At 70.9% G+C, this 56,580-nt stretch carries 50 protein-coding genes and 2 pseudogenes (2 of these 52 only partly in view); 23 read left to right on the forward strand and 29 right to left on the reverse strand.

Features of this window, described 5'->3' with window-relative positions; all coding sequences use genetic code 11:
* The 3 genes in view from ABZT04_RS04590 to ABZT04_RS04600 are tightly spaced (at most 13 nt apart) and all read right to left on the reverse strand, a layout consistent with a single transcriptional unit that may run on beyond the window.
* A protein-coding gene (locus ABZT04_RS04590; RefSeq protein WP_356052855.1) for an ABC transporter permease crosses the window boundary here: on the reverse strand, positions 1-421 show its start. Its footprint begins 533 nt before the window's first position; 421 of the gene's 954 nt are visible here — the first part of the coding sequence; the start codon lies at positions 419-421; the stop codon falls past the left edge of the window.
* Positions 414-1,955 (reverse strand): sugar ABC transporter ATP-binding protein, encoded by a 1,542-nt coding sequence (locus ABZT04_RS04595; RefSeq protein ID WP_356052857.1) that lies wholly within the window; start codon positions 1,953-1,955, stop codon positions 414-416. The genes ABZT04_RS04590 and ABZT04_RS04595 overlap by 8 nt, the downstream gene beginning before the upstream one ends.
* Before the next feature lie 13 nt (positions 1,956-1,968).
* Complete coding sequence (locus ABZT04_RS04600; protein ID WP_356052860.1) at positions 1,969-3,036, reverse strand: ABC transporter substrate-binding protein; 1,068 nt, start codon at positions 3,034-3,036, stop codon at positions 1,969-1,971.
* A 492-nt stretch (positions 3,037-3,528) separates the two neighbouring features.
* On the opposite strand from ABZT04_RS04600, the gene ABZT04_RS04605 reads away from it, so the two are divergent.
* Positions 3,529-4,008 carry a hypothetical protein gene (locus ABZT04_RS04605; protein ID WP_356052862.1) on the forward strand — a complete coding sequence of 160 codons (480 nt, stop codon included), beginning with the start codon at positions 3,529-3,531 and terminating at the stop codon, positions 4,006-4,008.
* A gap of 334 nt (positions 4,009-4,342) precedes the next feature.
* Here ABZT04_RS04605 and ABZT04_RS04610 read toward each other — a convergent pair whose 3' ends face one another.
* Genes ABZT04_RS04610 through ABZT04_RS04620 form a run of 3 tightly spaced genes read right to left on the reverse strand, consistent with a single transcriptional unit; the run spans position 4,343 to position 7,758 of the window.
* Entirely contained in the window at positions 4,343-4,669 is a 327-nt protein-coding gene (locus ABZT04_RS04610; RefSeq protein ID WP_356052864.1) for a hypothetical protein, read from the reverse strand.
* 24 nt (positions 4,670-4,693) lie between these two features.
* A complete protein-coding gene (locus tag ABZT04_RS04615; protein WP_356052866.1) occupies positions 4,694-5,398 on the reverse strand; it encodes a response regulator transcription factor in 705 nt (234 codons plus the stop codon).
* Entirely contained in the window at positions 5,395-7,758 is a 2,364-nt protein-coding gene (locus tag ABZT04_RS04620; protein WP_356052868.1) for a histidine kinase, read from the reverse strand. The genes ABZT04_RS04615 and ABZT04_RS04620 overlap by 4 nt, the downstream gene beginning before the upstream one ends.
* A 206-nt stretch (positions 7,759-7,964) precedes the next feature.
* Between ABZT04_RS04620 and ABZT04_RS04625 the strand changes: the two genes are divergently transcribed.
* Positions 7,965-8,432 (forward strand): DUF5707 domain-containing protein, encoded by a 468-nt coding sequence (locus ABZT04_RS04625; RefSeq protein WP_356052870.1) that lies wholly within the window; start codon positions 7,965-7,967, stop codon positions 8,430-8,432.
* Positions 8,433-8,566: 134 nt separating this feature from the next.
* Here the strand turns inward: ABZT04_RS04625 and ABZT04_RS04630 are convergent, their stop codons facing one another.
* Complete coding sequence (locus tag ABZT04_RS04630) at positions 8,567-11,743, reverse strand: FG-GAP-like repeat-containing protein (protein ID WP_356052872.1); 3,177 nt, start codon at positions 11,741-11,743, stop codon at positions 8,567-8,569.
* Between the two features lie 89 nt (positions 11,744-11,832).
* Between ABZT04_RS04630 and ABZT04_RS04635 the strand changes: the two genes are divergently transcribed.
* The 3 genes from ABZT04_RS04635 to ABZT04_RS04645 all read left to right on the forward strand — a co-directional run bounded on the left by ABZT04_RS04635 (position 11,833) and on the right by ABZT04_RS04645 (position 16,861).
* Entirely contained in the window at positions 11,833-12,279 is a 447-nt protein-coding gene (locus ABZT04_RS04635; protein WP_356052874.1) for a DUF3052 domain-containing protein, read from the forward strand.
* Between the two features lie 106 nt (positions 12,280-12,385).
* Positions 12,386-13,279: a glycosyltransferase gene (locus ABZT04_RS04640; protein WP_356052876.1), complete on the forward strand. Its 894-nt coding sequence runs from the start codon at positions 12,386-12,388 to the stop codon at positions 13,277-13,279.
* 414 nt (positions 13,280-13,693) lie between these two features.
* Complete coding sequence (locus ABZT04_RS04645) at positions 13,694-16,861, forward strand: BTAD domain-containing putative transcriptional regulator (RefSeq protein ID WP_356052878.1); 3,168 nt, start codon at positions 13,694-13,696, stop codon at positions 16,859-16,861.
* A gap of 3 nt (positions 16,862-16,864) precedes the next feature.
* Here ABZT04_RS04645 and ABZT04_RS04650 read toward each other — a convergent pair whose 3' ends face one another.
* Positions 16,865-18,571: a bifunctional 3'-5' exonuclease/DNA polymerase gene (locus ABZT04_RS04650; RefSeq protein ID WP_356052880.1), complete on the reverse strand. Its 1,707-nt coding sequence runs from the start codon at positions 18,569-18,571 to the stop codon at positions 16,865-16,867.
* Positions 18,572-18,820: 249 nt separating this feature from the next.
* On the opposite strand from ABZT04_RS04650, the gene ABZT04_RS04655 reads away from it, so the two are divergent.
* On the forward strand, positions 18,821-19,360 hold the full coding sequence (locus tag ABZT04_RS04655) for a Uma2 family endonuclease (RefSeq protein WP_356052882.1): 540 nt from the start codon (positions 18,821-18,823) through the stop codon (positions 19,358-19,360).
* Between the two features lie 9 nt (positions 19,361-19,369).
* Here the strand turns inward: ABZT04_RS04655 and ABZT04_RS04660 are convergent, their stop codons facing one another.
* The 3 genes from ABZT04_RS04660 to ABZT04_RS04670 are packed head-to-tail and all read right to left on the reverse strand — an operon-like array spanning position 19,370 to position 23,023.
* Entirely contained in the window at positions 19,370-20,086 is a 717-nt protein-coding gene (locus tag ABZT04_RS04660) for a Clp protease N-terminal domain-containing protein (protein WP_356052884.1), read from the reverse strand.
* Positions 20,087-20,117: 31 nt separating this feature from the next.
* Positions 20,118-22,292 carry an FtsX-like permease family protein gene (locus tag ABZT04_RS04665; RefSeq protein ID WP_356052886.1) on the reverse strand — a complete coding sequence of 725 codons (2,175 nt, stop codon included), beginning with the start codon at positions 22,290-22,292 and terminating at the stop codon, positions 20,118-20,120.
* On the reverse strand, positions 22,286-23,023 hold the full coding sequence (locus tag ABZT04_RS04670) for an ABC transporter ATP-binding protein (protein WP_356052888.1): 738 nt from the start codon (positions 23,021-23,023) through the stop codon (positions 22,286-22,288). Before ABZT04_RS04670 ends, ABZT04_RS04665 begins: the two co-directional genes overlap by 7 nt.
* Positions 23,024-23,127: 104 nt before the next feature.
* Between ABZT04_RS04670 and ABZT04_RS04675 the strand changes: the two genes are divergently transcribed.
* A complete protein-coding gene (locus ABZT04_RS04675; RefSeq protein WP_356052890.1) occupies positions 23,128-24,240 on the forward strand; it encodes a DUF2786 domain-containing protein in 1,113 nt (370 codons plus the stop codon).
* Positions 24,241-24,246: 6 nt separating this feature from the next.
* On the opposite strand, the gene ABZT04_RS04680 is transcribed toward ABZT04_RS04675, so the two are convergent.
* The 3 genes and pseudogenes from ABZT04_RS04680 to rpsN form a co-directional block, all read right to left on the reverse strand.
* Positions 24,247-24,765, reverse strand: a complete 519-nt coding sequence (locus tag ABZT04_RS04680; RefSeq protein ID WP_356052892.1) for a DUF4232 domain-containing protein — start codon at positions 24,763-24,765, stop codon at positions 24,247-24,249.
* A 63-nt stretch (positions 24,766-24,828) separates the two neighbouring features.
* Complete coding sequence (locus tag ABZT04_RS04685) at positions 24,829-25,338, reverse strand: hypothetical protein (protein WP_356052894.1); 510 nt, start codon at positions 25,336-25,338, stop codon at positions 24,829-24,831.
* 76 nt (positions 25,339-25,414) lie between these two features.
* A pseudogene (gene rpsN / locus ABZT04_RS04690) lies at positions 25,415-25,663 on the reverse strand (30S ribosomal protein S14); the annotation flags it as partial.
* On the opposite strand from rpsN, the pseudogene ABZT04_RS04695 reads away from it, so the two are divergent.
* Together ABZT04_RS04695 and ABZT04_RS04700 are read left to right on the forward strand one after the other, a co-directional pair.
* Positions 25,663-25,914: pseudogene (locus ABZT04_RS04695) on the forward strand (cobalamin biosynthesis protein CobW); the annotation flags it as partial. The pseudogenes rpsN and ABZT04_RS04695 sit on opposite strands and share 1 nt — an antisense overlap.
* 378 nt (positions 25,915-26,292) lie before the next feature.
* Positions 26,293-26,511: a DUF397 domain-containing protein gene (locus tag ABZT04_RS04700; RefSeq protein ID WP_356053072.1), complete on the forward strand. Its 219-nt coding sequence runs from the start codon at positions 26,293-26,295 to the stop codon at positions 26,509-26,511.
* Between the two features lie 78 nt (positions 26,512-26,589).
* Here the strand turns inward: ABZT04_RS04700 and ABZT04_RS04705 are convergent, their stop codons facing one another.
* On the reverse strand, positions 26,590-27,102 hold the full coding sequence (locus tag ABZT04_RS04705; protein ID WP_356052896.1) for an ATP-binding protein: 513 nt from the start codon (positions 27,100-27,102) through the stop codon (positions 26,590-26,592).
* 365 nt (positions 27,103-27,467) lie between these two features.
* Between ABZT04_RS04705 and ABZT04_RS04710 the strand changes: the two genes are divergently transcribed.
* From ABZT04_RS04710 to ABZT04_RS04720, 3 genes are all read left to right on the forward strand, one after another.
* Entirely contained in the window at positions 27,468-28,292 is an 825-nt protein-coding gene (locus ABZT04_RS04710) for a helix-turn-helix transcriptional regulator (protein ID WP_355908054.1), read from the forward strand.
* A 104-nt stretch (positions 28,293-28,396) separates the two neighbouring features.
* Entirely contained in the window at positions 28,397-29,857 is a 1,461-nt protein-coding gene (locus ABZT04_RS04715) for an aldehyde dehydrogenase family protein (protein ID WP_356052898.1), read from the forward strand.
* 122 nt (positions 29,858-29,979) lie between these two features.
* Positions 29,980-30,513: a DinB family protein gene (locus ABZT04_RS04720; RefSeq protein WP_356052900.1), complete on the forward strand. Its 534-nt coding sequence runs from the start codon at positions 29,980-29,982 to the stop codon at positions 30,511-30,513.
* Here ABZT04_RS04720 and ABZT04_RS04725 read toward each other — a convergent pair.
* Positions 30,507-31,913, reverse strand: a complete 1,407-nt coding sequence (locus ABZT04_RS04725) for a glutamate decarboxylase (protein WP_356052902.1) — start codon at positions 31,911-31,913, stop codon at positions 30,507-30,509. The genes ABZT04_RS04720 and ABZT04_RS04725 overlap by 7 nt on opposite strands.
* 41 nt (positions 31,914-31,954) lie before the next feature.
* Positions 31,955-33,238, reverse strand: coding sequence for an ion channel protein (locus tag ABZT04_RS04730; protein WP_356052904.1), 1,284 nt, complete (start codon positions 33,236-33,238; stop codon positions 31,955-31,957).
* A gap of 109 nt (positions 33,239-33,347) precedes the next feature.
* Here ABZT04_RS04730 and ABZT04_RS04735 point away from each other — a divergent pair, with 109 nt between their 5' ends.
* Positions 33,348-34,109: a MerR family transcriptional regulator gene (locus ABZT04_RS04735; protein ID WP_356052906.1), complete on the forward strand. Its 762-nt coding sequence runs from the start codon at positions 33,348-33,350 to the stop codon at positions 34,107-34,109.
* Between the two features lie 15 nt (positions 34,110-34,124).
* Here ABZT04_RS04735 and ABZT04_RS04740 read toward each other — a convergent pair whose 3' ends face one another.
* The gene (locus tag ABZT04_RS04740) at positions 34,125-34,490 is read right to left on the reverse strand and encodes a YbjQ family protein (RefSeq protein ID WP_356052908.1); all 366 of its coding nucleotides are present in this window, start codon (positions 34,488-34,490) and stop codon (positions 34,125-34,127) included.
* Positions 34,491-34,629: 139 nt separating this feature from the next.
* Here ABZT04_RS04740 and ABZT04_RS04745 point away from each other — a divergent pair, with 139 nt between their 5' ends.
* A complete protein-coding gene (locus ABZT04_RS04745; protein WP_356052910.1) occupies positions 34,630-35,601 on the forward strand; it encodes a VTT domain-containing protein in 972 nt (323 codons plus the stop codon).
* A 15-nt stretch (positions 35,602-35,616) separates the two neighbouring features.
* Here ABZT04_RS04745 and ABZT04_RS04750 read toward each other — a convergent pair whose 3' ends face one another.
* Together ABZT04_RS04750 and ABZT04_RS04755 are read right to left on the reverse strand one after the other, a co-directional pair.
* Entirely contained in the window at positions 35,617-37,257 is a 1,641-nt protein-coding gene (locus ABZT04_RS04750; protein ID WP_356052913.1) for a threonine/serine exporter family protein, read from the reverse strand.
* A gap of 103 nt (positions 37,258-37,360) precedes the next feature.
* Positions 37,361-37,852 carry an inorganic diphosphatase gene (locus ABZT04_RS04755; protein WP_356052915.1) on the reverse strand — a complete coding sequence of 164 codons (492 nt, stop codon included), beginning with the start codon at positions 37,850-37,852 and terminating at the stop codon, positions 37,361-37,363.
* A 79-nt stretch (positions 37,853-37,931) separates the two neighbouring features.
* On the opposite strand from ABZT04_RS04755, the gene dacB reads away from it, so the two are divergent.
* The 6 genes from dacB (at position 37,932) to folE (ending at position 45,595) form a co-directional block, all read left to right on the forward strand.
* The gene (dacB, locus tag ABZT04_RS04760) at positions 37,932-39,560 is read left to right on the forward strand and encodes a D-alanyl-D-alanine carboxypeptidase/D-alanyl-D-alanine-endopeptidase (protein ID WP_356052917.1); all 1,629 of its coding nucleotides are present in this window, start codon (positions 37,932-37,934) and stop codon (positions 39,558-39,560) included.
* A 74-nt stretch (positions 39,561-39,634) separates the two neighbouring features.
* Positions 39,635-40,768 carry a zinc-dependent metalloprotease gene (locus tag ABZT04_RS04765; RefSeq protein WP_356052919.1) on the forward strand — a complete coding sequence of 378 codons (1,134 nt, stop codon included), beginning with the start codon at positions 39,635-39,637 and terminating at the stop codon, positions 40,766-40,768.
* Between the two features lie 192 nt (positions 40,769-40,960).
* Positions 40,961-42,010: a tRNA lysidine(34) synthetase TilS gene (gene tilS / locus ABZT04_RS04770; protein WP_356052921.1), complete on the forward strand. Its 1,050-nt coding sequence runs from the start codon at positions 40,961-40,963 to the stop codon at positions 42,008-42,010.
* 65 nt (positions 42,011-42,075) lie between these two features.
* Positions 42,076-42,636: a hypoxanthine phosphoribosyltransferase gene (gene hpt, locus ABZT04_RS04775; protein ID WP_019064278.1), complete on the forward strand. Its 561-nt coding sequence runs from the start codon at positions 42,076-42,078 to the stop codon at positions 42,634-42,636.
* A gap of 186 nt (positions 42,637-42,822) precedes the next feature.
* Positions 42,823-44,856, forward strand: a complete 2,034-nt coding sequence (gene ftsH, locus ABZT04_RS04780) for an ATP-dependent zinc metalloprotease FtsH (RefSeq protein WP_356052923.1) — start codon at positions 42,823-42,825, stop codon at positions 44,854-44,856.
* Between the two features lie 133 nt (positions 44,857-44,989).
* Positions 44,990-45,595 carry a GTP cyclohydrolase I FolE gene (gene folE / locus ABZT04_RS04785; RefSeq protein ID WP_356052925.1) on the forward strand — a complete coding sequence of 202 codons (606 nt, stop codon included), beginning with the start codon at positions 44,990-44,992 and terminating at the stop codon, positions 45,593-45,595.
* Positions 45,596-45,600: 5 nt separating this feature from the next.
* Here the strand turns inward: folE and ABZT04_RS04790 are convergent, their stop codons facing one another.
* From ABZT04_RS04790 to ABZT04_RS04815, 6 genes are all read right to left on the reverse strand, one after another.
* Complete coding sequence (locus tag ABZT04_RS04790; RefSeq protein ID WP_356052927.1) at positions 45,601-46,089, reverse strand: DUF3180 domain-containing protein; 489 nt, start codon at positions 46,087-46,089, stop codon at positions 45,601-45,603.
* A gap of 59 nt (positions 46,090-46,148) precedes the next feature.
* Positions 46,149-46,760 carry a 2-amino-4-hydroxy-6-hydroxymethyldihydropteridine diphosphokinase gene (gene folK / locus ABZT04_RS04795; RefSeq protein ID WP_356052930.1) on the reverse strand — a complete coding sequence of 204 codons (612 nt, stop codon included), beginning with the start codon at positions 46,758-46,760 and terminating at the stop codon, positions 46,149-46,151.
* Positions 46,757-47,116 carry a dihydroneopterin aldolase gene (gene folB, locus ABZT04_RS04800; protein ID WP_356052933.1) on the reverse strand — a complete coding sequence of 120 codons (360 nt, stop codon included), beginning with the start codon at positions 47,114-47,116 and terminating at the stop codon, positions 46,757-46,759. The genes folK and folB overlap by 4 nt, the downstream gene beginning before the upstream one ends.
* 249 nt (positions 47,117-47,365) lie before the next feature.
* On the reverse strand, positions 47,366-47,869 hold the full coding sequence (locus ABZT04_RS04805) for a nuclear transport factor 2 family protein (protein ID WP_356052935.1): 504 nt from the start codon (positions 47,867-47,869) through the stop codon (positions 47,366-47,368).
* A complete protein-coding gene (folP, locus tag ABZT04_RS04810) occupies positions 47,866-48,774 on the reverse strand; it encodes a dihydropteroate synthase (RefSeq protein ID WP_356052937.1) in 909 nt (302 codons plus the stop codon). Before folP ends, ABZT04_RS04805 begins: the two co-directional genes overlap by 4 nt.
* A gap of 164 nt (positions 48,775-48,938) precedes the next feature.
* Positions 48,939-50,750: a phosphatidylglycerol lysyltransferase domain-containing protein gene (locus ABZT04_RS04815; RefSeq protein WP_356052939.1), complete on the reverse strand. Its 1,812-nt coding sequence runs from the start codon at positions 50,748-50,750 to the stop codon at positions 48,939-48,941.
* A 221-nt stretch (positions 50,751-50,971) separates the two neighbouring features.
* Between ABZT04_RS04815 and ABZT04_RS04820 the strand changes: the two genes are divergently transcribed.
* Entirely contained in the window at positions 50,972-52,102 is a 1,131-nt protein-coding gene (locus tag ABZT04_RS04820) for an alpha/beta hydrolase-fold protein (protein ID WP_356052941.1), read from the forward strand.
* 101 nt (positions 52,103-52,203) lie between these two features.
* The gene (locus ABZT04_RS04825) at positions 52,204-53,451 is read left to right on the forward strand and encodes a hypothetical protein (RefSeq protein WP_356052943.1); all 1,248 of its coding nucleotides are present in this window, start codon (positions 52,204-52,206) and stop codon (positions 53,449-53,451) included.
* 7 nt (positions 53,452-53,458) lie between these two features.
* Here ABZT04_RS04825 and ABZT04_RS04830 read toward each other — a convergent pair whose 3' ends face one another.
* The gene (locus ABZT04_RS04830; RefSeq protein ID WP_356052945.1) at positions 53,459-54,793 is read right to left on the reverse strand and encodes a PH domain-containing protein; all 1,335 of its coding nucleotides are present in this window, start codon (positions 54,791-54,793) and stop codon (positions 53,459-53,461) included.
* Positions 54,790-55,290 carry a PH domain-containing protein gene (locus tag ABZT04_RS04835; protein WP_356052948.1) on the reverse strand — a complete coding sequence of 167 codons (501 nt, stop codon included), beginning with the start codon at positions 55,288-55,290 and terminating at the stop codon, positions 54,790-54,792. Before ABZT04_RS04835 ends, ABZT04_RS04830 begins: the two co-directional genes overlap by 4 nt.
* Positions 55,291-55,321: 31 nt before the next feature.
* Between ABZT04_RS04835 and ABZT04_RS04840 the strand changes: the two genes are divergently transcribed.
* On the forward strand, positions 55,322-56,473 hold the full coding sequence (locus tag ABZT04_RS04840; protein WP_356052950.1) for an NADH-quinone oxidoreductase subunit D: 1,152 nt from the start codon (positions 55,322-55,324) through the stop codon (positions 56,471-56,473).
* 18 nt (positions 56,474-56,491) lie between these two features.
* Here the strand turns inward: ABZT04_RS04840 and ABZT04_RS04845 are convergent, their stop codons facing one another.
* Positions 56,492-56,580, reverse strand: the end of a protein-coding gene (locus ABZT04_RS04845) for an SAM-dependent methyltransferase (protein WP_356052952.1). It continues 907 nt past the right edge of the window; 89 of the gene's 996 nt are visible here — the last part of the coding sequence; the start codon falls outside the window, past its right edge; the stop codon is at positions 56,492-56,494.

Consider the following 56,580-nt stretch of genomic DNA (forward strand, 5'->3'; position numbering starts at 1 on the left):
CCACCAGCGTGATCCCGCCCCAAAGGAACGAGGCGGCGAGCGTCACGACGATCGGTGGCAGCCCGGCGTATGCCACCAGGGCGCCGTTGACCGCGCCCGCCGCGACGGCCACACACACGGCCAGTAGCGCGGCGACCAGCACCGCCCCCGCGCTGTGGGCGTCGTACGTGGCGAAGACCGCCATCGCGAGACCGAGCACCGCGCCCAGTGACAGATCGATGCCGCCGAGCAGCATGACGGTGGTCTGTCCGGCCGCGGCCAGAAGCAGCGGTAGGAACTGGGCGGAGAGGATGGTGACGGAGGCGGGGGTGAGCAGGCTGGAGTCGTAGTGCTGGTAGGCGATCAGCAGCACCAGCAGGAGAGCGGTCAGGGCGAGGAGGTCGGTGTTGCCGCGGGCGACGCCCGCGAGGCGCTCACGCATGGACCACGCTCCCGGATCCCGGCGTGTCCGTGGCCGCCGTTCCCATGATCGACGCTCTGACCAGGCGCTCCTCGGTCAGGTCCGGCCCGGTGAGACGGTCGACGACCGTGCCCTCGTACAGGACGGCGACCTCGTCGCACAGCCCGACCAGTTCCATGGTGTCGCCGGAGGTGACGAGCACCGTGAGGCCTTCGTCGGCGAGGCGGCGCAGCAGGTGGTAGATCTCGCGCTTGGTTCCGATGTCGATTCCCCGGGTCGGCTCGGCGAGCAGCAGGACGCGCGGTCCGGTCGGCAGCCACTTGGCCAGCGCGACCTTCTGCTGGTTGCCGCCGGAGAGCCGCCGGGTCTCCTGCGCGGGGGAAGACACCTTGATGCGCAGCCGCTCGATCAGTTCGTCGACGAGGGTGTCCTCGGCGCCGCGTGAGACGGTGGTGAGGCGGCGGGCGGGCGCCAGGTCGCGCATGCTGGGCAGTGCGAGGTTGTCCCGCACACTGCGCACGGTGTGCACCCCCTCGTTCTTGCGGTCCTCGGGCACATAGGCGATGCCGTACCGCATGGCGTCCCGTGGCGAGTCCAGCCGTACCGGCCGCCCCTCGAACTCGACCGTCCCGGAATGCCGTGACAGTCCGAACAGGGCCCGCAGCACCTCCCGTTGCCCCTGCCCCTGGAGTCCGCCGAGGCCCGTGATCCGGCCGGGGACCAGGTCGAGGTCGATGCCGGCACAGACACGGGGGACGGTGAGCCCGCGCACCCGGAGAAGGGGCTGTGCCGGTGCGGGTGCGGCAGGGACCTTCGGCGGGAACAGATCCGAGAGTTCGCGCCCCACCATCAGCCGGACGATGTCGTCGTGATCGGTGTCCGCCCGGTCCCGGGTCGCCATCACCGCCCCGTCCTTCAGCACCGTCAACCGGTCGCTGACGGCGAAGAGTTCGGCCATGCGGTGGCTGACGAGGATCACCGAGCCCCCTTGGTCGCGCAGTTCCCCGATCACCCGGAAGACGGCGGCGACCTGGTCGTCGTCCAGTGCGGAGGTCGCCTCGTCGAGGATGAGGAGACGGGGCTCGCCCGCCAGAGCCTTGGCCAGTTCGACCAGTTGCTGCCGGCCCAAGGGCAACCGCCCCACCGGGGTGCGTGGGTCGACGTCGAGACCGACCCGCGCCAGCAGCGGCTCGGCGCGGGCAACGAGGTCCCGCCGCCGCACCAGACCGCGGCGGCTGGGCCAGGACCCCAGGAACACGTTCTCCGCGATGTTCTGATGCGGGTTGAGACTGAGTTCCTGGTGCACGGAGCCGATCCCGGCGGCCCGGGCGCGGTGGGGAGACCACGCCCGGGCGACCGGAGCGCCCTCGTGGACGACGCGGCCTGTGTCGGGGGTCAGGAGCCCGGTGATGAGCGAGAGGACCGTGGACTTCCCGGCTCCGTTCTCTCCCACGAGGGCCAGCACCTCCCCGGCCCCGACCTCGAAACTCACGTCCGAGAGCACCCGGTTGCCCGCGAACGACTTGGACACCTTCTCCACGCTCAGCAGCGCCATGGTCGTCCTCCGCCTACTGGCCGATGAGCTTGTCGATGTCCGACTGCGCGATGGTGTTGATCGGGTAGGAGTCGTCGGGCTGGTCGGGCTTGGCGTACTGGGAGAGGTTGCTGTCCGTGATCTCGGGCAGCGGCACGTCGATGTTCTGCGGGACGGCCACGCCCTCCCGCTTGGCGACGGCCGCTTCCAGGGCGATCACCGAGAGGTAGTTGGGCTGGGCGGTGGCGATCGAGGAGAAACCTTCCTTCTGCTTGCTCAGCCAGAGCTTCAGGAAGCCGTTGTAGTTCTCGCCGGTGATCGGGACCAGCTTCTTGTCCTGCTTGATCAGAGTCTGGAGGGCCGCGGCCGACAGCGCGCCGCCCTGGGAGAAGACGCCGTCGATGTCCGGGTGGGCGGAGTAGGCGGAGGCGAAGGACTGCGCGGCCGGGGCGAGGTTGTACTCGCTGTGCACATCGCTGACGATCTTGATGCCGGGATACTTCTTGAACACGGCCTCGGCACCCGCCCAGCGGTCCTCGCTGACGGCGACACCCGCCGGGCCGTTCATGGCGATGATGCTGCCCTTGCCGTTCAACTTCTTGGCCAGCCAGGTCGCCATCATCGAGCCCCAGGCCTTCTGGTCGGTACCGACCCGGATGACCTTGGTGCTGGTCGGCAGCGAGTCGAAGGCCACGACCGTGATACCGGCGGCGACGGCCTGCTCCAGCGCCGGGTTCAGCGCGGTGGAGGAGCCCGCGTCCACCAGGATCACGTCGTACTTCTGCTGGATCATGGCCCGGATCTGCGCGATCTGCTGCGAGGTGTCGCCGTTCGCGTTGAACGTCTTCAGCGAGGACACCTCGCCGCTCGACTTCAGCTTGTCCACGTCGCCCTGGAGCAGCTTCAGGGTCTGCTGCATCCACGACGGGGTCAGGTAGATCGTCGACCAGCCGACCTTGAGGTCTTTGGCCTGTGTGGCCGAGGCGCTGGCGTCGGCGGCGGTGCTGCCGCCACCGGACTGGACGTCGCAGGCGGTGATCCCGCCCAGCGCGCAGAGGGAGGCGGCGACCGCCACGGCACCACGTACGGAACGTGCGTTCATCGGAGTTCCTCGAATCCCTGGGAGGTGTCGGGTTGCCGTCGGCAGGTCCCGCGTGACACCGGTTGACAGGTGATGGGTTGGGAAAGGGAGGCACCGGGTCCGCGCACGGAACATCGCTGTTCCGGTCGTGGGAGGGCGGTTCGCCCGGTGAGGACCGGTCTGTTGAGAGGGGAAGGTAAAAGGTGCGCGCCGCCGCGCACCACGTCTGCAACACAAAATTTCGCATTGCACAACAGCCGTGGTCGGACCGTTGCGAAGACGGCGGCGAGCAGTATCTTGAACGCGCCGCGTACCTCTTGAGCGGTCGGCGAGGTCGCGCCCCCGCACCGCTGGGGCCCCGCTGACGCCCCTAGACGACCCTGGCGACGCGTACGGCGCTGGAACGGTGCAGCTTCCCCTCGGGGGTGGACCCCGGACCCGCTGTCGTCGACCCCGTGGCCGGACCGGACCAGGTTTCAGCCAGTGCCGTTGCCCGAAAGTATGAAACTCCTGATGGAACGGCGGCAGGAGCGGAGCCCGTTACGCCACCGCACGAGGTATCTGTTCGACCGGACACTCGCGCGCAGCACAGGCGCCCTGCTGGGCTGGCTGGCCCTGCGCTGTCTGGCGGTCGTCGTGCCCGTGAGCACCCTGCTGGTGTGGGCGGACCCCAACGCACCGCATTCGCGCGCGCCGCTGCGGATGCTGCTGTCCGTACTGCTCGGCCCGATCGCCCTGCTGTGCGTGCCGACGGTCGTCGGAGTCGTCAGCACGGGCCTCGGCGACCGGCAGGTGATCACCGTGCTCGCGGACCGGGACCCGGCCGCCATGGAGAGAGCGCTGACAACCACTCTCGGTGTTACCGACGGCGTTCGCCTGGAGTGCCGCACCGGAGTGCCGTCCGACCCCGACACCCTAAGGCTGGTCAGCCTGGGCGCGGCCCGAGCGGTCGTGGTGTTGCCGGCCGAAGGCCCCGACGTACTGCGGGCGTGACGGGAAGGCGGGCGGAGTCCTCGGCTGAGGTGGATTCTTCCGGCATCCGGAATTCGGCCCCGACCAGTTGTCGGCCGCTCGGGTCGAAGCGGAAAACGTCAGGGGTTCCCAGAGCCAGTCCTGGCTGCCGAAGGTGTCCGCGAGGAACTTTTCTCTCCGAGGCGGACACCGCGTGGTTCGGCAACGACGCCGCCTGCTCCGCCTGGCTGGACGGCAACGGCCCCGGCGAGTTGGCCGGCGTGCTCAACACATCCCTCACCAAGACGTGCAGCACCGCACTCCACCGCAGCGACGGCGTCCCACACCCCGGTCAAGGAGTGAGGCCCCGAGGATCTCAGCGCGTCGCGTCCGGCCGGTTGCCCCGGCTCAGTGCACGCGCACACCACCCGATGACCGACGCGTTGACGAGGGCCCCGATGGCGATGGCGACCACCAACACCGCCGCGTTGTCCGGGAGTACGAGGAAGACCAGGCTGCCCGGGGCGGTGGCGAGGACGGGGATGACGCCCGCCATGGACTCGCCGGAGTCGTCGGTGAGGGTCACGGCCAGGGCCCAGATCAGGAGGGCCGCGCAGATCAGGAGGTAGGCGAGGGCGAAGGGGTTGCGGAGGGTCCGGCCCAGTCGGTGGAGGGGCGGACGGCCGGGATCGGTACCGGTCACGGGTGTACTCCCAAGGGTGGTGGGTCAGAGGTGGTCGGCGCCGGGCGGGTTCGGGCGGGCGATGCCGAGGTCGTAGGCGAGGATCGTGGCCTGGACGCGGTCGCGCAGGCCGAGTTTGCGGAGCAGGGCGTTCACATGGGACTTGACGGTGCCCACCGTGATCCCCAACTCCCCGGCGATCTCCGCGTTGTTGAGGCCGGAGGCGAGCAGGGAGAGGACGTTGCGCTGGCTGTCCGTGAGGCTCTCCAGTTCCCTCGGGCCCTTCCCCGAAACGGAGTTGGGGTCGGCGCGGAAGCCCGAGCCCGCCCCCGACGCGTAGTGGCCGATCAGCCGACGGGTCGCGGACGGTGCCAGCACGCTCTCGCCGCTCGCCACCACCCGGATACCGTCGAGGAGTTCGGACGCGTGCACGTCCTTGAGGAGGAAGCCGGAGGCTCCCGCGCGCAGCGCGTCGAAGACGTACGCGTCCAGGTCGAAAGTGGTCAGGACGAGGACCCGGGGCGCGTTCTCCTTGCCGGTGATGATCCGGGTCGCGGCGATGCCGTCCAGTTCGGGCATCCGTACGTCCATCACCACCACGTCGGGGGCGAGTTCGGCGGCGAGCACCACCGCGGTCGCGCCGTCGGCGGCCTCCCCGACGACCGTCATGTCGTCCTCGGCGTCGATCACGGCGGCGAACCCCGCTCGGACGATGCCCTGGTCGTCGACGACCAGCACCCTGAGGCTCATCGTTCTCTCTCCTCGTCGTCCGGCAACGCCGCGAGCGGCAGCCGGAGTTGGACCGTGCCCGGCGGCCCGCCGGTCGCCAGGGTGCCGCCGAGCGGCGCGACCCGCGCCGTCAACCGGTCCCGTACGGCGGCGTCGGCGGCGCGTGGCACACCGGTGGCCGTGATCGTCAACGTACCGTCGACCGCGTCGAGTTCGAGTACGGCGGGCTCCTCGTCGCCGGTCGCGAGGAGCGACTCGGTGACGTGGTAGGCGGCTAGGTCGACCTCGGTGGGCAGGCGTTCCGGCACCCGCTCGGTGAGCCGTATCTCCACGTCGCGGCCGGTGGCCCGGCACTGGTGGGCGAGCAGGTCGAGGGCCTGGAGCGTGGGCTGGGGGCGCAGTTCGGGGGCCGTCTCACCGTCGCGGACCGCGTCCAGCAGGGCGCGCATCGCGGCGAGCGCCTCGCGGGCGCGGGTCGCCGTCGCCTCCAGGCGGCCGGCCTGTGCTTCCGCGATCATGTCGGCGGTGCGGGCCAGCACGGTGGTCTCCAGGCCGGCGGCGATCCTGCGGCGCTCGGCCCAGGCGTCTCGTACGGCGGCCTCCGTCCAGGTGGCGAGGCGCCGGGCCTGGGTGTTCTGGGTGGCCTCGGTGCGTCGGTGGTGCAGGGTGCCGGCGTAGGTGACCGCTCCAATTACCAAGGCGGTGGCGGCAGTTGCCGACGTGGGGATCGTCCAGGTGGGGAGCGTTGTGCCTCGTTGGAGGACGGCGATCGTCAAGGCCGTTGCGTGTGCGGCTGTGGCTGCGAGGGGGAAGAGGGGGGTGAGGGCTTGGGGGAGTTGGTAGGTGCGGGTGTGTTGTAGCTGGGTGCGCTCACGCGGCGGTAGCCGCACATCCGACACAGCCCCGCGCCCCTTGGGGGCAATCAGCGCTGCGCATGTTGCCAACATGCTCAGCGTTGGTGGGAGCAGTACCGGGCCTGTGTAGTCGCCCACCTCCATCGCCACCGGCCACAGCAGTGCCAAGCCCAGCAGTGCGACCTTCGCGATGCCAGGTGCCCTGCGCAGCCACAGCAGGGTGACCGCCTGGGCCGCTGCCAGCAGGGCGAACAGGACGCCCGCCGAGACATGCGTACCGCTCGATGTCGTCTGTGTCCGGACGATCAGTACCGGCAGCAGCGGCTGCACGCACAGGCCGAGCGCGGCGATGACCTGGGCCAGGCGGTAGCTGCGCGGCACCGAGTCCGCGACCGGGGCCGCCGTACGGCCGGGGAGGAGTGCGCGTACCTCCCAACCGCCCTCCGCCGTGGGGCCGGTGGTCAGGGTGCCGCCCGCCTCGCGGGCCCGGGACCGCAGGAAGCCCTGGCCGCGGCCGCCGCCGAGCCCCGCGCCGTGGGCCGCCGTACCGGACGGCGGTGCCGCGCTGGTGACCACGACCTCGGTGCGGGTGTCGCCGTAGCGGCAGGTCACCGTCGTGTGTGCGCCGGGTGCGTGGCGGGCCACGTTGGTGAGGGCCTCGCGCACGATGCCGTAGGCCGCGTCCGCGACGGTGCCGTCCGGGAGGGGGTCGATCTCGTACTCGACCGGTTGGTCCAGGCGGCGGAAGCCCGCGATCAGGGACGTCAACCGCTCCTGTGGCGAGGGGAGTTCCTCGCGTGAGGGGGCCGGTGCGCGGACCGCGCCGAGGGCGCGGGTGACCTCGCGGCCGGTCTCGGTCGCGAACTCCAGTGCCTCGGCGGCGAGTTCGGGACGGCGTTCGCGCAGGCCGAGCGCGGCGCCGGCGGTGACCACCACGGCGGTCAGATGGTGGGCGCTGACATCGTGCAACTCCCGTTCCATCCGGCGCCGTTCGGCCGCCGGGAGGCGGTGGCGTTCGGTCTCGGCCCGGTTCAGGAGGAGTTCGGCGGTGTGGCGGGCGCGCCGGGTCCGCCGTACGAACAGGCCCGCGCCGCACGCGGTGACGTAGAGGAGGGCCGTCAGGACGAGGTCGAGGCCGTTGTGGTCGCTGAGCCCGTGCAGGGTGATGTTCTGGAGCAGTTGCCAGGCGGCGAGGGTGACCACGCACAGGACGGTGGTGAAGGTGTCGCGCTCGGTCGCCACCGTGAACAGGGCGAGCGCGACGCCCGCGGTGCCGAGGACCGCCATCGCGCCCGTGGGGAGCGGGCCGGCGCCCACTGCGCAGGCCGCCGCGACCACGATCAGGGTGACCACCGGGCGGCCGCGGCGCAGGGCGAGCGCGGCCGTCACCGGTCCGGCGACCAGGGCGGCCACGAGCAGGTCGACCGCGGCCGGCGCCGTGCCGCGCAGGAGTGGCGCCCCCGGCCACACCAGGGCCTGGGCGCAGATCAGCAGGACCGGGAGCAGCCGGTCGTCGGTTCGTTTCATGACATTCAAAGGCTATGGGCGCAGGTGAACCCCCGACTCAGGCTGGAGGGGGATTCCGGTCCAGCCCTTGTCTATCTCTGGTTCGACGCGGTAACCGTCCGGCAGCCGGAGGACGACGCCCCGTCCCGTTCATAGGCTCGATCACATCGAGAAGGCGGGCGACCACCGCCTCCGTCACCACCCACACATCCCCAGGGGGATCCACCATGTCCATGCCCGTGTCCAAGCGCGCCGTCCTGTCCTCGCTCGCCTGTGTCGTCGCGACCGGCGGGATCATCGCCGGCGGACTCGCCGCCTCCACCGCGTCCGCCGCCACCGGGGCGACCCTTACGCACGGCTCGACCCGTTATGTCGCCCCGACCGACAGCCGTGCCGGCTCGTTCACCTATGCCGTGGACGTCAACGACGACTCGGGGGTCCGAAGTCTCAAGGTCGTCGCGTGGCCCGCGAGTTCGGCGCTGGTCCCGACCAAGGCCGACCTCCGCCACGCCGAGTCCGCCACGTGCGAGCGCACCTCCCACGACACGTCCCACTGCACCTACGCACTGAAGGTCACGAAGAAGCAGGCCGCCGACCTGGCCAAGGGCACCTGGTACGTCTCGGCACTGGCGACGGCCAAGGACGGTGACACGAAGTTCGTGTCGATGGCCGCCAGGTTCGTCGTGGCCGGCTGAACCGAAGACACGTACACATCGGCACGGCGCCCCAACTCGATCGAGACGGGGCGCCGTTGTCGTAGAAGAAGGACAGTAGAAGAGCAGTAGAAGAGCAGTAGAAGAGCAGTAGAAGAGCAGTAGAAGAGCAGGGCTCAGAACAGGCCCTTGTACGTCTGCCACCCCGTGGCGATCTTCACGCGCGGGCCGAACGAGCCCTTGCCGTTGCCGGTGTTGCGCCACATCGTGCCCGCCGTGTCGCGGGAGACGAGGTCGGGCCTGCCGTCGCCGGTGAGGTCGCCGACGCCGATGACGGCGTTGTAGTTGGAGCCCCAGTTGGCCGCGAGCTTCACGCGGGGCTTGAAGCCGCCGGTGCCGTTGCCGTCGTAGCGCCACAGGGTGTTCGACTTGTCCTGGGCGAGGAGGTCGCCGCGGCCGTCGCCGTTGAAGTCGCCGATGCCGACGATCTTCTTGTAGCCGTTCCAGCCGGTCGCGATGCGCACCCGCGTCGAGAGCCTGCCGGTGCTGGTCCCCTTGTAGAGGAAGGCCTCGCCGGTGGACGTCTTGCGGGCGATCAGGTCGGGGAGGCCGTCGCCGGTGAGGTCGCCGGGGGACGTGAGCAGGTTGTACTGGTTCCAGCCGGTGCCCAGCGACGTGTGCGGGGTGCTGGTGGTGAACGCCTGGCCGCGGTAGGTGCGATAGACGCGCAGTTCACCACTGGCGAAGCGGACGAGGGCGTCGTTCTGGCGGTCGCCGTCGAGGTCTCCGAAGGGGACCAGTGTCACCGTCGAGGGCCAGCCGGAGGCCGACATGGCGCCGGAGAAGCCGCCGGTCCCGTTGCCGGGGCGGTAGTTGACGACGCCGTTGGAAGAGAGGGCGAGGATGTCGCCGATGCCGTCGGGGCCCCAGGTGGTGCGGTTGGTGAAGTCGCGGCGCACGGCGGCGCCGGTGGACACGGCCACCGTCCGCGACATCGTCAGCGCGGCGCCCGAGCCGTCGGCGGGGGTGGTCGTCAGTTTGAAGGTGTACGCCCCGTTGGGCACGAGCGCGCCCGCGGTGTTTCGGAGGTCCCAGCGAGCGGTGAGGGTGCCGTCCACCTCGCCGCCGGTCAGCGTACGGACCACGGCGCCGGTCGCCCTGCTGGTGAGCGTGGCCGTCCAGGAGGCGGCGGGCCGGGAGAGCACCGCGCGGTACTGCCACCACGGGCTGCTCACCGCGCCGCTCTGGGTGGCGTCGGACTCGGTGACGGCGAGCGGCTGCGGGGCGACCCCGCTGGGCACCAGGTGGATCCGGTGGTCGGCGTCGACGTAGGCCGCCGGTCCGCCGAACTTGTCGACGGTCCACGTCACCCCGCGCAGGCTGGAGTTGGCCGCGCCCGCCGCGAGCGTGCCGATGGTGCGGGTGGTCGCGGTGCCGTCGGCGAAGGCGGTGAGCTGGAGCGTCCCGGCCGTGGTGTCGTGCCGGACCAGGTAGCCGTCGCCGAGCAGCGCCTCGCCGGAGGGGACGGTGATGTTCTTCTTCGTCGTACGGTCGAAGACGCCGGCCGTGGCGGTCGGGCCGCAGGACCAGTAGATCCACCGGCCGACGACCTGCAACTCCTTGGCGGCGCACGGGGCGCCGGTGGCGACCGTGTCCGTGGTCTGCCCGCTCTTCAGGTCCTTCGCGGTGACCGCGCCGGTGCCGGAACCTGGGGTCCACAGCTTGGTGCCCCAGACGGAGGCGGCGGTGACGGAGCGGGTGACGATGGGCTTCAGGTCGGTGTAGACGCCGAGGTCACCGACGTACTGCTTGGCGGGGGAGGAGCCGTTGACAATCACATAGCGGCCGGAGATGTCGAGGATGGTCCCGGAGTCGGAGGGCAGATAGAAGCCCACCGGGTCGGAGTCGATCGACTGGACGATCGAACCGGAGGGGTCGCCGGAGGCGGCGCTGAACGTCACCGCGTGCCCCTCACCGGTGGTGAACGGGCCCGCCCCGCGGCCGTCCCAGGTCTGCCAGGCCGGTGTGCCCGGCGAGTAGGAACTGCTGGTGATCGAGACCCGCCGGCTGTAGTAGGCGCCCAAGAAGCTGGTGTTGAGTTCGTCGGTGACCAGAGTGCCGTTCTGCAGCGACAGCCGGTCGATCGTCGCCGCCATCGGCGGTACGGCCGTCACCTCCGCCAGCGTCGGCGCGTCCGCGCCCGTGTCGGTGACCTCGCGCACCGCCCAGTGCGCGGAGTCGGCGCCGCCCACGACCAGCAGGCCGCCGTCCGGTGCCGGGACGACCGAGGTGTTCGCGTGCCGGAGCAGGGTGACCGCGTCGCCGCCCGCGAGGGGGACGGCCGTCAACTGCTTGCCGGAGGAGTCGGAGTAGTCGTCCGACGTCACGGAACGGGCGACCACCAGCCAGCGGCCGGCGATGCCCAGAGTGGCGGTGCCCGTCGTGCCGGGCAGCGTCAGGGTTGTCTCGGCGGCGGACAGGTCGGCGCGGTCCAGGACATGCGCGGTGGTGCCGCCCGTCATGTAGACCAGTCGGTCCGCGCTCAGCGCGACGCCTGTCGGAGCGACGGCCACCGCGACATCGCCGACGACCTTCGCGGCGGCCAGGTCCACCACCGCGAGGTGGCGCTGGTCGTCTCCGACCGCGTAGCTGATGACGGCGGTGCCGCTGTCGCCGCCCAGGACCTGGAAGTTGGCGGTGATGCCGGCCGGCCAGCCGTCGACGAGCGTGCCGTCGGCGGGTGTGCCGTCGCCGTACAGGTACAGCAGACGACTGCCGTCGGCGGCCCGTGCCTGGGTCAGCACATGGGTGCCGTACGTCGCCCAGTACGTGCCGTGGGTCAGGGCGACGTCCGTGCTCGTACCGGTGGCCATGTCCTTGAGGACGACCTTCGAGGTGGACGAGACGACATCGGTCACGACGTCGGACGCGGAGCCGAGGTACGCCGGGAGTTCAAGCCGGGTGAGGGCGCCCAGCGCAGTGGTGTCACCCGTGCCGTACGACGTCCACAGGTACCCCGAACTGCCCTCCTGCGCATGCAGATAGCCGCTCCGACCGGCGCTGTAGATCCGGTCGCCGCGCGGCACGTAACGGTCCGACTGGAAGACCTTCTCGGTCGCGACGGTGGCGTTCCCGTCCGCCCCGGCCGGCACGGACAGCGGGCCGGGGCCGGCGGCCACGACAAGAACCGCCAGCGCGGCGACGACGCCACGGGCGGTGGTACGACGGGCCAACGCGGCCTCCTGGACGAGGAGCGGGCGTGGCGGGACGGCGGTGGCCGAGTGCGCCTGCGCGTCGGCGAGTTCCGTGACGTGTCTGCGTATGTACAGCCCCCCGGCTGTCCCCCCATGCAAGATGCGCAGGAGGCTAACAGCGGTCCCTGGATCATCAGGTGAACCGTGCGTCACTTCCTCATAACGGTGCACGCGACGAAGGGCAGGCCATGAGCAACTCCTCTACGGCGGCCGGAGGTTACTCCGCCACCCCCCTCGCCGGGAAGATCGGCGTCAGACCGGGCCACCGGATCCACCTGCACCACGCCCCCGACCACTGGGACATCCCCGGCCTGCCCGAGGGCTGCGAGGTCGCCGACGGCGGTCCGCGCGGGGCGGACGTCACCGTCGCCTTCTATCAGGAACGGCGGCGACTGGACGCGGAAGGACCGGAACTCGTCCTCGGCCTCGCCGACACCGCCATGCTGTGGATCGCCTGGCCCCGCAAGGCCGCGGGCCACGCCAGCGACATCACCGAGAACGGGCTGCGAGAGGTGTTCCTGCCCCTCGGGGTCGTCGATGTGAAGGTCGCCGCGCTGGGGGAGGACTGGTCGGGGCTGAAGTTCGTACGACGGAGGGAAAACCGGCAAAGACCCAACAAAGGTCCCGCAAAATGAACTTGGATCCGGGCAACCGGCCGACCTGGGGCAACATCTTGGTGAACGGTGAGTGCTGCGCGGTCGGTGCGCGGGCATCGCCGGACGGCCGGATGGAGTGAGGAACGTGGTGGAGCCGAGGATCGCGGTCGCCGTGGTGACCATGGGGAACCGGCCCGCCGAGGTCGACGCGCTCCTGGAGTCCGTGGCCAAGCAGGACCTCCCGCCCACCCGCATCGTGATCGTCGGCAACGGCTGCCGGCTCCCCGAGTTCACCGACCGGCTCTGTCTGCCCGGCGAGGTCACCACCGTCGACCTCGACGAGAACCTCGGCTGCCCCGGCGGCCGCAACGCGGGCCTGGCCACGCTCCGCGCCTTCGGCGACGTGGACATCGTCGTGGAACTCGACGACGACGGACTCCTCGTCGACGCCGACGTCCTGCGCCGCGTACGCGACCTGTACGTCGCCGAACCCCGCCTCGGCATCGTCGGCTTCCGTATCGCGGACGAGCACGGGGAGACCCAGCGCCGCCATGTGCCCAGAATCGGCGCGGGCGATCCGATGCGGGGCGGCTACGTCACCCAGTTCCTCGGCGGCGGGCACGCGCTGCGCATGGCGATGCTCGCCGAGACCGGGGACTGGCCCGCCGAGTTCTTCTTCGCGCACGAGGAGACCGACCTCGCCTGGCGCGCCGCCGACGCCGGCTGGCGCATCCGGTACGCGCCCGAACTGCTCCTCCAGCACCCCAGGACCTCGCCCGCCCGGCACGCCATCTACTACCGGGTGACCGCCCGCAACCGCGTCTGGCTGGTCCGCCGCCGGCTCCCGCTCGCGCTGATCCCGGTACACCTGGGCGTCTGGATGCTGCTCACCCTCCTACGGACACGGTCACGCGCCGGCCTGCGGGCGTGGTTCGGCGGATTCGTCGAGGGGCTGCGCGAACCGGCGGGGGAGCGGCGCCCCATGCGCTGGCGGACGGTGTGGCGGCTGACCCGGCTGGGCCGCCCGCCCGTCATCTGATCCGCGAAACCGCGGGACCGCGGGAGAGGGGGACGAGGGCCCCAGTCGTTCACCTCCGCCGACCGGAGCCCTCTCGCGTCCCCGGATCCGGCCACGACGGCGACACTCCCCCGAGTTGCGCGTCGAACGCGCGCACCGTCGGGCCAGCTCCGATGAAGTGATCACATCAGGTCGCGCCAACGAATCGCTAACATGTGGCCAACGGTGCGCCCGATGCCCCTGGGGCGGATGGCCTGAAGTCGCCGCGCGGTGGCGGCGGTCGGCGGGTACGGTAGCGGATCCCGGCCCTCGACGGCCGGGACGCGGTGGCGGAAAACCGCCGCGAACAGGGCGGATATCCGCCAGGGACGGCGGAAGAGCTCCGCCGCGGAGCACGGCCGCGAGGGCCGCGCGGAAGGGCGACGGGTCGTTGTGATGCGGTGCGAGCTGCGGTTCGGACTGCTGGGCACGACTGTCCTCTACGGCTCTGACGGCGGCGCCGCGCAGCCCATCGGCGGCGCCAAGGTGCGGGTCCTGCTCGCCGCGCTGCTGCTGGAGGGCGGCCGGGTCGTCTCCGTCGACGCCCTCAAGGACGCCCTGTGGGGCGGCTCACCACCGGCCTCCGCACACGCCTCCCTGCACAACCACGTGACCCGGTTGCGCCGCCTCCTCGACGACCCCGACCGGCTGCGAGCCGTTCCGCCGGGCTACCTTCTCCGCGTCGACGAGGGCGAGTTGGACGTCCATGTCTTCGAGGCCCGGGTCGCCGCCGCCCGCGCCGCGCACGCCGACCGGGACTGGCCCCGGACCGTCCGCGCGTGCGCGTCGGCCCTCGCCCTGTGGCGCGGCGCCCCGCTCAGCGGTCTCCCGGCCGACCTCGGCGGCCATGCCTTCGCGCAACGCCTCACCGAGGCCCGCCTCCTTGTCCTCGAATGGCGCTACGACGCCGAGCTGGCCCTCGGAGGCATCCGACTCGGCGGTCTCGTACCGGAGTTGACCGCCCTGACCGCCGAGCACCCCTTCCGCGAGGGCTACCACCGCCAACTGATGCTCGCCCTCCACCGCACCGGCCGCCAGGCCGAGGCCCTCACCGTCCACCGCGACCTGCGCAACCGCCTGATCGAGGAACTCGGCGTGGAGCCGGGGGAGGGGGTGCGGGCGGCGCATGCGGAGGTGCTGCGCGGGAAGGGGGGTGCCGATGTCACGGAGGCCGGGGAGAGGGAGCGGGGCGCCGATGTCACGGAGGCCGGCGCGGACGAGCCGGTCAAGGTGCCCGCCCCTGCCCAACTCCCGCCCCCGCCCGCCCACTTCACCGGCCGGACCGACACCCTCGCCGCCCTGCGCACCACCATGGCCCCCCTCTCCGTCATCAGCGGCATGGCCGGCGTGGGCAAGAGCGCCCTGGCCCTGCACATGGCCCACGAGCTGCGGGAGCGCTTCCCCGACGGGCAGTTGTACGTGAACCTGCGCGGCGCGACCCCGGGCATGGCCCCCCTCACTCCGGGCCAGGCGCTCCACGCCCTGCTCCGCGACCTCGGCGCGGAACCCCGCCACATCCCCGAACACCCGGACGCGGCAGCCGCGTTGCTCCGTTCCCTGCTCGCTCCGACCCGCACGCTGATGGTGCTGGACGACGTCGAGAACGCCGCCCAGGTACGACCGTTGCTGCCGGCCGGCACGGGCTGCGCGGTGATCGTCACCAGCCGCTCACCGCTGACCGCCCTCGACGGCGCCCACCGCTTCCCGCTCGCGCCCCTGTCCGACGAGGACAGCGCGGCACTGCTGCGCGCGGTGTCGGGCAGGGAGGGCCTCGACGCCGACCACCCGCTGGTCGAACTCACCGGCCGACTCCCCCTCGCCCTGCGCGTGGTCGCCGCCCGCCTGGCCGCCCGCCGAGCCCTGACCCCCGACGTCCTGGCCGATCAACTGACAGCCACCGAAAGCCGGTTGCACCACCTGGAGTACGACGACCTCAGCGTCCGCCGTTCCCTGGCGGTCGCCCACGACGCCCTCGCAGGCTCCGACCGCCGCACCGACCGCGACGCGGCCCTCGCCCTCCACCACATCGGCGCCCTCGACCTCCCGTCCTACGGCGCCCCCTTGCTCGCCCGCCTCACAGCCACCGACGCACACCACTCCGAGTCCGCCCTCAACCGCCTGGTCGACGTAGCCCTCCTGGAGGAAACGGCGTACGGCCGCTATGCGCCGCACGACCTGGTCCGGGACTTCGCGCGGGAACTGGCGGCGGGGGTGGGTGGTGACGGGGCGGTGGCCGGGTCATCCACCGCCGCGGGAGCGGCTGGGCAGCGCGATGGGTCGTCCGCCGGCACCGGCGTGGTCGAGCCGCACAGCGGCATCGCGGTGGCTGGGCCGCACAGCGACGCCTCCGCAGCCGCGCCGCGCAACGACACCAGCGTGGCCGACCCGCCCGGCGACCCTGTCGACACCGCCCTCGCCTGGTACGCCGCCCTCGCCGAGCGCGCCCTCACCGCGATCGTCGAACCGGGGCTCGACCAGGACGACCGGCGTCGGCCGACCGCCGCGCAGCCTGCCGGGCATGCGGTGGAGGTGGCGGGTACCGCTCCCTTCTCCGGTTCCGAAGAGGCCTTTGCCTGGGGGGACTTGGAGTTGGAGAACGTGGTGGCGCTCGTGACCCGGTACGGGGGCGACGGCGAGAGCGTCGCCGACCGTCGCAGGGTCGCCCATGTCTCGACCCTCGTCCGGCTGCTCTTCCCCTATGTCCTGCGCAGTGGCCGGGTCGCCGAGATGGAGGTGCTGGGGCGAGTCGCGCTGGATGCGGCGCGGCTGCTCGGGGACGCGGCGGCGGAGGCGTACGCGCTGGGGGATCTCGCCGGGCTGCACTTCCTGACCGGCCGGCAGAACGAGGCCCTCGCGCTCAACGACCAGGCACTGGCGATCTGGCGGCGGCTCGATGCCCTCTCCTGGATCCGGCGCTGCCTCAACAACCGGGGCCTGCTGCTCGAAGGCCTCGGCCGCTACGCCGAGTCGGGAGTGGCCCTGCGGCAAAGCCTGGCGTATTCACGGCAGTTGGACGATCCGTACGGCGAGGCCGTGACCCACAGCCACCTCGGCAACCTGTACGAGCACACCGACCCGCGGGCCGCCATCGAGCAGCACCGGCGCTCGCTGGCCATCGGCGACGAGATCGGCGCCGTCATCGTGCAGCACTCCGCGCACTGCAACATCGGCTACGCCCACCTCACCCTCGGTGAACCGGCCGCCGCCGTACCCCACTTCGAGGAGAGCCTGCGCATCCTCGGTGGCCACGGCGACTGGCACGGCGAGTCGCAGACCCGCCTCGGACTGGTCCGCGCCCTCCGCCTCCTCGGCCGTACGGAACGCGCCGGCACCGAGTGCGCCGAACTGCTCCGCCGCGCGGACGCCCGCGCCGACCGCTACATGGGCGGCCTCGCCCGCCACCAACACGGCCTGCTGCTGCGGGAGCGGGGTCGGATGGAGGAGGCGTACGAGGAGTGGCGTGCTGCCCTCGACGCACTCGACGGGACGGACGAGAAGGCGGTGCTCCAGGAACTCGGCGAGCTGTTGTCGCAGTGTGACGCGCGTCAACCACCGCAGCCGTAGGCCCTACTTGGCATCGGCGTAGCACTCGACCACCGCGACCGTGAACGGAAACCGCACCGGCGTCTCCCCGAACGTCAGCCGTCCGGCGAGGTCGGCCGCCTCCTGTATCGCGGCGACCACGGCCTCGGCCTCCTCCTCGGGGCAGTGCACGATCACCTCGTCGTGCTGGAAGAAGACCAGCTCGGCCGCCAGCCCCGCACAGGACCGCCGGAGCGCGGCGAGCATCAGCAGCGCCCAGTCGGCGGCGCTGCCCTGGACCACGAAGTTGCGCGCGAAGCGGCCCCGGGCGCGGGAGTTGGTGGAGGCGTAGCCCGGCACCCAGCCCTGGTCGCCGTGGGAAGCCCCGGCGGGGGAGGCATCGGCGGGGTCGTCCTGGGGGATGCCCGCCTCCTCCGCCGCGTCCTCGCCCCCGGCCACCGGCGGGCAGGTCCGTCCCAGCCAGGTCCGGACGAGCCGCCCCTCCTCGCCGGCCCGCGCCGCGTCGTCGACGTACGCCACCGCCTTCGGGAACCGGCGTCTGAGCGCGGCGAGGTTCTTGAGGCCGTCGCCGGAGGTCTGGCCGTAGACCGCGCCGAGCACCGCGAGCTTGGCCTGGGCTCGGTCGCCGGAGAAGGCGCGGTCGGACACCGACTGGTAGAGGTCGGTGGCCCGGCCGGCCACCTCCATCAGCCCGGGGTCGCGGGAGATCGCGGCGAGCACCCGAGGCTCCATCTGATCGGCGTCGGCCACGACGAGCCGCCAGCCCGGGTCGGCGACCACCGCACGCCGGATGACCTTGGGGATCTGGAGCCCGCCCCCGCCGTTGGTGACCCAGCGCCCGGTGACGGTCCCGCCCGCGAGGAACTCCGGCCGGAACCGCCCGTCCCGCACCCAGTCCTGCAACCAGGACCAGCCGTGGGCCACCCAGATCCGGTACAGCTTCTTGTACTCCAACAGAGGCTTCACTGCCGGGTGGTCGAGGGACTGGATCTCCCAGCGCCGGGTCGACCTGACCTTGATCCCGGCCGCGGCGAAGGCCTTGACGACGTCCGCGGGCAGATCGGGCCGCACGCGTCTCCCGAAGGCGGCGGACACCTCGTCCGCCAGCTCGGCGAGTCGGCGGGGCTCACCGCCTCCCGCGTACCGCTCGCCCAGCAGTTCGTGCAGCAGCTCCCGGTGCACCTCGGCGCTCCAGGGCAGCCCCGCGCGGTTCATCTCGGCGGCGACCAGCATGCCCGCCGACTCGGAGGCGGTGAGCAGGCGCATCCGGTCCGGGTGCGTGGTGGTGTCGTGGCGCCGCTGCTGCTCGGCGTAGACCGCGAGGAGGTCGGCCAGCGGGAGATGCACGCTCTGCGGCTCGAAGAGCGAGGACTGCGAGCCGGGCTCGGCGGCCCGCTGCGGCGGATCCGGCGGAACGGGCCCGCCGCGCAGCCGGGCCAGCGCGGCGGCGGCCGAGCGCGGCTCGCCGTGCCGCCCCTCGTGGCCGAGCAGCAGGGTCTCGGCGTCCTCCACGTCATAGCACCGCTCCACCCGCACCCCCGCGGCGAGCAGCGCCGGATACACCTCGGCGGTGGACCGCCACACCCACCGCGAGACCTCTCCGCGCCCCCGCACGGCCTCGACGAGATCCGGCTCCCGCCGCACCGCCCCCACGGGCAGCCCGTCCGGACCGAGGGCGGCGACCTCTACGCCACCGCCCTCGGCCGGAGCGAGCGCCCAGCGATCGGTCATGTTCGCGAGTCTGGCACGCGGGTCTGACAACGGCCCCGACCTGCGCGAACCGGCTCGTGGTCCGGCCCGCCCCGAGCGAAGAAACGTCACGCGCACACTCGTACGAGTGACGCATCACGAGATCGCGGACGGCCCTCTCGCCTACGCTGGCAGGGTCGCTCCGTACGAAGGAGGTCCGCCGTGGCACTGACCGCCCCAGAGCGCCGACTGCACCTGAACCCTCATCCGAGTCCGATGGAGGAGAGGCGTATGGACACGTCGGTCGAGGCCGCCTTCGAGGCGTTCGACGCTGCCGCTCCGGAGGGTTGGCGCGTGGAGTTGATCGAAGGGAAGATCCACGTGGTGCCTCCGGCCAATGGGGAGCATGAAGAGATCGTGTCCGAGGTCACCGGGCAGGTCCGGGACCATCGAAAGGACTACGGGCGCTACACCGGCATCGGCCTGTGCATTCCCCAAGCATCCGACAGCGGCAAGGTGGTCCCCGACCTGGTGATCGCCCCGAAGGGCAGCTTCGCCGACGACCAGCGCTACCACGACCCCGCACCCGTCGTCCTCGTCGGCGAGGTCACCTCCGAGTCCACCGCCGCCAACGACCGCGGGCCCAAACTCCGCGGCTACGCCCGCGCGGGCATCCCCTGCTACCTGCTGATCGACCGCGAGGCCGGAACGGTCATCGTCTACAGCGAGCCCTCCGAGGACCGCTACACCCGTGCCGCCGAGATCGAGATCTCCAAGACCGTGGCGCTCCCGGAGCCGCTGGGGTTCGACCTGGACACCAGCCGGTTCTGAGGCGGCACGTCAGCCCTGGAGTTGGTGCAGCATCTCGGCGATGTGCCGTTCGCTCGTCGGCTTGTCGATGCCCAGGCTGTTCAGCACGCCCTCGCCGTTCTCGTGCTCCAGCAGGGCGAGCAGGAGGTGTTCGGTGCCGATGTAGTTGTGACCCAGGCGCAGGGCCTCGCGGAAGGTGAGTTCCAGGACCTTCTTAGCGTCGGGGCCGTAGGGGATGAGGTCCGGGACCTCCTCGGCGGCCGGCGGGAGCGCCGCTGTGGCCGCCTGGCGTACGGCGTCCAGGAGGACCCCCTGTGCGGTGATCGCCTTGGCCGCGAGGGCGTCCGGCTCGGCGAGGAGGCCGAGGATCAGGTGCTCGGGGCGGCCCTCGGGGTTGCGGGCGGCGACGGCCTCGTTGTGGGAGGCCATCACCACGTTCCGGGCACGGACCGTGTACCGGCTGAACCCCTGACTCGGATCGAGGTCGGCCGACTCCTTGGCCACGAACCGCTTCTGCGCCGCCTGCCGGGTAACCCCCATGCTCCTCCCGATATCCGTCCAGGAGGCCCCCGAGCGCCGGGCCTGATCCACGAAGTGGCCGATCAGATGGTCGGCCACATCGCCCAGATGATCAGCGGCGATGACCGCGTCCTCGAGCTGGTCGAGCGGGGCGGGGTGGACCTTCTTGATGGCGGCGATGAGGTCGTCGAGACGTACGGATGAGGTGACGTTCGGGTTGGTCGTCATGTGTCAACCGTAGGTTGACAGTCCCCAGGTGTCAACCCCGGGTTGACACCGTCACCGCCCCGCCGATCCCCGCCGCAACCACCCCGATCACCGCACAAGCCCCCACGCACACCCCCACCACTCCCCAAGGAGCCCCCACCCCCACAGGCGCCCCCAACACCTCCAACGCCCCAGCCAGACCAGCCAGGTTGACCGCACTCACCCCCACCCCGAGTCCGGCTCCCACCCCCACAGCCACCAGCGCCTCTCCTACGACAACTCCGAGCACCTGCCCGCGAGTTGCTCCCGCGAGCCCCAGTGACCGCAGTTCGCCGCTCCGCGCGGACATCGCCATCAGCAGCGTCGCAGCCAGCGAAATGCCCGCGTACACAAGGGAGATGCCCAGCACCACGAACAGCCCGAGCCGTGTCTGCGCCCCGCCCCGGCCACCCCCGCCACCCCAGATCCCCACCCGCGGATACGTCTCCGCCAGCCACGCCCCCGCACTCCGGACCGTCCCCCCGGACGCCCTCAACTCGCCCAGCACCCGCGCCCGTTCGCCCGCCCCGCCCGCGAGCCGCACCTCCAGCCGGTCCACCGCCGCCCCCGGCGCGTTCGCCGTCGTCACATACGCCCCGTTGTCGCCGGTCCCGCGCGCCAGTACCGCCACGATCCGCAGCCGGGCCGTCCGCCCGTCCCCGAGCCACACCCGCACCCAGGTGCCGACCGCGTGCCGCTGCCACTCCTCGTTCACGACGATCGAGCGGTCGTCCAACTCCCTTACGTCACCGGCGATCACCGGCAACCGCGTGACCTCGGTGAACGCCCGCACATCCCGTACGGCACGAGCGTCGGAGCGGACGAGGGCCGTACCGTCCTCCCGTACGAAGACCGCCGTCGAGGCGGACGCGGAGACGGTCGCACCCGGGACCGCCGAGGCCGTCGGAACCCTCAACCCCTCACCCGTGACGACGAATTGGGCCCGCGTCCGCTCCCGTGCCTCCGCCTCCTTCGCCCCCGTGACCGTCCACGCGGACCCCAGCAGCGAACCGGCCAGCGCGACCGTCACCAGAACGGGCGCCGCCACAGCGGCGGTTCGCCGTACCGAGGCCGCCGTGTTCTCGCGGATCAGCAGCCCGCAGGCGCCCGGCAGCCGCACCATCAGCCGTACGACGGGGCCCACCAGGGCGGGGGCCAGCGCGGCGAGTGCCGTGATGAGGATCATCGGCTGGGTCGTGTACGTCTTCCGTTTCAGCAGGTCCGCCGGGTCCGTCCACAACGACCGGGCCAGCAGGGCCAGTCCGGCCGTCAGCAGCAGACCGCCGATCAGCTTCCGCGACCACGGCAGCACCCCCGTGTCCACGGCCGCCTCCCGCAAGGCCTCCGCAGGTCCCACCCGCCCGGCCCGTCGCGCGGCCGCCCACGCACCGGCCGGTGCCACCAACACCCCGACACAGAAGGCGACTTCGTACGGCCACCCCACATCCGCCCGCAACGCGAACCACGACGGCGCCACCCCGCCCTCCACCAGCGCCCGCACCAGCCACGGCGCGGCCGGCACTCCCAGCGCGCACCCGGCCGCCGACGCCACCAGCCCCACCGCCCCGGCCTCCCCGAGCAGCAGTCGCCGTACCTGACCCGGAGTCGCCCCCGCCATCCGCAGCAGCCCCAACTCCCTTCTCCGCAAGGCGATCATGAAGGCGAAGGTCGAGGCCATGACGAACACGGACACGAAGCCGGTGACCCCGGCGGCCGTGCCGAGCAGTGCGACGACGGAGGTCAGTTGCTCGGCGTCGCGTGTCGCGGACGGATCGGCGAGCCGACGCGCACTCCCCGTCAGGACGCGCGCCCGCTGGCCCACCACCGCCCGTACCGCCGCGACCGGCGCGTCGATCCCGACCGCGTCCCGCCGTCCGGCGGCGGCCATCCGCACCGGTCCCAACGCCCGTAGTTCCGCCAGGAGTTGGTTGTCCACAGGGTGTGGATGAGCGAGCTTCTTCGTCACCTTCGCGGTGGACGCACCGCGCCGCACCTCCACGGTGAGCGTGTCCCGGCCCAGCACCACGACCGGCGAGGACGCGAACCGCTCCGGCGCCCGCTCCGGCGCGCCCACCGCCGAGGCGAGCCCCGCGAGCGCCGCCGCCAGCACCGCGACCCCCAGCCCCACAGCGACGAACGCACCGACCAGCGACACCCACCGCGTACGCAACGAAGCCAGGATCAACACGGCACGCCCTCCAGTTCCGTCAGGCGCGCCGCCACCTCGGCCGCGGACGGTGCGAGCAGTTCCCCGCCCAGTCGGCCGTCGACGAGGAAGACGACCCGGTCGGCGTAGGACGCGGCCACCGGATCGTGGGTGACCATGACCGTCGTCTGGCCCTCGACGTCCACCAACTGCCGTAGCAAAGTGAGCACTTGGCGGCTGGTGTTCGTGTCCAGCGCCCCCGTCGGCTCGTCCCCGAACAGCACCGCCGGGCGCGTGATCAGTGCCCGCGCGAGTGCCACCCGCTGCTGCTGCCCGCCCGACAACTGCGACGGCCGGTGCCCGGCCCGCTCCGCCAGCCCCACCCGCTCCAGCGCCTCGCGCACGGCCCCGCGCGAGGGGCGGCGCCCGGCCAGCCGTAGCGGCAGGGCCACGTTCTGCGCGGCGGTGAGCGAGGGGAGGAGGTTGAAGGACTGGAAGACGAAGCCGATCCGCTCGCGCCGGAGCAGCGTCCGCCGGCGTTCGCCGAGGCCGGACAGGTCCACTCCGGCGACTGTCACCGTCCCACCGTCCGGCCGTTCCAGCCCCGCCGCGCACTGGAGCAGCGTCGACTTCCCCGACCCCGACGGCCCCATCACCGCCGTGAACGTCCCGGCGCCGAAGTCCAGATCCACCCCGTCGAGGGCGCACACATCGCCGTAGTGACGCCGAAGTCCCCGAATCCGTACGACTGTCCGTACGACTGTCTGTGTCATGCCCCCATCGCACCGCGCCCGGCCCGCGCGCACACGACCACCAGCGGGCGTCCCGGGGGTATGCCCAGCCCTACCTCCCCGCCACCCCATGACACGATCGACGGGTGAGCAGCACGACCGGCACCGTCGAGCGCGCCTTCGAGGCCGCCCTCTACACCGACACCCACGACGCCCTCGACGCGGGCGCCTCGATCCTCGCCGCCGACCCCTCGGCCGACCCCGAACTCGCCCGGCGGGGGCGGGAGTTCGTCGCGGCGGCCTGGCGGCGCGGGTGGCAGCCCGCCGATGTCGTACGGCTGGTTCGGCGGGACCTGGACGACGTACACGTACGACTCGTGTCGGCGCTGATCCGCGAGCAGGCGCCCGACGACCGGGCGCGCGGACCGCGCTGGACGGCGCAGGTGGAGGAGCTGGCCGCCGCCGGGCCGCCGGCCCGCACCGACCGCTTCACGCACGCCACCACCGTGCTGGAGCTGTACCGGCTGCTGCTGCGGCTGCCGAGCCTCGAACCCCTGGACGAACCGAAACGGCACGAGAGCCGTCGGCCCGCGTCCCGCATGCTCACCCGCATCCGCGCGCTGCTCGCGAAGGCGGAGGCGACCGGGTTCCCGGAGGAGGCGGAGGCGCTGAGCGCCAAGGCGCAGGAGCTGATGGCGCGGCACAGTATCGACGAGGCGCTGCTCGACGCGCAGGCACCGGCGAAGGACGCGCCCGGGGCCTGCCGGATCGGGGTCGAGGCGCCGTACGAGCAGGCGAAGGCGGTGCTGCTGGACGCGGTCGCCGGGGCGAACCACTGCCGGGCCGTGTGGAACGAGGCCTTCGGTTTCTCCACGGTCGTCGGCTTCGAGGGCGATCTGGAGGTGGTCGAGCTGCTCTACACCTCACTGCTGGTGCAGGCCACGACCGCGATGACCCGGGCGGAGGCGGCCCAGCGCGCGGGCGGCCGTAGGCGGACCAAGACCTTCCGGCAGTCGTTCCTCGCCGCCTACGCCCACCGCATCGGGACCCGGCTGGCCGAGGCCGCCGGAACCCAGGTGACCGACGACCTGCTGCCGGTCCTCGCCACCCGCGAGGTCGCCGTCACCGACCGCGTCGACGAGATGTTCCCGGAGACGACCACGACCCGGCTGCGCGGAGTCAGCGACGAGGCGGGCTGGACGGAGGGCGCCGAGGCGGCGGACCGTGCCCAGGTCAGGGCCCGGCCACCGCTCGGCTGACGGACGTCAGTCGCCGGCCTGGGTGAAGGCGCCGACCGAGGCCTCCGAGTCGCTCACCGAGGTCTTGCCCTGGACGGGCCCGTAGGACCACTTGTAGCTCGCGGTGTCGCTGCTGCCCGGCAGGGTGATGACCACCTTCGTCGCGGCCAGGCTCAGCTTGTCGCCCGCCTTGCCGCGTACGTAGGTGATGGTGAAGGACGCCGCGTCGCCCTTGGCGAGCGTCAGCTTCTGCGCCTTGGCGCCCTTCTGGGTGGCGAGGGCGACCTTGGTGTCGCCGGCCTCCAGCGAGGCGCCGGGGAAGCCGTCCAGGGTGCAGGGCTTGCTCTGGTTGGTGAGCGAGACGGGGACCTCGCCCGTGTCGCCCGCGGCCGGGGCGGTGCTGGCGGGGCCGACCTGGACGGCGACCCCGTCGAAGGAGCAGGCCGAGCCGTTCTTGCTGTCGGCGGAGCCGCCGCCGCTGTCGTTGCACGCGGTCAGGAGCAGGGCCGACGCTACGGCGGTGACGGCGAGGGAAATGGTGCGCATGAGGGGATCATCCCGCACCGGACGAGGGTCCGCCGACACGAGGCCCACGGGACGCGGAGTCGGCTACGACCCGAGGCTCGCCGTCGGCAGGCCGGACGGCATTTGTCCGCCCTCGGAGCGGGTGTAGGTCTCCTTGCCGAGACTGCCCGACCAGGTGACCGCGAGACTCGACTTGCTGACGGAGCCGACCATTCCGGTCGCCCGGGTCTTGCTCCCGTCCGTGCACGTGAGGTGGATCATCTGCATGCCCGCCTCCTCGCCGGCGGTCCCGCTGCACACGCTTCCGCCGGTGGTGAAGAGCGCGGCCTGCTTGCCGGTGATCACCAGCGCCACCGCCTTGCCGCCGGTCGTGGCGAGCCAGCTCCCCTGCAGCCCGTCGGACGCGGCCGACGGGCTGCTGCCGGTGGAGCCTCCGGTGTCCGCCGTGGCGGTCGAGGTGGCGGACGCGCTCGGCGTGGACGAGGAGTCGTCCTTGGAGTCGCCGCTGCACGCGGTCAGCACGAGCGCGCCCGCCAGACCGGCGACAGCGGCCGCGATCCGTACCGTCGACACCGTCGAAAACGCCGTAGTCACTGGTAGCTCCCCATGCTGTAGCCGGACGGCCGCCCGGTCGGCCTTGGCCGGAACGACCGCAGCAAGCTACCAGGGGTCACCAGGAGGATTTGCGGACGCCGGGTAGGTATCCGCTGTGAGCCTGCCCGCGCAGGTTCACCCGGGACAGCCCGAAGGCGCGGACGTAGCCGCGGGGCCGCCCGTCGACCTGGTCCCGGTTGCGCACGCGCGTGGCACTGGCGTCCCGCGGCTGGTCGCTCAACTCCCGCTGGGCGGCGACCCGTTCGGCCTCGGTCGAGCCGGGCCGCCGGATGATCTCCTTCAACTCGGCCCGCCGTGCCGCGTGCGGGGCCCTGGCTGGCCTCGTTGCCCGATGCCTCCTGGGAGTTGGTGCCGCCGGTGCGCCGTGCCGCCGCCGCGCTCGACTGGCATCCGGAGCGCGGGGACTGCTGTCAGCATCTCGTCTTCACGTCCCCGGGTCCCGACCGCGACGGACTCGAACGGCTCCTGGAGTCCTGCCTGTTGACCGACATCGAGTACGCCGCTGGGCCCGCTGCCTGGAAACGTCTCCCGCCCGCCTTCGAAGCCTTCCTGGAGAACGTCAGCAGCGCCCAGCGGCAAAGGGGTTTGCCGCCGCGATCAAGAACGCCCGGGAGATGGCATTGTTGCCCTACTCGACCCGATAGCCGCCCTCTCCCGGAACACAAGTGCCCCGGTACGCGTCTTCACTAGGACATGTCCTGCGAGGACCGGGGCAGACGCTGGAACGGCATCGGTAAAGCAGTCGTCAAAGCTGTAACCGGAGGACCACCCCCCGTGCACGTGCATCTGCCCATGCATCTGCACATGAACAGGGCTATGATCCGGAACAGTTGACCACTGCATCAATGGCCACACCAGCCAGTGCACAACCGGGAGCGACCTGTGGACCACCGCGTTGACAGCGTGTACTTGACGTACGACGTGTACAACGGCATGGCTGCCACCCAGCTTGACGGAGTGGCCTGGCAGAAGAGCCGGCACAGCAACTCGCAAGGCTCCTGCGTGGAGTTCGCGCGGCTGCCGGGAGGGGACGTGGCGGTGCGCAACTCCCGCTTCCCCGACGGTCCCGCGCTGGTCTACACACGCGCCGAGATCGAGGCGATGCTCCTGGGCATCAAGGACGGCGAGTTCGACCACCTGATAACCACCTGACGGTGGGCTGGCGGTCCGGCACGGCCCCGGCGTCGGCAACGCGCGTAGAACCGCGGCCCGAAAAAGAGCCGCGGTTCGTCACGCGTCGTTCGGCGCGGTGTCGCTCTGCAGCTGGAACAGTGCCCAGACGACCTTGCCGCTGAGCGTCCCCGCGAGCGGGTGCCAGCCCCAGCCGTCGCTGAACGACTCGACGAGGAACAGACCCCGCCCCGACTCCGCCGAGAAGTCGCCCGAGTCCTGCGCGACGGGACTGTCGTGACTGGGGTCGCGCACCGCGCACACCAGCCGCTCGGTCCACCGCATCAAGTGCAGCCGTACGGGCGGGTTCTGGTCCACGGCGCGAGGAGTGTTGGCCGGCAGCGCGTGCCGCAGCGCGTTGGTGACCAGTTCGGAGACCACCAGGCAGACGTCGTCGAAACGGTCGCCCAGATCCCACTGGTCGAGCGTGCGACGGGTGAACTTCCGTGCCTCGCGCACCGCTTCGTAGCGGGCGGGCAGGGCACAAGAGGCGGCGCTGGACACGGCGGAGGGGTCCAGCGGTGGAAGGCCCTGCCGTAACGGCTTGAGCATGGTCGATCCATTCGTCCCCATGCGAGGCACTCCCGGGAATTCGCGGTCGTTGCGATGCAGCGGTGGCGCGAGACCATGGTTTCGGATGCGTACAGCAGATGCAAGGGCAGATGCACGTGCAGCTGACCGAATTGGACCCACCCGTACCGCTTGTTGGCCATTTTTTCCGCCAACTTCACGCCGTTCTCACGCCTTGACCTTGCTTCTTCCTGACCTCTTCCTGACGACTTCCTGGCGACTTCCTGTGAAGGGGAGTCCCTTCTTTCCATTTCTGTAACCGAACGAGTACTGCTCGAAGTGTTTTAGTGGCAGACTGCGGCCCCTGAAGACGGTTGGGGAGGCTGACGAACGTGAGCGCGGGAGAGCCCGGATCGGTGGTGCGGCGGATGCTGCTCGGCTCGCAACTCAGGCGACTGCGTGAAGCACGCGGGATCACCCGCGAGGCCGCGGGGTACTCGATCCGTGCTTCCGAATCCAAGATCAGTCGCATGGAGCTGGGGCGAGTGAGCTTCAAGACCCGGGACGTAGAGGACCTGTTGACGTTGTACGGCATCACGGACGAGGCGGAGCGCATCTCACTCCTCTCCCTCGCGAAGGAGGCCAACGTAGCGGGCTGGTGGCACAGTTACTCGGACGTCCTGCCCAGTTGGTTCCCCACCTATGTGGGGTTGGAGGGCGCCGCCTCCCTCATCCGCGTCTACGAGGTGCAGTTCGTGCACGGACTGCTGCAGACCGAGGCGTACGCCCGCGCGGTCGTCCGGCGCGGTATGAAGGGCGCGAGCGAGGCCGATGTGGAGCGGCGCGTGGCGCTGCGTCTGGAGCGGCAGAAGTACCTGGTGAACGAGAACCCGCCGGACTTCCACATCGTCCTGGACGAGGCCGCCCTGCGCCGCCCGTACGGCGACCGCGAGGTGATGCGCGGCCAGCTCCAGCATCTGATCGAGGTCTCCGAACACCCCAACGTCCGCCTCCAGGTGATGCCGTTCGGCTTCGGCGGTCACGCCGGCGAGTCCGGCGCCTTCACGCTCCTCTCCTTCCCGGAGTCCGACCTCTCGGACGTCGTCTATCTGGAGCAGCTCACCAGCGCGCTGTATCTGGACAAGGCCGAGGACGTCACCCAGTACGAGAAGGCACTGAAGGAGCTCCAGCAGGACAGTCCGGGTCCGGACGAGAGCCGGGATCTTCTTCGGGGACTGCTCCAACTCTCTTGAAACACAAGTACGATGACGTGTGATCAGACCGTGATGATCGTGTCTGTTTCAGGCCGCGCTGACCGTGTCTGCTGTTGATCGTCTGCCAGCGATTGAGGGATCACATGTCGTCCTACTTCACCGACCTTGCTCAGCAGTACATCGACGGCGAATGGCGCCCGGGCACCGGCTCCTGGGACATCATCGACTTCAACCCGTACGACGGCGAGAAGTTGGCGTCGATCACGATAGCCACGGTCGACGAGGTCGACGAGGCGTACCAGGCGGCCGCCCGCGCACAGAAGGCGTGGGGCGCGACCAACCCCTATGCCCGCCGTGCCGTGTTCGAGAAGGCGCTGCGGCTCATCGAGGACCGCGAGCAGGAGATCGCCGAGGTGATCATCGCCGAACTCGGCGGCACGCACCTGAAGGCCGGCTTCGAACTGCACCTCGCCAAGGAGTTCCTGCGCGAGGCGATCCACCTCGCGCTGCGCCCCCAGGGCCGGATCATCCCCTCGCCGGTCGACGGCAAGGAGAACCGCGTCTACACCGTCCCGGTGGGCGTCGTCGGCGTGATCAGCCCCTTCAACTTCCCCTTCCTCCTCTCCCTCAAGTCGGTCGCCCCGGCACTGGCGTTGGGCAACGGCGTGGTGCTCAAGCCGCACCAGAACACCCCGATCACCGGCGGCTCCCTGGTCGCGAAGATCTTCGAGGACGCGGGCCTGCCCGGTGGCCTCCTCAACGTCGTCATCACCGACATCGCGGAGATCGGCGACGCGTTCATCGAGCACCCGATCCCGAAGGTCATCTCCTTCACCGGCTCCGACAAGGTCGGCCGCCATGTCGCGACCGTCTGCGCCTCGCACTTCAAGCGCTCGGTGCTCGAACTCGGCGGCAACAGCGCCATCGTGGTCCTCGACGACGCCGACATCGACTACGCGGTCGACGCGGCGGTCTTCAGCCGCTACGTCCACCAGGGCCAGGTCTGCATGGCCGCGAACCGTGTCCTGGTCGACCGCGCGATCGCCGACGAGTTCACCGAGAAGTTCGTCGCCAAGGTGAAGTCCCTCAAGGTCGGCGACCCGCGCGACCCGGGGACCGTCATCGGCCCGGTCATCAACTCCTCGCAGGCGGACGCCATTTCGGGCGTCGTCGACCAGGCGATCGCGGAGGGCGCGACGGCCCTCGTGCACGGCACGGCCACCGACAACCTGGTCGAGCCCTCGGTCCTGACCGACCTCCCCGCAGACTCGGCGCTGCTGCGCCAGGAGGTCTTCGGCCCGGTCGCCTTCCTCATCCCGTTCGACGGCGAGGAGGAGGCGGTGAGCATCGTCAACGACACGCCGTACGGCCTGAGCGGCGCCGTCCACACCGGCGACATCGAGCGGGGCGTCAGCTTCGCCAAGCAGATCGACACCGGCATGTTCCACGTCAACGACGGCACCGTCCACGACGAGCCGATCGTCCCCTTCGGCGGCGAGAAGGCCTCCGGCCTGGGCCGCCTGAACGGCGAGTCGATGCTGGACGCGTTCACCAGCCTGAAGTGGATCTCGGTGCAGCACGGACGCAGCGGTTTCCCCTTCTAGATCCCTCTCCGATCCAACCGATCCGGCGATTGAGGACAGAACCTGACCTCGATGGCCCGTAGCTTCGTCGGTGTCGGGCAGGGGGACGGGCTCCCTGTCGGCACCGGCGAAAGGCGAAGGCCATGGTCACGCACGTGGAGGCACAGGACGACGAGCGCGAGGCGCTGCTCGCGTTCATCGAGGAGCAGCGGGGCGGCATCCGCCGGGCCCTGCTCGGACTGACCGAGGAACAGGCCGCGAGCAGGCCGAGCGCCAGCGAACTCTCGCTCTCCGGCCTCCTCAAGCACGTCTCCCAGGTCGAGCAGGGCTGGATCGCCCGGGCGAAGCAGGAGCCGCCGGCGGTTGAGCGGGACCAGTCCAACTGGCACGAGTCGTTCCGACTGGTCGGCGGGGAGACCGTCGAGTCCCAGCTCGCGTACTGGGAGAAGGTCGCCGCCGAGACCGAGGCGTTCATCCGCTCGGCACCGAGCCTCGACGACACCTTCCCGCTCCCGAAGGAACCCTGGTTCCCCGAGGGCAGCGTCTCGATCCGCTGGGTCTGCCTCCACCTGATCCGGGAGACGGCCCGCCACGCCGGCCACGCGGACATCATCCGCGAGTCCCTGGACGGTGCGACGGCCTATGAGCTGGTGGCGAAGGAGCGAGAATCTCAGTGATGGAACCCCGTAGCCGCGCCCTTGTCCCGAGTAGCTGGATGCGCCTGGCGGCGCAGCTCCGGGAGCAGGCGGGTCAGGTCGTCCAGGAACAGTTCCGCGAGGTCTGCCGAGAAGCCGTTGCGGCAGACGACGCGTAGGACCGAGAGGTCCTCGCGGTTGGCCGGGAAGGTGTAGGCCGGGACCAGCCAGCCGTGTTCGCGGAGGCGGCGGGAGACGTCGAACACGTCATAGGTCTCCACGCCGGGGGCGGTGGTGAAGGCGAAGACCGGCAACTCGTCGCCCCGACTGAGGAGTTGGAAGTCACCGAGTGCTTCCACCCGCTCGGCGAGGCCGCGGGCCACGTCCCGGGTGGTCTGCTGCACCGCGCGGTAGCCCTCGCGGCCCAGCCGTAGGAACGTGTAGTACTGGGCGACCACTTGGGCGCCGGGGCGGGAGAAGTTGAGGGCGAAGGTGGGCATGTCGCCGCCCAGGTAGTTGACGCGGAAGACGAGTTCCTCCGGGAGGGCCTCCTTGTCGCGCCACAGGGCCCAGCCGACGCCCGGGTAGACCAGGCCGTACTTGTGGCCGGACGTGTTGATCGAGGCCACGCGCGGGAGGCGGAAGTCCCAGACCAGGTCCTCGTCCAGGAAGGGCGCGACCATGGCGCCGGACGCGCCGTCCACATGCACCGGGATGTCGAGACCGGTCCGCTCCTGGAGCGCGTCGAGCGCGGCGCACAGGTCGGCGATCGGCTCGTAGGACCCGTCGAAGGTCGAGCCGAGGATGCCGACGACCCCGATCGTGTTCTCGTCGCACAGCTCGGCGGCGGCCTGCGGGTCGAGGTGGAACCGGTCGCCCTCCATGGGGACTTGGCGCGCCTCGACCTCCCAGAAGTTGCAGAACTTCTCCCAGCACACCTGGACGTTGACCCCCATCACCAGGTTCGGACGGGCGGCCGGGTAGCGGTCCTTGTTGCGCTGCGTCCAGCGGCGCTTGAGGGCCATCCCCGCGAGCATGCAGGCCTCGCTGGACCCGGTCGTGGAACAGCCCACCGCGGCCGACGGGTCCGGCGCGTTCCACAGATCCGCGAGCATCGCCACACAGCGTCGCTCCAGCTCGGCCGTGCGCGGGTACTCGTCCTTGTCGATCATGTTCTTGTCCCGGCACTCCGCCATCAGGAGCCCGGCTTCGGGCTCCATCCAGGTGGTGACGAAAGTCGCCAGGTTCAGCCGGGAGTTGCCGTCCAGCATCAGCTCGTCGTGCACGAGCTGGGCCGCCGTCATCGGGGTCAACGGTGCGTCCGGGAGCCGGTGTTTGGGCGGGGCCTCGATCATGCCGCCGACCGGATTGGCCTCTCCGTAGAAGGGGTTCATGGACATCGGGCGCTCGTGGGGCTGCTGGGGACCTTTGTGCAATGCCATGGGCGTGCCTCCTGCGGAATTGTCGAAAGGATCAACGGGTGTCAGCGAACCGGAGTTCCGTCCGCCCGCAACTGCATCTGCGGCCTCCCGGTCACCAGCAGCCACGCCGGCAGCGAGGCGATGCACAACAGGGCGATGATCGCCGGCGAGGCCACCAGGACGGCGGCGGTGAACAGGCTCACCCAGCCCTGCCGGGTGATCGCCAGCAGCATGCCCAGGACGCCCGCGGCGACGCCGAGTGCCGGATGCACCGCCGGGACGACCGCGTGGGCGAACAGCCCGAACGCGGCGCCGATGAACACCGAGGGGAAGATCCGCCCGCCCCGGAAGCCGCAGGACGCGGCGACCACCAGCGCGGCCAGCTTCACCACCGTCATCGTCGCGAACTGCCCCGCCGACCAGCCCTCGGGATCGGCCGCCAGCGCCCCGACCTCGTCCAGCCCCTTGAAGAGCGTCAGATGGCCGCCCACGGCCGCCAGCAGGCCCAGCACGAGCCCACCGGCGGGAAGCGCCAGCATGGGGTGCCCGAGCCGGGAGAACGCGGCATGGACGTACGGGAAGCCGCGGACCGCGCACATCCCGAGCAGCGCGGCCAGCGGCGCCAGCACCAGGACGGCCAGCAGATCGCCCCAGCTCGGCCGACCGAACGGGGGCAGATGCAGGTCGAAGGTCGGATGGGCCACCAGGGTGGTGGTCACGGCGCCGACACTGGCCGCTGCGAGCGGCGCGAACACGTTGTCCCACAGGCCGCCCTTGGTCTGCCGCCCGGCCAGTGCCTCCGAGATGAGCAGTGCCGCCGCCACCGGCGTCCCGAAGAGCGCGCCGATCGTCGCCGACTCGGCCAGCACCGCCCACGCCCCGCCCGGCACCCGGGGCGCCAGCCTGTGTCCGACCCACACGGCGAGCCCCACGTTCACGGCGATTAGCGGGTTCTCCGGCCCGAGACTCGGGCCGCCCGCGAGCATCAGCGCGGTCGCCAGCACCAGCCCGGGCAGCACTACGGGCGGCAGCGCCACGGCCTCCAGGCCTGTGGTCGCCGGATCGGGACCGGCGTGTCCCGGCACCTTCCACACCACGAGACCGACCGCGACGCCGGTCGCCGTCAGCATGACGAGCATCCACAGGACCGAGTACCGGCCGATGCCCAGAGCGTCCGGCAGGTTCTTCCACAGCACGTGCTGGAGCAGCTCGGCCACCTCGCTCACCCCGAGGAAGAGCAGGCTCGCGAGCACGCCCACGACCAGAGCGGGCACGATCAACGGCACCAGGGCGCGCGCCGGAGTCGTCGGGGCAACGGATGCCTGTCGCACGGTGTCCTGGGCCACGGGCTCACCATAAGCGGGCAAAACGGACCGAACATCTTGAGCGTGCGGGACTTGCACCTCACGTGACGTGAGGCCTCAGCGTGGAGCGCGGACACAGAAGGGAGCGGAAGTGAGCTACTCCGTAGGACAGGTCGCCGGATTCGCCGGGGTCACCGTGCGCACACTGCACCACTACGACGACATCGGCCTGCTCGCCCCGAGCGAGCGCAGCCACGCGGGCCACCGGCGCTACGCCGACACCGACCTCGACCGGCTGCAGCAGATCCTGTTCTACCGGGAACTCGGCTTCCCGCTCGACGAGGTCGCGGCCCTGCTCGACGACCCGGACACGGACCCGCGCGCGCACCTGCGCCGCCAGCACGAGCTGCTGACCGCCCGGATCGAGAGGTTGCAGAAGATGGCCGAGGCCGTGGAGCACGCCATGGAGGCACGCACGATGGGCATCAATCTCACCCCCGAGGAACGCTTCGAGGTCTTCGGCGACAAGGACCCCGAGCAGTACGCCGAGGAGGCCGAACAGCGCTGGGGCGGCACCGAGGCCTACGCCGAGTCGCAGCGCCGGGCCGCCCGCTACACCAAGGCCGACTGGAAACGCCTTCAGGCCGAGGTCGACGACTGGAGCGAGCGCTACGCCGCCCTGGTGACCACCGGCGAACCACCCACCGCCGAGGCGCCCATGGACCTGGCCGAGGAACACCGCCTGCACATCGACCGCTGGTTCTACCCGTGCTCGTACGACATGCACGTGTGCCTCGCCGGGATGTACGTCTCCGACGAGCGCTTCAAGGCGTTCTACGACTCCATGGCCCCCGGCCTGGCCGAACACCTCAGGGACGCGATCCTGGCGAACGCGTCCCGGCACACCTCCTAGGGACCTGGCCCGGGGTCACACCCGGGCCAGGACCACCGCCGTCCCGTAGGCGCACACCTCGGTGCCCACGTCCGCCGCCTCGGTTACGTCGAAGCGGAACGCCAGGACGCCGTTGGCGCCACGCGCGCGTGCCTGCTCGATGAGCCGCTCCATGGCCTGGTTGCGGGTCTGCACGAGGGTCTTGGTGAGCCCCTTCAGCTCACCGCCGACCATCGACTTCAGACCGGCGCCGATCTGGCTGCCGAGATGCCGTGAGCGCACGGTCAGCCCGAACACCTCGCCGATCACCTGCTCGACCCGGTACCCGGGGATGTCGTTCGTCGTCACGACCAGCACATCGGCCTGCGGCCCCTGGCCGCCGCCGTATTCGTCGATACCCATGGCTCACAGCTTTGTCCTATGGGAGGCACAGTGCATCCTGGAGACACCGGTGGAACCTGGGACGGACACATTGCGTTGATAGCTTTGTGCGGCTGTTGCCTGGACGCCGTATCCCTCCACCCCTCAGGAGCCCGGAACCGTGATGACGCTTGCCCTCGGACCGAGCTGGCTCGATCCGAACACCATGCTCGACCGGTTCGGGATCTGGGGCCTGCTCCTCGTGGTCTTCGCGGAGTCCGGCCTGCTCATCGGGTTCTTCCTGCCGGGTGACTCCCTGCTGTTCACCTGCGGCCTGCTGATCACCGCGGGCACCCTGGACTTCCCGTTGTGGGCGGCGATCGCGCTGATCTGCGTGGCCGCGATCCTCGGTGACCAGGCGGGCTACGTCTTCGGCAAGAAGGTCGGCCCCTCGCTCTTCACCCGGCCGAACTCACGCCTCTTCAAACAGGAGAACGTGGTCAAGGCGCACGAGTTCTTCGAGAAGTACGGCCCCAAGTCGCTGGTCCTGGCCCGCTTCGTGCCCGTCGTGCGCACGTTCACGCCGATCATCGCGGGTGTCAGCGGCATGAAGTACCGCTCGTTCATCACGTTCAACGTGATCGGCGGTGTCCTGTGGGGCGCGGGCGTGACCCTGCTGGGCTCCTGGCTCGGCAACATCGACTTCGTCCACAAGAATATCGAAGCGATCCTGATCCTGATCGTCTTCGTCTCGGTGGTCCCGATCATCATCGAGTTCCTGCGCGCCCGCTCCAAGGCCAAGAAGGAGCCCCGGGGGCCCCACGGGAACGGGGCGCAGCCCGGCGACCCGGCCGCGACCCAGCCGTTCCCCGTGATCATGGACGACTCGACGACCCAGCTCCGCCGCGTGGACGAGCCCCAGCAGCAGCCCCACCAACAGCAGCAGCGACAGCACGACAACGGCTACGACCAGAACAACGGCTACGACCAGTACTACGCGCAGCCCCAGCCCCAACAGCAGCCGTACGCCCAGCAGTACCCCCAGCAGACGTACCAGCCGCAGCAACAGCAGCAGCCGTACGGCAACCAGCAGTACCCCTACGACGACCAGGGCTACCCGCAGAACTCGCAGAACGGCTACCCGCAGGGCTGAGCTCCCGGGCGGCGCTCAGAACCCCCTGGTCCGCTTCGCTGCCCGCCGGGCCCCCGCCGAAGCGCCTGGGACCCGCAGGAACAACCGCGAGATCTCCGACCCCAGGTTCACCCCGATGGCGATGGCCATGGCGAGCGAGGCGGCCGTGGCCAGCGACACCAGCCCCTTGTCGACCTTGTTCTGAGCGATCGACAACAGCCCGAAGTACGTGGACGATCCGGGCAGCAGGGGCCCGATCGCGGCCGTCGTGTACGGCAGCGCCGACGCGAAGCGGTAGCGGGACAGCAACTGCCCGAAGAGGCCGACCAGCCCCGCGGCCACGGCGGTCGAGGCGACCGGCGAGATCCCGGCGACGTAGTGCATCGCCCCGTACACCGACCAGGCGACGCCCCCGTTGAGGGACACCAGGAGCACGGTGGATCGTTCCTGCTGGAGCAGGACCGCGAAGGTCAGCGACAGCAGGACGGACGCGGCAATCTGCCACAGCGGCCGATTGGAGTTGCCGAGGGCCACGTCCGGGTCGAGCTGGGCGCCGAGCTTCACGCCGAAGTACAGGACGATCAACACGCCGGCCACGATGCCGACGAAGAAGTACATGACCTCCAGGAGCCGCGCCGACGCGGTGATGTAGAAGCCGGTCAGCCCGTCCTGCACGCCCGCCACCAGCGCCCGCCCGGGCAGCAGCGCGAACAGCCCACCGGTGATCACCGCGGAGGCCTTCACATCGACGTTGGCGACCGTGAGCGCGATCCCTATCGCGGCCGGCGGCATCGCGGCGACCGTGAACTGGTAGAACTCCGGCAGCCCGCGCCCCGCGCACAGCCACGCCAGCCGGTCGCCGAGCATCGCCCCGAGCGCGGCGGCGACGAACACGATCACGTCGCCGCCGACGAGCACCGAGGCGGCCCCCGCGAGCAGTCCGCTGGCCGAGGTCAGCACCCAGCCGGGATACGGGTGCCGGTTGCGTCGCATCTCCGCGAGCCGCCGGTAGGCCTCCTCCAGGGAGAGCGCGGTCTCCGGGTCGCTCAGGTCGTCGACGAGCCGGAACACGGCCGCGAGCCGCGTGTAGTCGGTGCCCCGGCGCCGCACGGTCCGGGAGGCGGTCACCGGATCGTCCACCAGGGAGGGCTGATAGGAGATCGACAACAGGGTGAAGGTGACGGTGGGCTCGCAGCGGTCGAGGCCGTAGGAGCGGCAGACCGCGAACATCGCCGCCTCGACGTCCTCCGCGCCCTCCCCGCCCGCGAGCAGCAACTCGCCGATGCGGAGCGTCAGATCGAGCACGCGCGGTACGGCGGGACCGCTGTCGTCCGCCTTCTGCACCGGCTCCGGCGCCGGCCGCTCGGTCACCGGCATCCGCAGCATCGTGCGCATCCGGTCCTGCCAGGGCACGTCCTTGGTCAGGCTGACGACGGGGATCCCGGTCGGCGGGGTGAAGGCGGGCGGCGCCTGTCTGGCGCGGTAGGTCCGGGGCGGACTGAATGCCGACCCCTCCGGCTCCTCGACGGCCGGCACCGGCGTCACGTCGAGCCCCTGCGGGACGGCGAACTCCGAGGTCGTGGACGATTCCCCGTCGATCGCCGCGACGCCCACCGGAGCCGTGAACGCGCTCCTGGCCTCGTCCGACTGCGGCTTGCGGTCCTCCGCTTCCGTCACTCCGTAGCACTCCCTGTACGACACCTGCGGTGATCCTCAGTATGCGCACAGACAGGAAAACGGGCCGCACGCGTACGCGTGCGGCCCGTCTGCAACAGGGGGCTCAGTGGCCGCCCTGCTCCTTCAGCCGCTTGTACGAGCGCTCGATCTCCAACTCGGCGTCCGTACGGCCCACCCAGTTGGCACCCTCGACCGACTTGCCGGGCTCCAGGTCCTTGTAGACCTCGAAGAAGTGCTGGATCTCCAGGCGGTCGAACTCCGACACGTGGTGGATGTCACGCAGGTGCTCCACGCGCGGGTCGGACGCCGGGACGCACAGCAGTTTGTCGTCGCCGCCGGCCTCGTCGGTCATCCGGAACATGCCGATCGCGCGGCACTTGATGAGGCAGCCGGGGAAGGTCGGCTCCTCCAGGATGACCAGCGCGTCCAGCGGGTCGCCGTCCTCGCCGAGCGTGTTCTCGACAAAGCCGTAGTCGGCCGGGTAACTGGTCGAGGTGAAGAGTCGACGGTCCAGGCGGATCCGACCGGTCTCGTGGTCCACCTCGTACTTGTTCCGCGAACCCTTCGGGATCTCGATCGTGACGTCGAACTCCACCGGTGGCTCCTCCATGATCAGCACATAGTTCTGGTGGTTAAGTGTCCCTCACGCAGGTGTGTGATCGCGAAAGGGGCTGGTGGTCGTGCCGGAGCTGAGGCCTTGGCGGGCCGTGAGACCGCATGTGGCGCGGGTCGCACGAGCCGCCCGGCCCCGTCTCGTGCGGGCCGCGCAATCCGTGAAACCGCGCGTGACGCGGGTTGCCCAAGCTGTGTCGCCCCAGGTCACAAGGCTCACGCAGGCCGTGTCACCACAGCTCGCGCGGTTGCCGCGGCCCGACAGAACCTGGCGGTTCCCCGCGGTCGCCACCACCGCCGGAATGGCACTGGCCGCCGTCGTGGTGACCGCCGCAGGTCCCTGGGACTCCTCGGGTCAGCGTACGGCCGAGCGGGACCACGCAGTCGCACAGGAACGTTCAGGTGGCGTAGATCACGGCCGTAATTCCGATACGTCCGCCAAGGCGCCCCGTCCTGCACCGAGCGCCGCATCCGTCCTGGTCGGCCTCGGCGGCTCGGCGAGCACGGTGAAGTCGGCCCCGACCGGCACGGCCCTCACGGACGTCCTGAGTCCCCTCCTGGACAACGCGGCGCTCGGCACCCGCCACACGGCAGCCGTCGTGGACGTGTCCACCGGCAAGCGCCTCTACGGCGTCGGCGCGGACGACGCGCTGACCCCGGCCTCGACCACGAAGATCGCCACCGCCGTGGCCGCCCTCTCCGCGATGGGCGCCGACCACCGCTTCACCACCCGCGCCGCCCTGGAGCCCGACACCAAGGAACTCGTCCTGGTCGGCGGCGGCGACCCCACCCTGACGGCCCGCCAGGACGACGAGGGCTGGGCCAGTCTGCGGACGCTGGCCGACCGCACGGCGGCCACCCTGAAGAAGCGCGGCGTGAGCCAGGTGACGCTGTCGTACGACACGACCCTGTACGCCGGCGGCGAACTCCACCCGATCGGGGTCAACTGGAACCTCGCCCCGGTCAGCGCCCTGATGGCCGACGAGGGACGTACGGACGACTCGTCGAGCGGGGCGGTCAAGCGCGTGACGAACCCGGCGGCGGACGCGGCCAGGAAGTTCGCGGACTTCCTCGCGGACCACGGCATCAGGACGACGTCCCCGGGCCCCTCCAAGGCGACCGGCCGCGCGGACACCCTCGCCACGGTCACCTCGCCGCCGCTGTCCGACCTGGTCGAGCGGATGCTGACCAACAGCGACAACGACATCGCGGAGGCACTGGCCCGCCAGACCGCCGTAGCGACGGGCAGGCGGGCCGACTTCGACGGGGGCGCCGCCGCGATCGCCGCCCAGTTGAAGAAGCTCCAACTCCCGGTCGGCGGCGCGGACTTCAACGACGGCAGCGGCCTCAACCGCGACGACCGCCTCACCGCCGACCTCCTGACCGCCCTCCTGGTCAAGGCAGGCGACCCGGCCCACCCCGAACTCCGCCCGGTCCTCACCGGCCTCCCCATCGCCGCCTTCACGGGCACCCTGACGACCCGCTACACGGACGCCACGGGCGCGGCAGGGGTCGTACGCGCCAAGACGGGCACCCTGACGGGGGTCAACACCCTGGCGGGCACGGTCGTCGACAAGGACGGCCAACTCCTGGCCTTCGCGTTCCTGGCGTCGGACACGACGGATCCCCTGGCCGCGCAGGCGGCACTGGACCGCACGGCCACGGCGCTGGCGGCCTGCGGCTGCTCATAGCCGAGCCGCCATCGAGCAGCTCTCGCGCACCTCGTGCCCTGCCCCAAGCGGCAGCGCTCACGTACGGTTGACGCATGACGAGCATCGGTGGTGCTGCTTCTTCTCAGATGGTCGACTGGAATCTCGCGGTGGCGACCGCGACCCGACTCGTGCGGCCGGGCCCCGAAGTGAGCCGTGACGAGGCCCGGGCCGTCGTCGCGGAGCTGCGCCGGCATGCGAAGGCCTCGGAGCAGCACGTCCGGGGTTTCACCCGGATGGCCACGGACGACATCCACGACACCCCGATCCTGGTCGTCGACCGCCCCGGCTGGGTCCGGGCGAACGTCGCCGGGTTCCGGGAGGTCCTCAAGCCGCTGCTCGACAAGATGCAGGAGCGGCGGAGCAACACCCCCGGGGGCGCGGTCTTCGGCGCGGTCGGCGGCAAGGTCACCGGCGTCGAGCTGGGCATGCTGCTGTCGTTCCTGTCCTCGCGCGTGCTCGGTCAGTACGAGACGTTCGCCCCGGCCTCCCGCGAGCTGCCGGCGGGCGCGAAAGGCGGACGGCTGCTGCTGGTCGCGCCGAACATCGTCCATGTGGAGCGCGAACTCGACGTACAGCCCCACGACTTCCGCCTGTGGGTGTGCCTGCACGAGGAGACGCACCGCACGCAGTTCACGGCCGTGCCCTGGCTGCGTGACCACCTCGAGGGTGAAATCCAGTCGTTCTTGGGGGAGACCGAGGTCGACCCCATGACGGTCCTGGAGCGCATCCGGGAAGCGGCCCAGTCGCTGGCCGGCGGCCGGCCCGAGGGCGAGGAGGACGAGGACGGCGGTCGCTCCCTCGTGGAGATCGTGCAGACGCCCGCCCAGCGGGAGATCCTCAGCCGTCTCACCGCCGTGATGTCCCTTCTGGAGGGGCACGCCGACTTCGTGATGGACGGGGTCGGTCCCGAGGTGGTGCCGAGCGTCGCGGAGATCCGCGAGAAGTTCCAGCAGCGTCGTGCGAAGGGCGCCTCCCGGCTGGACTCGGCGCTGCGCAAGCTGCTCGGCCTGGACGCCAAGCTGAGGCAGTACCGCGACGGCGAGCGGTTCGTCCGCGCGGTCGTCGACCAGGTCGGCATGGACGGCTTCAACCGGGTGTGGACCTCCCCGAACACGCTGCCGACCAAGACGGAGATCGCCAAACCGGCGGACTGGGTCGCGCGGGTGCACCGCAAGGCCGAGTCGTGAACCGTCGCGGGCGTGGTGAAACGAATCCGGCCGACGGCAGGCGAACGCCCCCGCAATCACCCGTCCGAGGGACCGTGAGCGATGGGTAGGCGTGCAATGCTCGGGGAACGCCCCGGTTCTGTCACCATCTACACACTCTGAGTGACCGAACCTCGGGCCAACCCCCCGAAAACTTCATGAAGGGAACCGGACATGGGTCCCCATCCTGCGGTCGCGGCGATACGCCTGGCGGTGCGCCGCGTCCTCCACGACATCCTCACCGACCACGAGGCCCTGCAGACAGCCGGCGCCTCCCGGCACCCCTCGCACGAGCGCCCGCCCTCGCCGCTCGTGCTCGTGGCGTGCTCCGGCGGCGCCGATTCCATGGCCCTCGCCTCCGCCCTCGCCTTCGAGGCCCCCAAGCTGGGCATCCGGGCCGGCGGCATCACCGTCGACCACGGCCTCCAGGCCGGCTCCGACCTACGTGCCGACGAGGTCGTCCTGCGCCTGCGCGAACTGGGCCTGGACCCCGTCGAGGCCACCACCGTGACCGTGGGCCGCGAGGGCGGCCCCGAGGCAGCCGCCCGGGACGCCCGCTACGCCGCCCTCGACGCCTGCGCCGCCCGCCACGGCGCTGCCGCGGTCCTGCTCGGTCACACGCGCGACGACCAGGCGGAAACCGTCCTGCTGGGCCTCGCCCGCGGCTCCGGCATCCGGTCCCTGTCCGGAATGGCGGCTGTTTCCGGGGGTCCGGGGGCCGCCCGCCGCTACCGCCGCCCCTTCCTGCACCTCGACCGGCAGACCGCCCGCAAGGCCTGCATGGTCCAGTCGCTGCCCGTCTGGGACGACCCGCACAACGCCGACCCCGCCTACACCCGCTCCCGGCTGCGCCACGAAGGCCTGCCGGCCCTGGAGAAGGCGCTCGGCAAAGGCGTCGTGGAAGCCCTCGCCCGTACGGCACAGCTCTCCCGGGACGACGCCGACGCCCTCGACACCTGGGCCAGCCAGGCCGAGGCCTCCGTACGCGATGCCACCGGCCTCCTGGAGTGCGCCAAGCTCTACGCCCTGCCGCCCGCCGTGCGTCGCCGCATCCTGCGCCGCGCGGCCATCCAGGCGGGCGCCCCGGCCGGTTCGCTGTTCGCCCGTCACATCGAGGAAGTCGACCGCCTGATCACCGGCTGGCGAGGCCAGGGAGCCATCAATCTCCCGGGCAAGGTCGTCGCCCGGCGGCAGGGTGGCAGACTGGTGATTCGGCAAGGCTGAATCGACACCCCCTCCGGACCTCCGGGGGCGGGACCAGGTAGTAGCCGGTGGGACGACCGAAAGTGATGCGGGTGGACGCGAAAGACATGGGTGACGACCTCCAGTCGGTGCTCATCACCAAGGAAGAGATCGACGCGAAGCTCGTGGAGCTGGCCGCGAAGATCGACGCGGAGTACGCGGGCAAGGATCTGCTGATCGTCGGTGTCCTCAAGGGCGCGGTGATGGTCATGGCGGACCTCGCCCGGGCGCTGTCCACCCCCGTCACCATGGACTGGATGGCCGTGTCGTCGTACGGCGCGGGCACCCAGTCCTCCGGTGTGGTGCGGATCCTCAAGGACCTCGACACCGACATCAAGGGCAAGCACGTCCTCATCGTCGAGGACATCATCGACTCCGGTCTGACGCTGTCCTGGCTGATCTCCAACCTCGGCTCCCGTGAGCCCGACTCGTTGAAGATCTGCACCCTGCTGCGCAAGCCGGAGGCGGCCAAGGTCGCCATCGACGTGGAGTGGGTCGGCTTCGACATCCCGAACGAGTTCGTCGTCGGATACGGCCTCGACTACGCGGAGAAGTACCGGAATCTGCCGTTCGTCGGTACGCTCGCGCCGCACGTCTACGGCGGCTAGAGCCACTCGGCCCAAGCCCGGTAAGACGATCGGGAACCCCAGCGGGTTTCGCGCCGTTGGAGCATGCAGACGCGTCTCCCAGCGGTCCTGTGCGGCTTCGGCCCACCATGCTGGGGTACCGTCAGAAGAACTGTCTTTATCAAACTCACTATGGCAGGAGGGACGGAGCGACTTCGCTCCGTATGGATGGACGTGAAGCGATACTTCCGTGGGCCGGTCATGTGGATCGTGCTGGCCGTCCTTGCCGTGGTCGTGTTGATGCAGGTCGTCGGCTCGTCCGGCGGCTACAAGACGGTGGACACCGGCCAGGTCGTCCAGGCGATCAATGACAACAAGGTCGAGTCGGCAAAGATCACCACCGGCGACGAGCAGACCATCAAGGTCACGCTCAAGGACGGCAACAAGGTTTCCGGCAGCTCCAAGATCCAGGCGAGCTACATCGGCGACCAGGGCGTGAACATTGCCGACACGCTGCAGACCAAGTACCAGGACAAGCAGATTCCGGACGGCTACACGGTCTCGCCGACGAAGCAGAACGCTTTCGTCGGGATTCTGCTGTCGCTGCTCCCCTTCGTCCTCATCGTGGTCGTCTTCCTGTTCCTGATGAACCAGATGCAGGGCGGCGGCTCCCGAGTCATGAACTTCGGGAAGTCCAAGGCCAAGCTCATCACCAAGGACACCCCGAAGACGACGTTCGCGGATGTCGCGGGCTCCGACGAGGCCGTCGAGGAACTGCACGAGATCAAGGAGTTCCTCCAGGAGCCGGCGAAGTTCCAGGCCGTCGGCGCCAAGATCCCCAAGGGCGTACTCCTGTACGGCCCTCCCGGCACCGGCAAGACCCTGCTGGCGCGTGCCGTCGCGGGCGAGGCCGGAGTGCCCTTCTACTCGATCTCCGGTTCCGACTTCGTCGAGATGTTCGTCGGTGTCGGTGCCTCCCGAGTCCGTGACCTGTTCGAGCAGGCCAAGGCGAACGCCCCGGCGATCGTCTTCGTCGACGAGATCGACGCGGTCGGCCGCCATCGCGGCGCCGGCCTTGGCGGCGGTCACGACGAGCGCGAGCAGACGCTGAACCAGCTGCTCGTCGAGATGGACGGCTTCGACGTCAAGGGCGGCGTGATCCTCATCGCCGCGACGAACCGGCCCGACATCCTCGACCCGGCCCTCCTGCGGCCCGGCCGCTTCGACCGCCAGATCGCGGTCGACCGCCCGGACATGCAGGGCCGTCTGGAGATCCTCAAGGTCCACCAGAAGGGCAAGCCGGTCGCACCGGACGTCGATCTGTCGGCCGTCGCGCGCCGTACGCCGGGCTTCACCGGCGCGGACCTGAGCAACGTCCTCAACGAGGCCGCCCTGCTCACCGCCCGCGGCAACCGCAAGCTGATCGACAACTCCATGCTGGACGAGGCGATCGACCGTGTGGTCGCGGGCCCGCAGAAGCGGACCCGGATCATGTCGGACAAGGAGAAGAAGATCACCGCGTACCACGAGGGCGGACACGCCCTGGTCGCGGCGGCCTCTCCCAACTCCGACCCGGTCCACAAGATCACGATCCTCTCCCGAGGCCGTGCTCTGGGCTACACGATGGTCCTGCCCGAAGAGGACAAGTACTCGACCACGCGCAACGAGATGCTCGATCAGCTCGCCTACATGCTGGGCGGCCGGGCGGCCGAGGAACTGGTCTTCCACGACCCGACCACGGGCGCCGCGAACGACATCGAGAAGGCCACCGCCACGGCCCGCGCGATGGTCACGCAGTACGGCATGACCGAGCGCCTCGGCGCGATCAAGTTCGGCGGCGACAACACCGAGCCCTTCCTGGGCCGGGAGATGTCGCACCCGCGCGACTACTCGGAAGAGGTCGCCGCGCTCGTCGACGAAGAGGTCAAGAAGCTCATCGAGAACGCGCACAACGAGGCCTGGGAGATCCTGGTCGAGAACCGTGACGTGCTCGACGCGCTCGTGCTCCAGTTGCTGGAGAAGGAGACGCTGAACAAGGAGCAGATCGCCGAGGTCTTCGCTCCCATCGTGAAGCGCCCGGCCCGCCCCTCGTGGACCGGCTCCTCCCGGCGTACGCCGTCCACCCGCCCGCCGGTGCTCTCCCCCAAGGAGCTCTCACTGACGAACGGGTCGAACGGCGCGGGCCCCGCGATCACCGCCGGTGCGACCGCCGAGTCCTCTCCCACGCTGGAGAAGGCCCCGGAGGAGCGCCCCGACAACTGACGCGAGTCTCACACGTCCCGAAATGGATGCCGCGCCCCCCTGGAATTAGCCTGGGGAGCGCGGCATTTCCATGTGCCCGCAACTGAGACGTGTGTCCCGCACACGCGTGACCCGCACAGGAACGAGGCACGACATGACCGACCCCGTGACGCTGGACGGCGAGGGAACCATCGGTGTCTTCGACGAGAAGCGCGCCGAGAACGCCGTGCGCGAGCTGCTGATCGCGGTCGGCGAGGACCCTGACCGCGAGGGGTTGAGGGAGACACCGGCGCGGGTGGCGCGGGCGTACAAGGAGATATTCGCGGGGTTGTGGCAGAAGCCCGAGGACGTGCTGACCACGACGTTCGACCTGGGGCACGACGAGATGGTCCTCGTGAAGGACATCGAGGTCCTCAGCAGTTGTGAACATCATCTGGTGCCGTTCGTCGGGGTCGCCCATGTCGGGTACATCCCGTCCGCCGACGGCAAGATCACGGGCCTGTCGAAGCTGGCCCGCCTGGTGGACGTCTACGCCCGGCGGCCGCAGGTGCAGGAGCGGCTCACCACGCAGATCGCCGACTCCCTGATGAAGATCCTGGAGCCGCGTGGGGTCATCGTCGTCGTCGAGTGCGAGCACATGTGCATGTCGATGCGGGGCGTGCGCAAGCCCGGCGCCAAGACCATCACGTCGGCGGTGCGCGGACAGCTCCGCGACTCGGCGACCCGTAACGAGGCGATGAGCCTGATAATGGCGCGCTGAGGCCGTCAGGTGACGGGGGTCGCCCCCGCCGTGTTGTTGTCGTCGTCCTCCGGGAGCTTGCACACGCGCTCCAGGAAGATCGCGGCCGCTATCACCGCGATGCCCGCCAGGACCGAGAAGCCGGCGTAGATCGCCTGGTCGCGGCGGGCCGGGATGTCCAGGGATTCCAGCAGATAGGCGCCCGTGCCGCCGTACATCCCGGCGACGAGGGCCGCGACCAGCGCGCTGGCCTGGCCGAAGACGACCGCGCGGGCCGCCATCAGCGGGTCGACCCCCTTGGCGCCCGGACGGCGCTCGCGTTGTGCCTTGAGGCGGGCGCGCAGGGAGAGCGCCGTGGCCACCAGGACCACGGCGATCACGGCGAGGACGATGGGGGCGGCCAGCGGGACACTGGGCAGGGTCCCCACCGCGCTCCACAGGCGCGCCCCCGCCCAGGACAGCACCCCGGCGACGACGAACACGCCGGCCAGCACCCTGATCCGCAGCTCTCTCACGGTGTTCCTTCAGCTCCCCGTGCCCGGTCCGGGCGTAGTGGTCGTCTCGACCTTAACGACTACTCGGGCAGCCGGAGTTCCAGATCCTTGCGCGCCGCGACACCCTCACGCGTCATGACGTCCAGGAGCTCGGCCACCGGGCCGCGGCCGGGCAACTGCGCCTCGGGCTCCACGTCGTGCCAGGGGGCGAGCACGAACGCCCGCTCGTGGGCGCGTGGGTGGGGGAGCGTCAGCACCGGGTCGTCGGAGACCACATCGGCGTACGCGACGATGTCGACGTCGATCGTGCGCGCGCCCCAGCGCTCCTCGCGGACCCGGTGGAAGGCCTCCTCGACCGCGTGCGCCCGCTCCAGCAGGGAGGACGGGGGCAGGGTGGTCTTGAGGACGACGACCGCGTTGAAGTACGACGGCTGGCTGCCGGGCTCGACGCCCCACGGCTCCGTCTCGTAGACCGGTGACACGGCCTTGATGCGGACGCCGGGGGTGTCCTCCAGGGCGTCGATGGCGCCCTGGAGGGTCTCCAGGCGGTTGCCGAGGTTCGAGCCGAGGGAGATCACGGCGCGCTTGGGGTTGCTGAGCGTGGTGTCGGCGGCGTCCACCTGCTGCACCACGGAGGCGGGCACCGGCTGGACGGTCGGGTCGCTGTGACCCTCGGTGAACGAGAAGGTCATACTCGGCTCCGGGTGATGGTGACGGTCACGTCGTCGAAGGGGACGGTGATCGGGGCGTCCGGCTTGTGGACGCGGACCTCGACCTCCTCGACCCCTTCGTGCTTCAGGCAGGTCTGCGCGATGCGCTCGGCGAGCGTCTCGATGAGGTTGACGGGCTCGCCCTGGACGACGGCCACGACCTCCTCCGCCACGACGCCGTAGTGCACGGTCTTCGTCAGGTCGTCGTCGGCGGCGGCCGGCCGGGTGTCCAGGCCCAGGACGAGGTCCACGATGAAGGTCTGGCCCTCCGCGCGCTCCCTGGGGAACACGCCGTGGTGGCCGCGGGCCTTCAGGCCGCTCAGCGCGACACGATCCACGCGAATCACTCCTGCAATCGTCGATGGTGGCCGGTTCGTACCGGGTGCGGGCGGTACACCGGCCTCGAACGAATCTACCTGCGGGCACTGACAATGCCGGGCCACGGAGGCGCGGGCACGGTCGGGGCCCGGAGGTTTCATCGAGCGTTTCCCCCGGGGAACCCGGTGGCTCATGGGTCGGTAGCCGCCCCTACCCGCGAGTTCGTGATTCCAACCACTTCTTGGTGCTGTGGGGGTGCGCCTACCCACTCAGGTGGGTGAGTCGTCGCTGTCGTCCTCGTCGTTTTCGGCCAGAACCGGGGACGCGTGGTGCGACCAGAGCTTCCAGCCCTCGGACGTACGCCGGAACACGTTCGTGGCGACCACGAGCTGGCCCACCAGCGGGCCCAGCTCATCGCTGTCGTCGGGGGACGGGCCGCCGCTGAGGATGTTCTCCGTGCAGGTCACCAGCGCGGTGTCGCCGGTCACCGAGACATGCACGTCGGTGAGGAAGAACTGGATGTACTCGGTGTTCGCCATGATCAGCGCGTACGACCGCAGCACCTCGCCGCGTCCGGTGAGCACCGGCCAGCCCGGGTGCACGCAGGAGATCACGCCGGTGTCCGCCGGGTCGTGGTACTCCTCGTCGACGCCCAGGTCGGCCGGGGTCAGCCAGAGCGCGGACAGTTCGTCGAAGTCGCCGCGCTCCAGGGTCTCGTAGAACGCGGTGTTGGCGAGTTCCACCTGCTCGACGTCGGTGTGGGGGGCGCTCACCGGGCTCCCTCGGAATTGGTGTGCGAGGCCGGGCGGGCGCCGGTGACGCGCGCCCCTTCGACGGCTCGGGCGACGCGTACGGCGTCCGCGGTGGCACGTACTTCGTGGACGCGCACCGCCCATGCGCCCGCGTGCGCCGCGAGCGCGGAGACGGCGGCCGTGGCCGCGTCGCGCTCGCGCGCGGGCGGGGGCGCTCCCTCGGTGCCGGCGAGGACCCGGCCGAGGAACCGCTTGCGGGAGGCGGCGACGAGCAGGGGGTGGCCGAGGGTGAGCAGACGGTCGAGGTGGGCGAGGAGGACGAGATCGTGTTCGGCGTCCTTGGAGAAGCCGAGGCCCGGGTCGACGACGACGCGGTCGGGGGCGATGCCGCCGGCGAGAACGGCCTCCACGCGTGCGTGCAGTTCGTCGACGACCTCGGTGACGACGTCCTCGTAGACGCCCCTGACGTTGCCGCCCTCCAGGAAGCCGCGCCAGTGCATGACGACGAAGGGGGCGCCCGAGGCGGCGACGACCGGGATCATCGCCGGGTCGGCGAGGCCGCCGCTGACGTCGTTGACGAGGACGGCGCCGGCGGCGAGGGACCGCTCGGCGACGGAGGCGCGCATGGTGTCGACGGAGACGGTGACGCCCTCGGCGGCGAGACCGCGGACGACCGGGATGACGCGCTTGAGTTCCTCGGCCTCGTCGACGCGGGTGGCGCCGGGGCGGGTGGACTCACCGCCGACGTCGACCAGATCAGCGCCCTCGGCAACCAGGCCGAGGCCGCGCTTGACGGCAGCCGTGGTGTCGAAGAAGCGGCCGCCGTCGGAGAAGGAGTCGGGGGTGACGTTCACGACCCCCATGACCGCGCACCGGTCCCACTCAGGAAGGCCCGCGACGCGCCCGCGTCCGCTCTGCTTGCTCATACGTTCAGCGTAGGCCCCGGGGGAGGGGCCGCGGCGCCGCGGGCCGAAGCCAAGGGCGCTGGTCCGGGCCAATCCGCCGCGCCGCGCGGGGTGGGACTCCGGGGCCGGTCCGGGCGTTGTCCCCCGCGCGGAGGCGGGGGTCTCGCGTGGGCCGGCCCCGTGGCTCAAGCCGCTCGTGCGTCCCTCTCCGCCACCGCGTGGGCGCAGGCCGGAGCCGTGGCCGTACGGCGCCGGAGGAAGCGCGGCAGCGGAAGGGCCAGGTTGACGAAGCCCTCGGCCTGCATCGCGGCGAAGCCGATGCGGGGGAGGTCGCCGGACGCCCTGTAGACGACGAAGCGGGGTTCCCAGCGGGGCTGGAACTTCGCGTTGAACTTGTACAGGGACTCGATCTGGAACCAGCGCGACAGGAAGACCAGCAGTCCGCGCCAGGCGCGCAGCACCGGGCCCGCGCCGATCTTCTCGCCGCGGGCGAGGGCCGAGCGGAACATCGCGAAGTTCAGCGAGACCCTGCTGATGCCGAGTTTCGGCGCCGCCTGGAGGGAGGCGACGATCAGCAGTTCGTTCATCCCCGGGTCCGCCGCGCGGTCGCGGCGCATCAGGTCGAGGGACATGCCGTCGGTGCCCCAGGGCACGAAGTGCAGGATCGCCTTCAGGTCGCCGTACTCGCCCGGCTGCTCGTCCGTCTTGTGGGCGGTGGCGATGAAGCAGTCGCCGTCCTCGGGGTCGCCGATCCGGCCGAGCGCCATGGAGAAGCCGCGCTCGGTGTCGGTGCCCCGCCAGTCCTCCGCCGCGCGCCGGATCCGCTCCAGCTCGCCCTCGCCGAGGTCACGTACACGCCGTACCCGGGTTTCGTAGCCGGCCCGCTCGATGCGCTTCACCATTTGGCGTACGTTGCGCATCGCGCGCCCGGCGAGCGAGAAATCCGCCACGTCGACCACCGCCTCGTCGCCGAGTTCGAGCGCGTCGAGACCGGTCTCGCGGGTCCACACCTCGCCGCCCGTCTCGGAGCAGCCCATGACGGCCGGCGTCCAGGAGTGGGCCTTCGCCTCGTCCATGAAGCGCTCGATGGCGCCCGGCCAGGCCTCCACGTCGCCGATCGGGTCACCGCTGGCGAGCATCACCCCGGACACGACGCGGTACGTCACCGCCGCCTTGCCGCTGGGCGAGAAGACGACGGCCTTGTCGCGGCGCAGGGCGAAGTGGCCGAGCGAGTCACGGCGGCCGTGCTTCTCCAGGAGGGCGCGCAGATGCGTCTCGTCCTCCGGGGTGAGGCGGGCGGCCGGGTGCTCGGGACGGAACGCGAGGTAGATCGTCGTCACCGCGGTCAGCAGGCCGAGCGCGCCCAGTGAGAACGCGACCGTCCAGGAGGTGCTGCCCTCGTAGTCGACAGGGCCCTCGAAGCCGAACAGGCCGTACAGGACGTGGGTGATCCGATCGGCCAGGCTCGGGTCGCCGACCATGCGCTTGGAGTGGACGCTGACGATGACCAGTCCGAGGACGAGGGAACCGGCGCCCATGAGCACGAAGTTGGCGAGCGCGCGCCACCGGCTGCGCGGGTCGGGCAGCGCCCGGAACTCGCCGCGGTGCAGCAGCAGCGGCGCGAGCAGCGCGGCCGAGATGACGACTCCTATGAGCGAGTGCCGGTACGCGAACTGCGCCACCGCACCCGCCGGCAGCAGGGCCACCGCGGCCCGCCAGGCCCGGCGCTTGCGCCGCCTGAGCCCGTGCGCGAGGAGCAGCAACAGCACGCCGACGCTGAGCGAGAGCGCCGCCGCGAAGGGACCGAGCGCGCCCGGCAGCACCTCCGCCATGGTGTGCATACGGCTGTGCCGGAAGCGGGGGAACACCCCCGCCGCGATGTCCAGCAGGCCGACCAGGGCACAGGCCCTGGCGACGAGCGTGGGAACGATTTCGGGGCGCGGACCTCGGACTATGCGCCGGACCCGGCCTGTTCGGCTCGGAACCCCACCCGACATTTCCCCATCTATCCTGACAGACATCGCATCCCGTAGTTCTGCGAGAGACCTTGGATCCGGGCCCGATTCGGGCATCCGGCGACATTGCGCCCTCTAGGACGGTGTCTAGGGGAAGGAGGTTCCTTCCTCACCGGAAAGCCGGTTCAAAGGCAGAGGAAAGCCCGGGGCAAACGCTCGCGAAAGTTGTGTGCCCTCGGCGGAAAGCGCAGGCGGGACAGCTCATGGGACTCACGAGCAACAAGGTATTGGTACTGGCGTTCGTGTGTGCCGCCCTGCTGTTCATCGGCACGGTGTGGCTGTGGCCGCGACTGGCCCGGCGGAACTGGCGGGCCGTCAGCGGACGCGTGGGACTGCTGCTGGCAACGCAGTCGGTGCTCTTCGCCTCGGTGGGCCTCGGCGCCAACCAGGCCTTCGGGTTCTACGCCAGTTGGTCCGACCTGTTCGGTAGAGAGACCGACCAGGGGGTCGTCGTCGACCACACCACGCTCCAGGGCGCCGGCGGACCCCTCCAGGTGGTCGGGACCCGGAAGGTGGACGCCCCGGGAGGCTCCACGCGGCCGCGCACCGTGGGCCAGGTGCAGCAGGTCGACATAGTGGGCCGTACGACCCACATCGCCACCCCCGCGTACGTCTATCTCCCGCCCGAGTACTTCCAGTCGCGGTACCGCACCCGCACGTTCCCGGCGACGGTCGTGCTCACCGGGTACCCGGGCACCGCCCAGGCGCTCGTCGACAAACTGCACTACCCGCGCACAGCCCTGCAGTTGGCCAAGGACGGCCGCATGCAACCGATGATCCTGGTGATGCTGCGGCCGACGGTGGCACCGCCGCGCGACACGGAGTGCGTGGACGTCCCGGGCGGGCCGCGGACCGAGTCGTTCTTCGCCAAGGACCTGCCCGACGCGGTAACGGCCCACTACAGGGTGGGCAGAAAACCCGGCAGTTGGGGCGTCATCGGCGACTCCACGGGCGGCTACTGCGCTCTGAAGCTCGCCATGCACCACCCCGGGGTGTACGCGGCGGGGGCCGGCCTGTCGCCCTACTACAAGGCACCGATCGACCCCACCACGGGCGACCTCTTCCAGGGCGACGAGACGCTGCGCAACGAGGCCGATCTGCGGTGGTTCCTCAAACACCGGCCCGGGCCCGACACCTCACTGCTCGTCAGCAGCAGCAAGGTCGGTGAACACGACTACAAGGACACCCTGGAATTCATCGACCTGGTGAAGGCCAAGAACTCCACCCGTATCGCGTCGATCATCCTGGACAGCGGCGGTCACAACTTCAACACCTGGCGGCGGGAGATCCCGGCGGCCCTTGAGTGGATGAGCGGACGGCTCGGTGACCGCTGAACGGTGAGAGTGACCTCTGAACCGCTGTGAGGGAATAGGGGTGGCTGTGTTTTTACCGGGCGGGGCACCATCATTCGCCTACGCGCGGTAAGTTTCTGGCCATGCCACGTGGACGTCACCGCCATTCCCCGCCGTTGCACCGGCTGTTGCCCCCCTCGGCGATCGCAGGCGTGTCGCTCGTCTGCGCCTTCGGGCCATGGGTCTTCTCGCAGGCGGCCGCACTGCGGATAGTCGCGGCGATCGCCGCCGCGACCGCGCTCGTCGGGGCGGCGATCATGCGCCGCTGGGACACTCAGGCGGGCAAACAGGTCGCCGACCTGGTACGCGCGCGTACGAGCGACGAGTGGCGCTACGAGGAGCGGCTGGCCGAACTCGAGTCCGACCTCGACGAGTCGCGTGAGCTGCGGATCAAGCTGGAGCAGAAGCTGCGCGCCAGGCGCACGGAGCTGGCGGGCCTGCGCAACGAACACGCGGCGCTGCTGCGCCGGTACGCCACCGCGGAGACCGAGCGCGCCAGCGCCCTGGAGGGCCGCCGCCTGCTGGAGATAGAGGCTGCGGAACCCGCGCGCGCGTTGCCCGCCGCTCTGGCCAGGGGCGACGACGAGACCTCGGCGGACGCGGACCTGGACATGGATCTCCAGGACGACGATTTCGCGAACGACGACACGGACGACACCGGGGCTGTGGCTGCCCCGGTCGAGGCCGAGGAGTCAGAAGAGCCCGAGGCCGAGGTCGTCGAGGAGGAGGAGCCCGCGGTCTCCACGGTGTTCTCCCCGGAGGGGTCCAAGCTGTTCCTGCGGGCCAAGGCGGCGCTGGTCCGGCTCGACGACAGTGAGGCCGGGGTGCCCGCGCCGAGGGACGAGGACTCCGCGCAGGCCGAGCCCGCCCCGGTGACGTCCGACAGCGGCCCCGCCGAGTCGGAGGCCGCGCAGGAGGACGAGGCGGAGGGGAAGCCCGAGGCGGTCGACGGGCACGAGCACGCGGCCGCCGTCCCTCCGGTCGCGAAGTCCGCCCAGCCCGCGCACCCGTCGGGGCACTTCACCGTGCCGACCGCGGTCGCCGTCGTACCGGCCGCTCCTGTACGGCGACCGGTGACCGAGGGCGGGTTCGACTTCTTCGGCATGCAGAAGGGCGCGTCGTCCGCCGACATGGACGCCGTGCAGAACGAGGATCTCGCCGACGTCGTGGGCCAGGAGGCCCTCGCGGTGCACAAGGCCGAGGCGGAGGCGGAGTTCAAGCCGGCCGACGACCGGTCGCGCGGTGTCGGCGCGGTCCAGGTCATCGACCTGACGGCGCACGACGAGACCGAGCAGATCAACCTCCCCGGCCTGCGCAGCGCGGCTTCCTGACCGGGCCTCAGGCCATCCAGCGGTCGGGCCGCGCGTCCCTGCGGCCCGTCCGCGACCGCTCGGCCTGCCCGCGGAGCAGCTCCGCGGCCTCCTGAGCGTCCCGCAGCCGGGCTGTGACGGTCTTGTTGGCCCCGGTGTCCACATGCACCTCGGCAAGCCGCCAGAGCCGCTCCCAGGGCCCCTGCTTCAGCCGTACGCTCTGCACCTTCGCGTGCGGCACCAGCGCCACGCTGCGGCGGAGCAGCCCGTGCCGGGCCACGAACACCGAGTCGGTGACCGCGAGGCCGTGGCCCCGCCACCACAGCGGCAGGCACCGGCCCGCCCGGCGCGGCGGCCGGGACAGCGCCGAGCGCGGGGGCACCGTCACCCCGGGCAGCACGCGCGCGACGACCGACTCGGCGATCTCGCGCGGAGCGACCGGCACCAGCACCGAGTTGGACGACCCGGCCACGTCCAGCTCGACCCGCACCCACCCGCGCCGCCGCCACAGCAGCGGCTCCACGATCCGCACGGTCTGCACCCGCCCCGGCGGCACCGTCTCGTGCGTGCGGTCCAGCAGCCCGTGGTCGATGCGCAGCCCGTCCGGGGACTCGCCCACGGTCCAGTCGTACTCGCCGACGAACCGCCCCACACTGCTCGCGCCCGCCGCGCCCAGCAGCGGCAGGGCGGTCGCCAGGACCGTCCACACGCTGTGGGTGGCCAGCCAGAGGAGCGGCGGTACGACGAGTGCGGCGGCCAGCGATCCCCAGGTGGCGCCGGTCAGCACCAGGGACACCGCGAGCACGCCGGCCGGCACGTGCAGCAACTGCCGCGCGGGCGCCTCGCCGACCTCGTGCGCGGTCTCCGGCGCGAACCCGGCGGCCCGCGCGAGCAGTTCGGCCCGCAGCGCCCGCGCCTCGTCCTCCCCGAGAAAGGCGAGTTCGTCCTTCTTGTCGGTCCCTACGACGTCCAGCTTCAGCTTGGCGACGCCCGCCACGCGCGCGAGGAGGGGCTGTGTCACGTCGATCGCCTGGATGCGCTCAAGGCGGATGTGCGCGGTGCGCCGGAACAACAGGCCGGTCCGGATGCGCAGTTCGGTGTCTGTCACCGCGAAGTGGGTGAACCACCAGGTCAGGAAGCCGTACAGGGCGGCGGCCGGCACGAACACGGCGAGCCCGATCAGGAGCGTGACCGTGGTCAGCCGGGTGAGCTGCTCCTGCGCCTGGTTGGGGTCGTGCACCGCCCACCCGATGATGACGGCGACCGGCGCCCACGCCCGGCGCAACGGCGTCACCGGGTGCAGCCGCCGTTCCACGAGGGGTACGTGTGCGGCTACGTCCTTCTCGGTGCCCGGTGTCGTCACAGCCCCGCCGATCGGGCCTCGCCCAGCTCGGTGAGCCGGTCGCGCAGTCGTTCGGCCTCGGCCGGGACCAGCCCCGGGATCGTCGCGTCGGTCGCCGCGGCGGCCGTGTGCAACTGCACGCTCGCCAGCCCGAAGTGCCGCTCCACGGGCCCCGAGGTCACCTCCACGAGCTGCATCCGCCCGTACGGCACGATCGTCTCGTGGTGCCACAGCACGCCCCTGCTGATCAGCAGGTCGTCGGCGCGCTCGGCGTACTTCCAGGAGCGCCAGTTGCGGCCCAGCAGCACCCAGCCCCACGCCATCAGGCCGAGCGGCAGCAGCGCGAACGCCGCCCAGCCGGCACCGGCGAACAGTCCCAGCGGCACACCCAGGGCCACCGCCAGCAGCCCCAGCCACACCACCAGCAACAGCCGTCGCAGCTTCAGCAGCCCCGTCGGCAGCCCGGTCCACACCGGCTCGCGCGACGCGTCGTCCCGCGCGGCAGTCCCCGTTTCCATGGGGCAAGCGTACGTACGAGACACTGTGTCCATGACTCCCACGACGGAGACCACGGTCGGGATCGGCGGCGCCGCGGAGAGCACCGACATGGTGCTCAACATCGGCCCCCAGCACCCCTCCACACACGGTGTGCTGCGCCTGCGGCTCGTCCTCGACGGCGAGCGCATCCAGCACGCGGAGCCGGTGATCGGCTATATGCACCGCGGCGCCGAGAAGCTCTTCGAGGCCCGCGACTACCGCCAGATCATCATGCTCGCCAACCGCCACGACTGGCTGTCGGCGTTCTCGAACGAGCTGGGCGTGGTCCTCGCCGTGGAGCGGATGCTCGGCATGGAGGTTCCCACGCGCGCGGTGTGGACGCGCACCCTGCTCGCCGAGCTGAACCGGGTGCTCAACCACCTGATGTTCCTGGGGTCCTACCCCCTGGAACTCGGCGGCATCACCCCGGTGTTCTACGCGTTCCGCGAGCGCGAGGTCCTCCAGAACGTCATGGAGGAGGTCTCCGGCGGGCGCATGCACTACATGTTCAACCGCGTCGGCGGCCTCAAGGAGGACTTGCCTGCGGGATGGGCCTCCCGCGCGCGTGAAGCCGTCGCCTCGGTGCGCTCCCGGATGGACCGCTTCGACGACCTGGTGCTCGGCAACGAGATCTTCCGGGGGCGCACCCGGGACGTGGGCACCCTCTCGGCCGAGGCCGTGCACGCCTACGGAGTGAGCGGGCCCATCGCGCGCGCCTCGGGCGTCGACTTCGACCTGCGGCGCGACGAGCCGTACCTCGCGTACGGCGAACTCCAGGACACCCTGAAGGTCGTCACCCGCCAGGAGGGCGACTGCCTGGCCCGCTTCGAGGTGCTCCTGGAGCAGACCCACAACGCGCTTGACCTCGCGGACGCCTGCCTCGACCGGCTCGCCGAGCTGGAGCCCGGCCCGATCAACCAGCGGCTCCCGAAGGTCCTGAAGGCGCCCGAGGGGCACACGTACGCGTGGACCGAGAACCCGCTCGGGATCAACGGCTACTACCTCGTCAGCAAGGGCGAGAAGACCCCGTACCGGCTGAAGCTGCGCTCGGCGTCCTACAACAACATCCAGGCGCTCGCGGTGCTGCTGCCGGGGACGCTGGTGGCGGACATGGTGGCGATCCTGGGGTCGTTGTTCTTCGTGGTCGGGGACATCGACAAGTAGCGGGCGATTAGCGGCTGTTCACGGTCGGTCGAGCGGGTCCTGGATTTCGACCGGTTGTACGAGCCAGCCGAAGTCGCCGAGGCCGCCCGGTGCGGTGAGTTCGGCGG

This window comes from Streptomyces sp. NPDC005492 (assembly GCF_040605995.1).
Lineage (GTDB): Bacteria > Actinomycetota > Actinomycetes > Streptomycetales > Streptomycetaceae > Streptomyces.

What these genes read in the sequence shown, in the direction of transcription:
- ABZT04_RS04595 (WP_356052857.1), bottom strand. Translation starts at nt 1,955, where the DNA reads ATGGCGCTGCTGAGCGTGGAGAAGGTGTCCAAGTCGTTCGCGGGCAAC.
- ABZT04_RS04600 (WP_356052860.1), bottom strand. Translation starts at nt 3,036, where the DNA reads ATGAACGCACGTTCCGTACGTGGTGCCGTGGCGGTCGCCGCCTCCCTC.
- ABZT04_RS04605 (WP_356052862.1), top strand. Translation starts at nt 3,529, where the DNA reads ATGGAACGGCGGCAGGAGCGGAGCCCGTTACGCCACCGCACGAGGTAT.
- ABZT04_RS04615 (WP_356052866.1), bottom strand. Translation starts at nt 5,398, where the DNA reads ATGAGCCTCAGGGTGCTGGTCGTCGACGACCAGGGCATCGTCCGAGCG.
- ABZT04_RS04620 (WP_356052868.1), bottom strand. Translation starts at nt 7,758, where the DNA reads ATGAAACGAACCGACGACCGGCTGCTCCCGGTCCTGCTGATCTGCGCC.
- ABZT04_RS04625 (WP_356052870.1), top strand. Translation starts at nt 7,965, where the DNA reads ATGTCCATGCCCGTGTCCAAGCGCGCCGTCCTGTCCTCGCTCGCCTGT.
- ABZT04_RS04635 (WP_356052874.1), top strand. Translation starts at nt 11,833, where the DNA reads ATGAGCAACTCCTCTACGGCGGCCGGAGGTTACTCCGCCACCCCCCTC.
- ABZT04_RS04645 (WP_356052878.1), top strand. Translation starts at nt 13,694, where the DNA reads ATGCGGTGCGAGCTGCGGTTCGGACTGCTGGGCACGACTGTCCTCTAC.
- ABZT04_RS04650 (WP_356052880.1), bottom strand. Translation starts at nt 18,571, where the DNA reads ATGACCGATCGCTGGGCGCTCGCTCCGGCCGAGGGCGGTGGCGTAGAG.
- ABZT04_RS04655 (WP_356052882.1), top strand. Translation starts at nt 18,821, where the DNA reads ATGGACACGTCGGTCGAGGCCGCCTTCGAGGCGTTCGACGCTGCCGCT.
- ABZT04_RS04660 (WP_356052884.1), bottom strand. Translation starts at nt 20,086, where the DNA reads ATGACGACCAACCCGAACGTCACCTCATCCGTACGTCTCGACGACCTC.
- ABZT04_RS04670 (WP_356052888.1), bottom strand. Translation starts at nt 23,023, where the DNA reads ATGACACAGACAGTCGTACGGACAGTCGTACGGATTCGGGGACTTCGG.
- ABZT04_RS04680 (WP_356052892.1), bottom strand. Translation starts at nt 24,765, where the DNA reads ATGCGCACCATTTCCCTCGCCGTCACCGCCGTAGCGTCGGCCCTGCTC.
- ABZT04_RS04700 (WP_356053072.1), top strand. Translation starts at nt 26,293, where the DNA reads ATGGCTGCCACCCAGCTTGACGGAGTGGCCTGGCAGAAGAGCCGGCAC.
- ABZT04_RS04705 (WP_356052896.1), bottom strand. Translation starts at nt 27,102, where the DNA reads ATGGGGACGAATGGATCGACCATGCTCAAGCCGTTACGGCAGGGCCTT.
- ABZT04_RS04710 (WP_355908054.1), top strand. Translation starts at nt 27,468, where the DNA reads ATGCTGCTCGGCTCGCAACTCAGGCGACTGCGTGAAGCACGCGGGATC.
- ABZT04_RS04715 (WP_356052898.1), top strand. Translation starts at nt 28,397, where the DNA reads ATGTCGTCCTACTTCACCGACCTTGCTCAGCAGTACATCGACGGCGAA.
- ABZT04_RS04720 (WP_356052900.1), top strand. Translation starts at nt 29,980, where the DNA reads ATGGTCACGCACGTGGAGGCACAGGACGACGAGCGCGAGGCGCTGCTC.
- ABZT04_RS04725 (WP_356052902.1), bottom strand. Translation starts at nt 31,913, where the DNA reads ATGGCATTGCACAAAGGTCCCCAGCAGCCCCACGAGCGCCCGATGTCC.
- ABZT04_RS04740 (WP_356052908.1), bottom strand. Translation starts at nt 34,490, where the DNA reads ATGGGTATCGACGAATACGGCGGCGGCCAGGGGCCGCAGGCCGATGTG.
- ABZT04_RS04765 (WP_356052919.1), top strand. Translation starts at nt 39,635, where the DNA reads ATGACGAGCATCGGTGGTGCTGCTTCTTCTCAGATGGTCGACTGGAAT.
- tilS (WP_356052921.1), top strand. Translation starts at nt 40,961, where the DNA reads ATGGGTCCCCATCCTGCGGTCGCGGCGATACGCCTGGCGGTGCGCCGC.
- hpt (WP_019064278.1), top strand. Translation starts at nt 42,076, where the DNA reads ATGCGGGTGGACGCGAAAGACATGGGTGACGACCTCCAGTCGGTGCTC.
- ftsH (WP_356052923.1), top strand. Translation starts at nt 42,823, where the DNA reads ATGGACGTGAAGCGATACTTCCGTGGGCCGGTCATGTGGATCGTGCTG.
- folE (WP_356052925.1), top strand. Translation starts at nt 44,990, where the DNA reads ATGACCGACCCCGTGACGCTGGACGGCGAGGGAACCATCGGTGTCTTC.
- folK (WP_356052930.1), bottom strand. Translation starts at nt 46,760, where the DNA reads ATGACCTTCTCGTTCACCGAGGGTCACAGCGACCCGACCGTCCAGCCG.
- folP (WP_356052937.1), bottom strand. Translation starts at nt 48,774, where the DNA reads ATGAGCAAGCAGAGCGGACGCGGGCGCGTCGCGGGCCTTCCTGAGTGG.
- ABZT04_RS04815 (WP_356052939.1), bottom strand. Translation starts at nt 50,750, where the DNA reads ATGTCGGGTGGGGTTCCGAGCCGAACAGGCCGGGTCCGGCGCATAGTC.
- ABZT04_RS04820 (WP_356052941.1), top strand. Translation starts at nt 50,972, where the DNA reads ATGGGACTCACGAGCAACAAGGTATTGGTACTGGCGTTCGTGTGTGCC.
- ABZT04_RS04825 (WP_356052943.1), top strand. Translation starts at nt 52,204, where the DNA reads ATGCCACGTGGACGTCACCGCCATTCCCCGCCGTTGCACCGGCTGTTG.
- ABZT04_RS04835 (WP_356052948.1), bottom strand. Translation starts at nt 55,290, where the DNA reads ATGGAAACGGGGACTGCCGCGCGGGACGACGCGTCGCGCGAGCCGGTG.
- ABZT04_RS04840 (WP_356052950.1), top strand. Translation starts at nt 55,322, where the DNA reads ATGACTCCCACGACGGAGACCACGGTCGGGATCGGCGGCGCCGCGGAG.